The sequence below is a fragment of the Deltaproteobacteria bacterium genome, assembly GCA_019310525.1.
Taxonomy (GTDB): domain Bacteria; phylum Desulfobacterota; class DSM-4660; order Desulfatiglandales; family HGW-15; genus JAFDEE01.
Window position 1 is genome coordinate 1 of sequence record JAFDEE010000026.1, and the last position, 41,153, is coordinate 41,153.

Consider the following 41,153-nt stretch of genomic DNA (forward strand, 5'->3'; position numbering starts at 1 on the left):
CACCCAGGAAGAGAAGGAAGAGATCCTCACCGCGGTGCGGGAATTCCAGGAGGATCCGTCCTGACGACGAGCTGGGCCGGGAAGATCGAACGACGCTCCAGGAAGGTGAAACGCCTTACAGGAGGGTTGGACGGCCGTCTCCCAAGGTTCGAAATCTATTGACAAAGGACCCGCGGCAACGCATAAGAAAACTTTTGTTGGATTCCAAACCTATTGGGATGTTTTCTTCATGGCTGCCATAAGAAATTTCAGCATCATCGCCCACATTGATCACGGTAAATCAACCCTGGCCGATCGGCTGATCCAGCATGCAGGGCTTGTCAGTGAGAGGGAATTCCGCGACCAGATCCTGGATACCATGGATCTGGAGCGAGAAAGAGGAATCACCATCAAGAGCCAGACCGTCACACTCCCTTACCGAGCACGAGACGGCAGGGAATACGCCTTGAACCTCATCGACACCCCCGGGCATGTGGACTTTTCTTACGAAGTGAGCCGGGCTCTCGCCTCCTGCGAGGGGGTCCTGCTCCTCGTGGACGCATCCCAGGGGGTGCAGGCCCAGACCCTCGCCAACCTTTACATGGCTATGGAGCAAGACCTGATCATCATCCCGGTGATAAACAAGATCGATCTGCCTTCCGCCGACGTGGAGCGGGTAATGGAGCAGATCGAAAACGAGCTGGACCTGGATCCCGAGTGGGTTGTGAAATGTTCGGCCAAGGAAGGTACGGGAATCGAGGAGGTCTTCGAGGCCATCATCCATCGCATTCCCCCTCCATCCGGAAACAAGGAGGACCCACTTCGGGCCCTTGTCTTCGACGCCTATTACGACCCCTTCCGCGGGACCATCGTCAGCTGCAGGATATTCGACGGATCGGTCCGAGCGGGGGATACAATCCGCCTTATGGCCAAAAAAGCTGTTTACCGGGTGGAAGAGGTCGGAATCTACCGGATCAGGCGGGAACCCGTTCAGAGCCTCGAGGCCGGTCAGGTGGGCTATATCATCGCCGGGATCAAAAACATCAGCGACACCCGGGTCGGTGATACGGTGACCCTTGACTCCGCCCCCGCCCCGGAACCACTTTCCGGGTTCAGGGAGGTCAAGCCCGTAGTCTTTTCCTCCATCTATCCCATATCCTCCGACGATTATCAGGATCTGGCCGAGGCCCTTGAAAAGTACGTGCTCAACGATGCGGCCCTCACCTACCAGAAAGACGCTTCCGCCGCCCTTGGCCAGGGTTTCCGTTGCGGCTTCCTCGGGTTGCTTCACCTCGAGATCGTGCAGCAGCGGCTCGAGAGGGAATTCAACCAGGCCTTTCTCATGACGGTACCGAGCGTGCAGTACCGGTTCACCCTCCAGGACGGAACCACCCTCACGGTGGACAATCCCCAGTATTACCCGGATCCTGCGCAAATCAAGCAATCTGCCGAACCCTTTATCCGGGCTTCCATCCTCATACCGGAACGGTACATGGGAGCGGTCATGAAGCTCTGCATGGAACGGCGCGGCGTGAATTCCCGTTTTACCTACCCCACCCCAGGAAGGATCGAGATCACCCTGGACATGCCCTTGGCCGAGGTCATCGTTGACTTCTACGACAAGCTCAAGACAGTCACCCAGGGCTACGGTTCCTTTGACTACGAGTTGATCGGATACCGGGAGAGCGACCTTGTAAAGCTCGATATCCTTGTCAACGGAGAAAAGGTGGATGCCCTCTCCATGATCGTCCATCGGGATCGTGCCAGGGAATGGGGAGTGAAGGCCTGCGAGCGCCTCAAAAAGGAGATTCCACGGCACCAGTTCAAGATCGCCATCCAGGGGGCCATCGGCGGGAAAATCATCTCCCGCTCCACCATCCATCCCTTTCGAAAGGACGTGACCGCCAAGTGTTACGGTGGAGATATCACGCGGAAACGAAAGCTGCTGGAAAAGCAGAAGAGAGGGAAAAAGCGCATGAAAATGGTGGGTTCCGTCATGATTCCCCAGAAGGCCTTCGTTGCAGTACTGAGGTCCGCTGATGAGTGAAGGCACCCGCCCGGGGCTTTACGTCCACGTTCCCTTTTGCAAGAGTAAGTGCCCTTACTGCGATTTTTATTCCGTGACCTCTCCTTCCCGGGTCTCCGAATGGCTGGAGGCCCTTGAAAAGGAAGTCCGAATCTACCGGGAGCACTTTCCATTATTCGATTCCCTATACTTTGGGGGTGGGACCCCCAGCCTCCTGGAACCCGGGGAATTGAAGGACCTGCTCTCCCTCCTCTTCAACAATTTCTCCTTTTCCCCGGATGCCGAGTTCACCCTGGAGGCCAACCCGGACGATGTGACGGCCTCCAAGGCGGACCTATTCCTGGACCTGGGGTTAAACCGGATCAGCCTGGGCGCCCAGTCCTTTATTGATCGGGAACTCCGGCTGCTTGGAAGGAGACACACGGCTTCTCAAACGGAAAGGGCGGTGGAACACCTGGCCCGGGCAGGGTTTAAACGAATCGGCATTGACCTCATTTACGGCCTCCCCGGGCAGGGGGAATCCGACTGGTTGGAAAGCTTAGACCAGGCCCTTTCCCTGGACCCCGACCATGTCTCCTGTTACCAGCTCACCTTGGCGGGCGGCACTCCCTTCGAAGCCCTGATGAAGCGGGGCCGAATCCGCCCCCCAAGCGAGGCGAAGGCAAGAAGACTTTTCCTTATCGCATCGGATCACCTCGAAAAAAGGGGGTACGTCCATTACGAGGTCTCCAATTATGCCAGGAATCTCCGCTCCGTTTGCCGTCACAACCTGAAATACTGGCGACGCGGGCCCTACCTGGGGCTCGGGCCTTCGGCCCATTCCTTTTCCGGGGGCGAACGGTGGTGGAACCACAGGTCACTCGGGAAATACGTTCGTGACCTCTCTACGGGAAGGCCGCCGGTCGAAGGGCAGGAGAAATTGAGCCCGGAACAACATCGTATGGAGGCCCTTCTCCTGGGGTTCAGAACCCTTGAAGGTGTTGACCTGTCCCTTGTTGACCTCTCCCCCAATGCAGGGAAAATCATCGCGGAATTGTGCCGTTCGGAACTGATCCGACGTGATGGTGGGAAGATCGTCCCCACCCGAAAAGGTTTTCTGGTTGCAGACAGTCTTCCCCTGCTCTTTTGCTGAACCCCGGGAAAGATCCCTTTCCGTGGTCTCCTTGCCCCCTGGACCCTTTTGTGGGAAAATGGATCGATTTAAACAGTGGGAGATCATTTCAAACCCGAGTGGAGCCATCAATGAATACCACTTCCACCACCGATCTTCCCAGTGAGGAAGAACTCAAAGAAAGGGCGGCCGACCTCATCCGCAGCCAGAGCACCATGACCCTGGCCACAGCCCTCGAAAACAAGGCCTGGGCGGCTCCGGTCTACTATGTGGATATCGATTTCCTCTTCTATTTCTTCTCTTCCCCCTCCTCCCGGCATATCCTGGAAGCCCTCGAGAGCAAAACGGCCTCCGCCGCAGTGTTTCACCCCTCCGACAAATGGAAGGACATCCAGGGGATACAGATGTCGGGGAGCATTAAACCCGTCGGACCGGGCTGGGAGGCGGCAAAGGCCCTTCGGGCCTATCTCAGGAAATTCCCCTTTACTGGAGATTTCTTCGGGAAGAAAAAAATCCTGGATCTTCAAGATTTCTCCAAGACGTTCAGGGTAAAGCTCTACCGGTTTAGACCGACGCGCTTGCTGTATATGGACAATCGAATCCAGTTCGGGTTCAGGGCGGAGATCCCCCTTTCTCCCTGAGGATTCTCTATCGCCGTTTCCGGCCCTCCTCAGCGCCCCCGGTTGCTGACCCCGGAAGATCGTTAAAAAAACCAACAAGTACAGCGTTTTCAAAAAAGGGAGGTTCATAGATGAAAATCACTCTTGGCACAGACCACGCAGGATTTCAATACAAGGAGAAGATCAAGGAGTTTCTCCAGGAACAAGGACACCAAGTCAAAGACTTCGGGACCTTTTCCCCTGAACCCGTGGACTATCCTCTCTTTGTACGCCCCGCGGCCCAATCGGTCGCCGCCGGGGAATCGGAGAGGGGGATCGTTTTCGGCGGCTCGGGCAACGGGGAGGCCATCGTCGCAAATCGGATTCCTGGGATCCGCTGCACCCTTTGCTGGGACCTGGAAACGGCCCGCCTGGCCAGACGGCACAATGACGCCAACGTTCTCTCCCTGGGAGCCCGCCTGATCTCCCTGGAATCGGCTGTCGAGATCGTGAGGACATGGCTCTCCACCCCTTTCGATGGAGGACGGCATTTGAGGAGGATTCGTTTGATCGACCCGCAAAAGGGTGTGAATGTCCCGTCCCCTTCAACGGACTCCTCAGCCCCATTGTTTCCAAGCTCCAAACCGCGGGGAGAAGCTCCTCCATCGGCTAAGTACGACGTCATGATCGCCTTTCGATACCTCAAGTATTTCGAGGGAAATCAAACCCTTGAGTTCCGCCTCGATCCCAATCTAAAGACTCCATCGGTGATCCACGTACCTTCCGAGGAAAGGTGGAAAAAAGAGCTGCCCGAATGGGCAAGGGACCGAAGGGACGAAATCCTTGAACGCCTCAAAAAGAAGTGCTCCCACATGGAGTGCATCTGGGAGGAATATTGAATCTTCTCTCCTCTATTTCGTCTCTTTCCATACCCTCCCCCTGGGACCGATCCTGCCCAGAGTCAAGGAGTTTCGGCCGCACCCGGGGCCCTGGGTGGGGGCCATCTCCTCCAGACTCGGTTTTCATACTCTCCGCTTTTTTATGGGCATTGTTTGATGACAGCAAAAATAAAGTTTGACATTGCCAAACACAAGGAGTATCCTGATTTTATTCCACCGGGTTTTCCTTTCTCAACGACCTGGTATACCTGGAAACGGCCATGGACATTCACGCAGAAGTCAAGGCCCTCAATCTCGGAAGCCAGATACGGCAAATCCGTCTGGGCAAGCAATTGACGCTACAGGACATCTCCAACGTCACCGGACTATCCAAGCCCTTTCTTTCACAGATCGAGAACAATCTCGTTGTTCCTCCCATCGCCACCCTCCTGAAGATCTCCAAAGCCCTTGGTGTCAGTATCAGCCGCTTTTTCCAAGGTGCACCATCTCCCGAACGCATTGCCTTGGTGCGGCGCGGGGAACGAAAGAAGTTTTCCCGCCCATCCCCCAAAAGCGCGGATCGAACCGGCTACCGATACGAGTCCCTGGCCCACCCCATGGCCGAGAAACACATGGAGCCCTTTCTGGTGGAAATCGAACCCAGGGATGAAAAGGATCTGGTCTTTTACAACCATGCGGGGGAAGAATTTCTTTACGTGCTTGAAGGAAAGACGGAATTCAGGGCCGCCGATCGGGTGATTGTCATCGAACCCGGCGACAGTCTCTACTTTCACTCTGATATTCCCCATGCCTTGAGGGGGTTGAACGGAAAGAAGTCAATCGTTCTTGCCGTAGTTTTCTCTCCCAGGTAAGGACGGCAGGCGGCCGGTATCCGCCGCCAGGAAAAGGAGAGTTTTCCATGGAAGAGATCAGATTCCACGGACGAGGCGGCCAGGGGGCGGTCATCGGATCCGAAGTCCTCGCCCACGCTTTCTTCATCGAAGGGAAATACGTCCAGGCCTTCCCAGCCTTTGGTGTGGAACGTAGGGGTGCTCCGGTCACGGCCTTTTGCCGTGTGGATGAGCGACCCATTCATCTTCGGAACCAGATCTACACGCCTGATCACATCGTGATTCTCGATCCCACCCTGATCGAAAACAGCGGGGTGACCGAAGGCCTGAAGCAAAACGGCACTGTCCTGATCAACGGTAAAAGGCCCCCCGCCGATTACGGAAAGATGCTCCCGCCCGGTTTCAGGATCTATGTGGTTGACGCGGCCTCCATCGCGGTACGATTCCGGCTCGGTTCCCCCTCCAACCCTATCGTGAATACCGCAATTCTCGGGGCATTTTCCAGGGCCACGGGACTCCTGAAGCTCGAATCCGTAAAGGAAGCAATCAGGGAATACGTCCCTGCGAAAACGGAAGAAAATGTCCAGGCCGCCCGGGCCGCCTTTGATCAGGTCATTCGGGCCGAGTAAACCCCTGCAGCGGAGGCGATGACTCCTATGGAAACGAAAAAACGGAGTGAGCTGGCTAAACCCTTTGTGCTCGAGAGCTGGCGCGGCTTTCCGCCCATGAATACCTCCAAAGGGACCATGCTCCACAATCTAACCGGTAACTGGCGCTACCTGAAACCCCTCTATGAGGACAAGACCCCGCCTTGCCAGGATGCCTGCCCTGCCGGGAACGACATCGAGGGGTGGATCAGGCTCCTCCAGGACGGAGAATACGAGAGGGCTTACCGGCACCTGAAAAGGGAGCAGCCCTTTCCATCCCTTCTCGGCCGCGTCTGCTTCACTTTTTGCGAAAAGGCCTGCAACCGCCAATACTTGGACGAGTCCGTGAGTATCCGGGAACTGGAGCGTTTCGTCGGGGACCAAGGCCTGAAAGAAATGCCGCCCCCTGATCTTCCCCAACCCAACGGAAAGAACCTCGCCGTAGTCGGATCAGGGCCGGCCGGAATGTCCGCCGCCTATTTCGCAAGGCTTCTCGGTTTCGAGGTGACCCTTTTCGAGGCCCTGCCCGTCCTGGGAGGCATTCTACGCGTCGGCATTCCCGCATACCGACTTCCCAGAAACGTTTTAGAGACTGAATTCCAAGGCCTGAAGAACATGGGCATCGACTTGAGGCCCGGCACCCGCATCGGAAAGGATATCGGAGTCAAGGAATTGGGGGAGACCTTCGATTATGTCTTCTTGGCATCCGGGGTTCACCAGTCCCTGAAATTAGCCCCTTCTGGAGAAGAGGAATGCCGCGAGATCATGAGTGCCCTTTCATTTCTTAAAAAAGTCGCCCTGGGGGAACCACCCCCCATTGGAAAGAACACGGTCGTTGTGGGGGGCGGCAACACGGCCATCGATGCGGCGAGAACAGCCCTCCGGTTGGGATCCAAAGTTACGATCCTCTATCGCCGGTCCCGTGCCGAGATGCCCGCTCACCCTTCCGAGATACAGGAGGCCGAGGAAGAAGGCGTTTCCTTCAGATTCCTGGCCGCACCCGAAAAAATCCTTCTGAACGATCAGGGGACCCTCACCGGGCTTCTCTGCACCGAGATGGTTCTCGGCCCACCCGACGAGAGCGGCAGGAGACGACCGGAGAAAAAAGAAGGCGCTCTTTTTGAAATTCCGGCAGACACCCTTCTTACGGCTGTCGGGGAAAAGGCCGATTTACATTACCTGGAGGGAATGCCCTCCGCTGAGGGTCGAATCCTTACAGTTGGTGAAGACCTCCGCCTCAGAGGACCGGCCCCCTTGGAAAGGGCCAAATGGTTTGCCGGAGGAGACATCATCGACATCCCCCACACGGTGATCCATGCCGTGGGCTCCGGAAAGCGGGCCGCCATCGCCATGGACTGCGACCGGAAGGGGATCGATTTCTCAACCGTTCGTGATGAGATCACCATTGGATCGGGTCCGGCCCTGAGTTTTTCCGCTTACATGGGCCTGGCCCCCATCCGTCCGGTTCGCCGCAATCTTCGGGAGGTCGTGGATTCCTCCAAGATGATTTTCGACTACTTCGGCAAGGCGCCCCGCAAGGCGGAAGAGATCCTGGAACCCTCCGCGAGAAGGACCTCCTTCGCCCCGTACAGGGAAACCTTCACAGGGGATGAAGCCCGCAGGGAAGGAGATCGATGCCTTCATTGCGGCCGCTGCACTGAGTGCGACAACTGTCTCGTCTTCTGCCCCGACATGTCGGTGCTTCCCAGGGGACGGGACGAATTCGGTTATCTTTTTGATTACGATTACTGCAAAGGCTGCGGCATTTGTTATACGGAGTGCCCGCGCCATGCCATCACCATGGTCGAAGAGGAGACCCCTGTACCGGAGGTAAAGAATTGAAACGGGTTATCAAGGGAAACCATGCCGTATCCCAGGGTGTGAGACTTTCCAGGGTGAAGGTCATCTCGGCCTATCCCATCACCCCTCAAACCACCATCGTGGAAGAACTCTCCGAGATCTGCGCAAGCGGCTCCCTGGATGCCAAGTTTATCAAGGTGGAAAGCGAGCATTCCGCCATGGCCGCCGTAGTGGGCGCCTCCACCGCCGGAGTCCGCTCATTTACAGCGACAAGCAGTCAGGGACTGCTTCTCATGCACGAGGTCCTCCACTGGGCCGCAGGGGCCCGGCTCCCTATCGTGCTTGCGAACGTGAACCGGGCCGTGGCCCCGGGTTGGAACATCTGGGCCGACCAGACCGACTCCCTGTCCCAGCGGGACACCGGATGGGTCCAGATCTACTGCGAATCAAACCAGGAAGTCCTTGACAGCGTCATCATGGCCTACCGCCTTGCGGAAGAAGTCCGTGTGCCGGTCATGCTTACCTATGACGCCTTTTTCCTGAGCCACACTTCAGAAATCGTTGATGTGCCTGAAATCGAGGAAGTGGACTCCTTCCTGCCACCCTACGAGCCGGAGTTGAAGCTCGACGTAGAGGCCCCCTTGGCCTTCGGCGGCCTGATGTCCCCCGACCTTTATTACGAAGGGCGCTATACCCAACACAGGGACACAATGAGAGTCTTGGAGGTTTATCCCAGGGTCTGTATGGAGTTCCAACGGGTCTTTGGCAGAAAATACGACATTGTTGAAGAATACCGGACCGGGGATGCAGAACTTGTCGTCGTCACCGCGGGGACCATCACCTCTGTGTCACGCATCGCCGTCGATGCCATGAGGGCCAAGGGAAAGCCCGTAGGCCTCGTGAAACTCCGCATCTTCAGGCCGGTACCGGCCGAAGTCTGGCGTTCGGTACTGGGCAGGTTTCCCAAGGTGGTGGTCATCGACCGAAACCTCACCGCCGGTCTAGGCGGTGTGTTTGCGAGCGAGATCCGTTCCGTTCTCTACTCTCTCGAAGAGAGGCCGAAGGTCTATCCCGTTGTTGCCGGCCTTGGGGGCCGTGACGTAACTCCTCGGGACCTGGAAGGGATCATCGAGGCCGCCCTCGGACGTGAGGACCCGGGCTCCGAACCCCTGTTCTGGGGCCTTAAGGAATAGCCACCCGGGCCCGGGGGCCTTGAAAGGGCGACACCGGGCCGATTTTGGAGGTATTCTCATGCAGAAGAAATTCGATATTCCCCGCGAAATCATGTCTCGAGGAGAACTCCTCCAACCCGGCATCCTTTCATGCCAGGGTTGCGGGGCAGCCCTCGCCATGAAGCTGGCCATGATGGGCCTGGGGAAGCGTACAATAGTCGTCATTCCCGCTTGTTGCTGGACCATTATCCTGGGTGTCTATCCTTACTCGGCCTTACAGGTCCCGGTGATCCACGTCCCTTTTGAGACGGCTGCAGTTGTGGCCTCGGGCGTGCGGGCCGCCCTGGACATGCGGGGAGAAAAGGACGTGGAGGTGATGGCCTGGGCCGGCGACGGCGGCACCTTTGATATCGGCCTTCAGGCCCTCTCCGGGGCAGCTGAGCGCAACGACGACATCCTTTATGTCTGTTACGACAACGAGGCGTACATGAACACTGGGATCCAGCGCTCCAGCGCAACCCCCATAGGGGCCTGGACCACCACGACCCCGGCAGGCTCCCTTAAGAAGGAACCCAAAAAGGATCTGGAAAAAATCATGATGGGCCACTCCATCCCTTACCTCGCCACCCTCTCTGTGGCCTACCCCGACGACGCGGTGAAGAAGTTCAGGAGGGCCCGTACCATTCGGGGAACCAAGTTTCTCCATATCCTATCCCCCTGCCCTCCGGGGTGGCGGATCGATCCTTCCCAATCCATCCGCACGGCCCGCCTTGCGACCCTTTCAAACGTCTTCCCCCTGTACGAGGTGGTGGATGGAAAACTCGAACTCAGCCTCATACCCGAGAAGACCGTACCCGTAAAGGAGTACCTTGAGTGCCAGGGCCGTTTCAAGGGGATCACACCGGAGATGGAAGATCTCCTCCAGCGAAACGTTGATCGGAAATGGGAAGAACTGCTCGCAGAGGCTGAAAAGGAGCGTCAGGCCCTTTCCTGAGGAAAAGGCCCTATCCCGGCGAGCCCTCCAACCCCCTCCCGCTGATCGCCCTTCCCGGACCGGAAACCCTTTTCCGTATCTTCTCGGGATTAGGGGCGTCTATCTTCGCCCCCTTCAACCACCAATTCATGAGAAAGGTCTGCAGGATCGAAAGGATTATGAAGTACCCCATCCAATAGGGAAATCCCCCCAGGGAGGGTCGGGAAGCGGTCCATTCCCACCAATCGACGGCAAGCCCGAACAGGAGGGCGAACATGGCGCCGAAGACCAAACTCCTCCTCGAGATGGCGATCCATCCGCGCAGGTCCAGCGAAAGGAGCAGAGTGACGACCAGGTAAACGAGGAAGGTCACCCCGATGATGGGAACAGCGGGCAGGAATCCGCCCGATGGAAGAAGCTTGAGATAGGACAGAACCACCATGCTTTCCCCAGCGAGTATGGACAGGATGGCCGCCGCCGCCCGTGGCCTTTTCAAGTAAAGACCGAAGAACACCGTGGGAAACAGGACAGCCAGCCCCGTAAAGGCCTGGGTGGCAATGTGGAGGATCGTCGAGGGAGGATTGACCGCGAAGATCAGTCCCAGCGCCGCCAACACGGGCACGAAGACCTTCCCTGGCAAAGATGAATCCCCTGCCTTCCTACCCGTTACCAGGGGAAAAACGTCGCGGCTGAAAATGGAGCTTAAAGTCAGGAGCTGGGAGTCCATGGTGGACATGAGCGCTGCCAGACCTGCGGACATGATGAGGGTCCCCATGAAATCACCGCACAGGGAACGAAGCATCATGGGAAGAACCCGATCTGCTTCCTTTCCCACGAGATCCGGAAAAGAGATGTGGCCCAAGACCCCCAGGGTGACGGGCAGGAAGAAAACCAGCGTGCAGACCAGGGGGTAGGAGAGCATGGTGCGACGAATGGCTCTGGGATCCCTGGCGCTGAAAAACCGCTGAAAAAGCTGTGGAAACATGGGATCGCAAAAGAACCAAAGCATCATGAAGCTGAACCACATCGAAGGAGTGAACCTTCCCTGGGGCCCGGGCCGGGACATGAGCGCGGGATCCGCCTTTCGTACCAGGGAATGGGCGAGCTCAAAGCCCCCGTACTGGGCGGAAACCATGATGAGTGCCGTGATCATGAGAGCCACCATGAGCAGACCCTGGAAAACATCGGTCCAGGCGACGGCCCTAAGCCCCCCCCTGAAAACATAGAGGACGATGATCAAGGTGATCAGCGTCGCTCCAAGGCCCTGGGGAATGTCGAACAACTCTTTGAGCACATACCCGCCAGCCATAGGTTGAAGTGCGATATAGGGGATCGTGAAAACGATCATGACCATGGCGAACAAGAAGGAAAGCAAGGGATTCCCGTAAAGGGAGCCGACCAGTTCCGCAGGGGTGACTGCCCCCCGCTCCTTTCCGATCTCCCAGGCCCTCTTGCCGATGATCCAGAAGGTGAGCGCCATGAAGCCCGTTCCAAAACCCACGATCGGAAAGAACGCATAACCGTCCCGGTAACCGGCCCCTGAGGCCCCGAATACCGTAAAGGCCGAAAAATTGGTGGCCGCCATGGTCCCCAGAAGCACGAAGCCCCTGAGGCCCCTTCCGGCCAGGAAGTATTCCTCGGGTGAAGATCGCCACCTCGTCTTTGCGAAAAAACCGATCAACAGGACCACCATGAAATATCCTGCAATGACTGCGATACGAATCTCCATTTTTCACCATACCTCCCCAAAAAAATACGGCCATCCCGCAAGTCGGGATGGCCGCTGCCTGAACATAACTTGCTCTCAATCTCAAAATTTCGGCGGATTATGGCATAACCTCAGCACTCCTTCAAGAAAAAATTGCGGTCCCATGGATGCATGGATGGTTTTTCTTTCAGGCCGAAAGAAGACGATCCGGGATGTCCCGGGGCTTTCTATCGGACGAACCTGGTCTTCCCCTCAATCCCTTTCCTCGGGGGCGCAGGGATCTCATTCCTCGCCCGGCCGATGCATACCAGGGCCAGGGGGGTCTTCTCGGAGTCGATATCCAGAAGCCCCCGGATCGCCTCCTTGTCAAAGAGGGTGAACCACAGGCTGGAAAGGCCGAGGGCCCAGGCCGCCAGGTGCATGTTCTGGATGGCGGCCGCACAGGCATGCTGGTATCCCACCGAACCTTCCTCCTGGAACATGTCCACCCCGGTTTTCTTGGGGTCTCCCACCACGGCGATAATCACGGGTGCGGATCGTAAGAAATCCACACCATACTTACCGAGCCACTTCCATCCGGATACCTCCATGGCCCACTTCCTGCACCTCTCGGCCTCCTCGAAGATCTTTTCCTTGGTCTCTGGATGGGTCACCACAATGAATTCCCAGGGCTGTGCATTAAGAGGTGAAGGGGCCCAGGTCCCGGCCTCCAAAATTTTGTCGATAAGGGCATCATCGATCGGCTCCGGGGAGAAGTCCCTGCAACTCCTCCGTTCCTTCATAGCTGTGAAAACGTCCATCTGCCACCTCCTTTCCGGGGAAACCCCTCTGAAAATCATGGTACTGGAAACAATCTTGATCCTACACGATCAAGTGGGAAGCAAAAACCCATTGGCAGCCCCGGAGGTATCGCAACTCACGGGGGCCGAACCGGTTCCGGGATATGAGAGAGATCAGCGGCTGGTCGGGGAAAGGGACAGATGGACCTTCCGGCGGGTCTTCAAATCCCGGGGTGCTTGATCTTCATGTAATAGGCGTGGGACAGATAAACGGCCGCCAGGGGGTTATGCCCCGTCACCCTGTCCTTCACGGCGAGGACGGTTGTCGGGGCCTCCGCGTACTTGAAGAACAGGGAATCGTGCCCCACGCAGAGCCCGAGGAGAACGTTCAATTCCGTGCCTTCATGGTTGAGAAGCTTCGCCTGAAAGATGGGATTACATAGAGACTCATCCGTTCCCTGGAATATCTTTTCCTCCTCCTTGAGTCCAAGCCTGTCCTTGGAGGTGCGGCCGGCCTTGCAAAGTACGGATACGACCTCGAATCCATGCTCCTTGAATACCTCTTCCACAATACCGGCCTCCTTGGCCAATCCGATACAAAAGGCCAACCCGAGACGCCTGTAACCCATCTTCTTGGCAAACTCGCAGATCTCCACGATCCGTGTCTTGGTCGGCTGCATCACGTAGGGTTGCTGGTGCCGATTGGCGTAACACTCGGCTTCCTGGATCGAGGCCTGCCTGGCGAACTCCCTAATCCTGGGGTCATCGTATTCCGCGTCGGCCTCCTCGAGGACCTCTCTTCGGGTCAGGGTCGGACATCCCTTGGCCCCGCGCCCATCAGCGCTCATACAGAGCTTCTCCATCGCCTCAATAGTGCAGGAGGCACAAGAGGGGAGCGGGCCCTTTGTATTCTCTGTCATAATTCCAGTCCTCTCTTCCTTGAAAATCCTTCTTACTTTATCTCCTTTTCGTACCGCGGGAGGATAACAAAACCCTCAATGGATTACAACAGGAATGGGTTATTCTCCAACAGGTGATTCTCTTCATAAAGACGGGTTTCAAGCAAGGCCCCTCAAAAGCCCTGGCAGGATACACTTGATTCTGCTATGAATATGATCAATATACTACATACCGCCCTTTTTCGGGATACGATATACCCTTGCCCTTTGACAAACCCGCTCCTCCCTAACCGGCCTCCCGACAGCTGAACGCCCTATCTCCATCCAGCATGGCAAAAAAGGCCCGATTTCCAAGGGTCAAGTCGGATACAGGTAACGAGGAGAGATTTTTGGGGAAGGAGTGGTCCGAAGCGGGCGCAAAATCCCTATAAATGGAAGACATTGGGCTGTTCAATCAGGGGGCGATCCATGGAGGAAGAAAGCATTGAGGTTTACCTCCACCCAAATCCTGAAATCCGCTCCTATCTTACCCACCGTACAATATCCCCGCCCCGGGTCGGGATCTTCAGGAATCCCCTGGACGAGGAGGCCCGTGGCGCCCTCAGGACCCTCGGAGAGATCCCGGCCCGGATCGTGATGGATATCCTTTCCCTGCCCGGTGTAGAGGAAGTCCACATCAAGCCGAAGGAAATCAGGGTGAAGAAATCAATAACAGTTACTTGGGAGACTATTCAAGGACCCATCATCGAAACCCTCAGACGCTCCCTGAGACGGAAGGGAATAAGGATCGTTAAAAAATAGGGACCGCCGGGCGAGGGTGTAGGTCGAATCGTTCCGGGATTTGAATTGCGAGGTGAAATTTCCATGGACCATTGCAAGATTTTCCAAAATGTTACGATCATTGACGGCCTTCGGGATAAGCCCCTGCTTGATTCCATGCTGGTGATCGAGGGCGGAACCATCGTTTACGCCGGCAATAAGGATCAAGGGATCCTGGAAAGGTATAGTCATGGGAAAATCGTGGATCTTCGGGGCATGTGGATCATGCCGGGCATGATTGACACCCATGTCCACCTTTCCCTGGACGGGAGTCCCGATTATTTCAGGTTGATGATCGAGGAGACACCCCAGCTTGCAGCCATAAGGGCCGTCAGGAGAGTGAGAAAGATCCTTGAATCGGGTTTTACGACCATCCGGACCATGGGAGACAAGGGATGTATCGACATCGCCGTCAAACAAGCGGTGGAGGAAGGTGAGATCCCCGGCCCGAGAATCCTGACCAGCGGACAGGCCCTCACTATTACGGGCGGGCATGGGGACATGTTCCCGAACCATGTGAAAATCGAAGGGTTGGCCAGGATCGTAGACGGGCCGGACGAGGCAAGAAAGGCCGCCCGGGAGCAACTGAAGCTCGGGGCGGACAATATCAAACTAATGGCCACCGGGGGAGGGATGTCTCCAGGCCCGGGGACGGTTGCACAGTTGACCGTTGAAGAGATGCGGGCGGCCGTGGAAGAGGCATCCAAATACGGTAAGATCACCGGCGCCCATGCCATCGGGGCCGAAGGGATAAAAAACGCCCTTGAAGCAGGGGTTCGGACCATTGAACACGGCTCATTCCTGGATGACACGGGTATCCGTCTCTTATTGGAAAAGGAGGCCTTCCTGGTACCCACTCTTTCCGCGTTCAAGACCCTGAAATTCGGAGAGGATGGGGGAGTTCCTTTGAAGACCATTCGAAAAGTCGAGCATTTTCAAACTGTTCACATGAAAAACCTCAAACGTGCCATCAAAGCAGGCGTTAAGGTGGTCGTAGGAACAGATGCCGGTACACCTTTCAACTATCACGGTGAGAGCGCTTACGAACTGGAATGCCTGGTGGCAAACGGCCTATCGGAGATGCAGGCGATCCGATCGGCCACGAGCATCGCCGCCGAGGCCTTGAACCTTTCCAATGTGGGCGTAATTCAAAAAGGCTGCGTTGCAGACCTTGTAGTCCTCGAAGCGAATCCCCTTGAGGACATAAAAACCCTCCAGCAACCCGAAAAAATTGTGGCGGTCCTGAAAGATGGGGAAATCGTGGCGGGAAAATTACCGGGGGGCCGTGATGGTATTGATGTAAGGTCCGGAGACTGATGGACTCATAAAATTCCTCGTAGAATCAGAGTGTTACAAAAAAGGATCCAAAGATAAGGGTTGTGATTCAGGAATGCCGGACCCCAGGATCTGAAACAAGAACGCCCGCAGATCGTTTTTATCTCTCCATTACTTCTCCCGTACAAACCTCACCTTTTTTCTTGATTCTTCAATCAGAGAAAGAGTATGGTATTTTTGTAGCTATTTGCATACAATAAGTATACACAAAGAGACCTTTAAAAAACAAACGTTTTTCAAAGGTCTCACAAGGGCACTCGGCCCCTCCCTCCATTTCATGAGGCCTTTTATGATTGGGGATCGGGCCGGGGTTTGGGGAACTCCTGATTCAACCGCCACCATCTCAAAGGAGGGAAAAAATGGGTGAGATAAAAACTTTACGAAGGTGTCTATGGATCTTTGGCGTGTTCATCGTCCTTGGGATGATGGGGACCGGCGTGACTACCGCCGAATGCAAGACCAGGGTGGTCATAGCCCAAGGAGTTGAGCCGACAAGGCTGGATCCGGACATGCACCGGGAAAACTCCACCCTGAATGTCATTCTCCATCTCTATGACGCGCTCCTTGAGCGGAACCAGGACGCAAAGATCGTGCCCGATCTGGCTGAATCCTGGCGGATACTGGACGACAGGACCGTCGAGTTCAAGCTCCGCCGCGGTATCACCTTCAGCAACGGGGAACCTTTCAATGCCCAGGTGGTCAAATATAACTTCGAGCGTGTGGCGGGCCTTTTGCCGGGAGCCAAAAAGACCCTTAACGCCAGTGACTACCAGAGCATCAAAGAGGTCAAGATCCTGGACGATTACACCGTTCAAATCATCACCAAGCACCCGGACCCCTTGATCCTCTCCTACATTGCACAGAAATATATGGTGCCTATACAGTACACAAAGAAGGATAACTTCCGAAGCCTGGCGACCAAGCCCGTAGGTACCGGCCCTTATGTTCTCAAGCGCTGGAGGAAGGGAGGGGAATGCGTTCTTGAGGCCAGAAAGGATTACTGGAAAGGGGCGCCGAAAATCGATGAGATCGTTTTCAGGCCCATCCCTGAGGATTCCACCCGAATCGCCGAGCTGAGGGTGGGGAACGTGGACATCATCGCCAACCTCAAGCCCGATAATATCCAGGAGGTAGAGGCTGAGAAGCACCTGGTTGTGAAGCGGGTTCCCAGTACCCGGGTGGCCGCGGTATGGATTAACGCCGAGATGGACAAGCTGAAAGACAAACGTGTGCGAAAGGCCATCAATTACGCTATAAACGTTGATTCTCTGGTAAAAAACGTTATGGACGGAAACGCAGTAAGGGTCTCGACCGTCGCCCCGTCCAATTTCGTAGGCTGGGATCCCCAGGAAAAATTCTATTCATACGATCCGGCCAAGGCCAAGAAGCTGTTGGCGGAGGCTGGTTTTCCCAACGGCTTTGAGGCCACCATTCTAACCCCCAGGGGACGCTATCTCAATGATGTGCAGGCCTGTGAGGCCATCGCCGGCATGCTCACCAAGGCAGGAATACGGACAAAGGTCAACGCCGTGGAATTCGGTGTATTCGCCAAGAAGACCCAGGCCCACGAGATGCCCGAGTTCATGTACGCGGCCTGGGGGAACGCACACTTCGACGTCTGGGACATGATCAAAACCTGTGTCAGGAGCGGGGCCATGTTCTCGTGGTACAAAAATGAAAAAGTGGATGAGTATATTGACAAGGCGGCCCAGACCATTGATCCTGAAAAACACAACAGATACCTCCAGTTGGCGTTGCGTGAGATGTGGGAGGACCCACCCTTCGCGTTTCTCTATGCCCAGCGTGATATCTATGGTGTAAACAAGCGGGTTGTATGGGAACCCCGCTCAGACGAGGAAATCAACCTCTACGGCGCCTACGTGAAAGGAAAATAACCCCATTGGATGGGGGGCGGTGCGGCAGTGCCCCCCGTCCGAACCACCGGTATGTTCGGATACCTTACCAGAAGATTCATCCACTCGGTTTTCATTATCATCGGGATCTCCCTTGCCGTCTTTGCCATTTCGCGGCTTACCGGTGACCCTGTCAGTCTCATGGTCGACTTCGACACCCCCCGGGAAGATCGCGAGGTGTTGAGGAAGGAACTGGGTCTGGACAAGCCCCTTCCCCTACAATATCTGATATTCCTCAAGGGAGCAGTAAAGGGAGAATTCGGCACCTCCATCCGTTACGAGGAACCGGCCCTCAAACTCGTCATCGAGAGGATCCCCGCCACCCTGAGACTTATCGCATTTACCCTCGGCTGGTCTCTTCTTATCGCCATCCCGGTAGGAATCATCTCCGCCCTCAAGCGGAACAGCTTTTTCGATCTGTTCGGGATGGCCATCACATTCCTGGGTCAGTCCATCCCGAGCTTCTGGCTGGGCATCATGCTCATTATGATCGTCGGCGTGAAATTTCACTTATTGCCCATCTCAGGGTACGGGGACGGCGACCTTTTACACGTCGTCATGCCAGCTCTGACCCTCGGGGCTTTCGAGATGGCCTCCTTTGCCAGGATCACTCGATCCAGCATGCTGGAAGTCCTCGACATGGATTACATCCAAACCGCCAGGGCCAAAGGACTGCGGGAGACCGCTGTGGTGATCAAACATGCCTTTCGAAACTCCCTGATTCCTATTGTGACCATCATGGGCATTCACGTAGCACTTCTCATGGGAGGAGCCGTTATAACCGAACAGATTTTCGCCTATCCTGGTGTAGGATGGCTCGCCATTCAATCCATTTACAACCGTGATTTTCCCGTTATTCAAGCAATAGTTACAGTGGTTTCCGTAGGCGTAGTGGCCACCAATTTTCTCATCGATATCCTCTACACCTTGATCGATCCAAGGATCCGCTATGATTAGAGCAAACAATATCCTCAGGAAAATGCGGGGCAACAAGATGATCCTTTTCAGCTCCGTGATCCTGCTCCTTACCATCCTCTGCGGGACCTTCGCAGGGATCTTTGCTCCTTTCAGCCCTTACGATCAAGACCTCACCCATAAACTCAAGCCTCCTCTATGGAGGGATCCCGGGAACCGGATCCATCTCCTGGGGACCGATCAATTGGGAAGAGACGTCCTGAGCCGTATACTCTACGGCGTCCGGGTCTCGTTGGTAATCGGCATCCTGGCGGTAGCGATTTCCGCCGTCTTCGGTGTCGTCCTCGGGCTCCTCTCGGGGTTCTATGGAGGGTTTTTCGACGACCTCATCATGCGGATCGCAGATGTTCAACTTGCCATTCCCCTCATACTGCTCGCCATTTCCGTCATCGTGGTCCTGGGAAGCAACATGAAAGTACTTGTCCTTGTCATCGGACTCACCCAGTGGATGTCTTACGCCCGCATGGTCCGGGGGGAAACCCTTTCTTTAAGGGAAAAGGACTTCGTAAGGTCCGCTTACGCTGTAGGAGCAACCGACACCCGGATCATTCTACGTTATATCCTGCCCAACACCCTCTCATCCGTAATGGTCCTGATTACCCTCAACATGGCAACGGTGATCGTCCTCGAAGCCGGACTCAGTTTCCTGGGCCTGGGAATCCAACCGCCCGAACCATCCCTGGGGACCATGTTGAGTGAAAGCAAAAACTACCTGAGCAGGGCCTGGTGGCTGAGCACCTTTCCCGGTGTCACGATCATGACCATCATTCTGGCCATCAATCTCTTCGGCGACGGACTGAGGGATGTCTTTGATCCCCGCCTGGAAAACTACTGATTGGAGGTGCTTTGAATTGAGAAACACCGTTTTTATGGAAGAGATGACCTGGAAGGAAATCAAACAGTCTATTGAGGAAGGAAAAGATACGGCGATACTGGTGGCCGCTTCAATGGAACAGCACGGCCCTCACCTTCCCATCGCGACCGACACTATCATCGGATACGCCCTTGCCGGGTCTGCGGCGCAGCGGCTAGGAAACGCCCTGGTGGCACCGGTTATCCGGCCTGCATTATCTCAGCACCACGTGGGATTTCCCGGAACCATCACCTTCCGAATGAAAACCTTTTTGGGCGTATTGAAAGATTGTTGCAGCGGCCTCAAGGCCCATGGATTCCGAAATGCAGTGCTCTTCGTCTCCCACGGCGGCAACATGGATGCCCTGAAGGCCTTCACTCCCTACATCGCCAGGGATATCGGAAACGACATGCGTATTCACCTTGTCTTTGCACTGGAAAGGTTCATGGAAACCACCCGCGAAATCCTGGACAAGCAGGGAATAACTCCTGAAAAGGCGGGGGTCCATGCAGGATTCAGTGAAACGGCCCTCATGCTGTACCTGAGGCCGGATCTCGTGGACATGAATCTGGCCGGGCCGGGACTAGTGGAGGAGAAATTCTACCGTAGGGAAAACCTGGAGAATTTTAAGATTAGCACCTTCATTCACGGTATCGGTCATTTTTCCTGGAACGGAATACTGGGAGATCCCATGGGGGCGGATGCCCGGGTGGGCGAGGAGATCTTCCAGGCCACCGTTGAAGGCCTTGTTGAGGAAATCCGGCAATGCTTGGGCATGGAAGGAGGAAAAGAAAGTTGAAGACAAAAGTGCTGATGGAAGAAATGAGCTGGGTAGAGATCCAGGAGGCCCTTCGCGAAGGGAAAGATGGGGTCATTGTGGTATCGGGCTCCATCGAACAGCACGGCCCACACCTGCCTACCGCCACGGATACTATCCTGGGATACGAAGTGGCCAAACGGGCGGCCGAGGAACTCGGCGACATCCTTGTCGCTCCCGTCATTCGGCCTTGCCTTTCCGCCCACCACATGGGATTCCCGGGTTCCTTCACCCTGAGCTGGGAGACCTACGCCGCGGTCCTGAGGGACTATTGCGAAAGCCTTGCCGAGGGGGGCTTCAGGAACATCGTCTTGACCTCTTCCCACGGGGGAAACATCGCTGTACTAAAGGCCCTTGTTCCAGACCTGGCAAGGGACCTGTGGGACCGAACCCACATCCACTTCGTTGACTTTCTAAGCCTTGCGGAGGAATCAGAAACGGCTTATCTGGAAACCCTGGGAATCTCAAGGGTCAAGGGGGGAGTCCATGCCGGGTATTCGGAGACCTCCCAGATGTTGGTGACAAGCCCCCATCTTGTGGAAATGGATGAGGCTCAAAAGGGCTTGGACGATGAAAGCTTCTATGCCCCGGAAAACATTTCGCGCTCCCAGGTCGACCTGTTCATCCGTGGTCTCGGGTCCTTTTCTCCCAACGGAATCCTCGGGGACGCACGTGGGGCTGATCCAGCCACCGGGGAGAAGCTCCTTCAGATCGCGGCAAAGGCCCTCGTCGAGGGCATTTCAAACGCCCTGAAGAATCAGGATCCCTGAGGAGGGGGCCAAAAAGCATTCAACCCTTTAGTAAGGTAAACGATTCTTTGATGATCTTCAGCTCCTAAGGTGATGTGAATTTCAGGCACCACACCCAGTGGTCAGGTTCCGCCTCATGCATGCGGGGAGGTTCCCGGCGGCATCGTTCCTCGGCCTCGGGACACCTCGTGTGAAAACGACATCCCGGCGGCGGGTCCACGGGATTGGGAACATCTCCTTCCAGAATAATCCGCTCCCGCTTCAGTCCTGGTTCTGGCACCGGCGAGGCTGAAAGCAGTGCTTTCGTATAGGGATGAAGGGCGCCCGATCGAAGCCTGTCCGCACCGGCCACCTCTACGATTCGCCCAAGATACATCACCGCGATCCGGTCGCACAGGTGCTCGATGACGGAGAGGTCGTGAGAGATGAAAAGATAGGTCAGGCCCATATTCTCCTTTAATTCCACAAGCAAGTTGATGACCTGGGCCTGAATGGAAACGTCCAGGGCGGAAACCGGCTCATCACAGACAACGAATTTCGGATTCAACGCCAGGGCGCGGGCGATGCCGATTCTTTGCCTCTGTCCTCCGGAAAATTCGTGCGGATAGCGGTTCAAATGCTCCTCTTTGAGCCCCACCTCTTCCAGGAGCCTCAGGACCCTTTCTTTTTGCGTCTTTTGGTTTCCCCACCCATGGATGACAAGGGGTTCCCTGATCAACTGCTCCACAGTGTATCGGGGATTCAGGGAAGAGTAAGGATCCTGGAAGATGATCTGCATTTCGGCTCTGAGGCGGCGCAGGTGCTCCTTGTCAAGGGAGGTGATGTCCTGCCCCTGGAATAGAATCGCTCCTTCTGTAGGTTCCTCCAAACGGAGAGCAATTCGACCAAGAGTGCTCTTTCCACAACCGCTCTCCCCGACCAGGCCGAGGATTTCCCCCTCCCGGATGAAAAACGAGACACCGTCTACGGCCTTGATGGTCTTCTTCCCCGCGGAAAAGGCCCCTTTCCTGATCGGGTAGTATTTCTTCAGGTTTTCCACACGAAGCAGTTCCTGCGATTCCATTTCTTCCGCCCTCAATGCACGTGAAGCCAACACCGGCAATGATGCTCAGGCGCGACTTCCACATCCGGAGGATCTTCCTTGAAGCACTTTTCCCAGGCCCTGCTGCACCTGTCGCTGAACCTGCATCCCTGGGGCAGGCTGGTCAGGCTGGGCACCACACCGGGAATGGCCTCCAGCTTCCTTTGTCTTGTGCGATCCCTGCCCGGCCTTGGGATGGATCGCATCAGACCGACTGTGTAAGGATGGACCGGATGGGTAAAAAGTTCATACACCTCCGAATATTCCACGATTTTGCCGGCATACATCACCGCCACGTACTGGGCCGTCTCGGCAATAACCCCCAGATCATGGGTAATCAGGATGATGGAAGTCCGGGTCTCTTCCTGGAGTTTCAGCATGAGGTCCAGGATCTGGGCCTGGATCGTCACATCCAGGGCCGTGGTGGGTTCGTCCGCGATCAAAAGCTTCGGGGAACAGCAAAGCGCCATAGCAATCATAACCCTCTGCCTCATTCCTCCGCTTAATTGGTGAGGATACGCCTTCGCGCGCCTGGCGGGGGCCTGAATCCCGACAGCTTTCAACATCTCTACGGAATGGGCAAAGGCCTCCCGTTTCGGCAGGTCTTGGTGAAGGCTGATCGCCTCGGCAATCTGATCTCCCACCCTGTGGACCGGGTTAAGGGAAGTCATGGGTTCCTGGAAGATCATGGAAATTCGGTTTCCCCTGATTCTTCTCATTTCGGCAATGGGTTTTTTCAGCAGATCTTCCCCTTCGAACAGGATCCTGCCGGCCTCGATCTTACCGGGCGGATCCTTGATGAGTCTCAGAATGGAAAGGGCCGTGACGCTCTTCCCGCAACCCGATTCCCCCACGAGCCCGACGACTTGCCCTTCCTTTACAGACAGGTCCAGATCGTCGACGGCCGTTGCGGCACCCATTTTGGTATGAAAGCTGGTCTTCAGACCTTTAATCACCAGGAGTTCCCGTTGAGGGGACATCTTCTCGACACTTTCTCCAGTCATATCGGCTTCTCCCCGGTAAACCCCCTGGCCTCAGTAATCCGTCAAGTCGTCTTTCCGGCCAGAGACAGATAGGAGCGCAGATTCACCTTCTTGTTTGTAAGGCCCAGTTTCTTCCGTATCTTGTCCCGATGAAAATCGACGGCCGCCTTGCTGACGCAAAGTATCTCAGCGATTTCCTTGGTCGTTTTTCCCACCTTGATGAGATTGGCCACCTGGATCTGTCTGGGGGTCAGGATCGGATGGGTGGCGGACAATTCCCGGTAAAATGGATCGATGATATCATGGAGGTTGGACTTGATGATTTTCACGTAGGCCATGTGCCTGGCGTCCAAGGGTGCTTTTTCCAGATCCTCCACGAAAGGCATGATCAACTTTTCAACGTTAAACAGGATGTTCTTTTGGAGTTCTATCCTGTCCTCGTTTCGCTGGTCGAGCAGTACTCTGAGGGCCGTGTTGGTCTCTTCAAGTTTTCTGGATTGGACTTCCAGCTCTGCTTCCCTCTTTTTGAGGGCCTCCTCCGCCCTCTTCCTCTCGGTGATGTCCACCACGTTGACAAGGGTCGCCGGTTCATCAAAATCATCTATCACGGTGGCCCTCACCTCAATCCAGATAACCTCCCCGTCCTTTCGAATCCATCGGGTTTCATAATAATCTCTCACCTTCTTCTTCTTCAATCTGGCCAGGGCGATCTTCCGGACCCTCTCCCGCTCTTCGGGATGCACCATCTCGTAAGGCCCCATCTTCCTGATATCCTCCGGGGTGTATCCCGTAATTTCCTGAAATGTCTGGTTCGTGAAGATAATCCCTTTGGCGGTCGTAATGAGGATACCTGTGAGAGAATGGTCCACCAAGGCCCGGAAAAGGGAATCGGATTCGGTGATCGGCACCTTTTTCTTGGGAGAAGTCGTTCTTTGCTTGCCCATGAGAGACACCAAACTTGTACCTGAATCTTGCAAGCGTCGAGTTTGCCGAAGATGCAAGGCATCGACCGCATTCAGGTTGTAATTTCATCCACCGGGCGGTGGGCCTTCCTTCTGCTGACGCCCTTTCCGCATAGTTTTGGAAAAGACCCAACCCCCGGAAAGATACCAAAAAACCCACCGGTTATCAAAAGACTCGCGCGGCACGGTGATCCCGGCCTTTAGTATTAGGATATACCTAATACTTTACCCTTAATCAACTAATATTGAAACTATCTTTTTATCTTTGCTATGATTTTTTGAATATGGAGTTCGGCAAACCGGTTGCGGTCGCTCGCCCAGGGTTTCCAAGATGTTTTACGTAGGCACCCATCCTTCTCTTTTGATCCCGGAAAGTCCGCGCCTCAAGCCCATCTCCCTCAGCTTCGGAAAAATCAATCCCGCGCCCTTCGGCGCGGTCAGGCCAGGGACCGGATCCGGCAGTTACGGGACCGGGCAATTTTTACAATGGTACAACAAGGAGGGTTGAAAATGAAGAAATGGATCGTGGGAATCGTCTTGATTGCCTTTTTTTGTGTCCCTTTCATGATCGTGCAGCACTCTTACGCTGCAGATAATGTCTGGCGCATCGGGACCATCTTTCCAATGACCGGTCCCCTTTCCAAAAACGGAATCAAGAATTCCGACGGGGTCAAAATCGCCACCGAGATGATAAACGATGCAGGCGGCGTGCTGGGGAAAAAAGTCGTCCTGGTGAGCGCGGATGCCCCGGATCCCCAGGCAGCTGCCAGTGAGGCAAACCGGCTGATTACCCACGAAAAGGTAACGGCCATCATCGGAACCCAGGCCAGCAGTCTTTCCATGGCGGCAACGACCGTTGCTGAAAAAAACAAGATCTTTTACCTGGAAAATGAGGGAATTTCAGGCCTCATCACCGCCCGCGGCTTCAAGTACATCTTCCGGACCACCTTTAACAGCACCATGATGACCACCCAGATGGTGGATTACGCCGCTGATGTCCTCGGTCCCAGAAAACTGGGGAAGAAAGCCAGTGAACTCCGTCTGGCAATCATTCACGAAGACGGCGGGTTCGGGACCTCTTCAGGCAAGGGCCTCATGGCCAGGGCGAAGCAAAGGGGGCTGAAAGTCGTTGCTTCCGAGACATACAGCGCCAAGTCCACAGATCTCTCTTCCCTTGTTCTGAAACTCAAGCGGGCGAAACCCGATATTCTTCTGGCCGCCCAGTACATCAACGACTCCATACTCTTCCACAGGCAGGCACGTGAGATGAGATTTAAGACCCTGGTGATCGGAACCACTGCCGGACAGGGCAATCCCGATTTCTACAAGGCCCTTGGCAAGGACGCCGAAGGTGTACTGGCAGGCGGCATCCCCTCCGAGATCTCCGTTGAAGGGCTTGCTGAAGGCCCCAAAAAAGACGCCAAGGAATTCGTCCGCCGTTACCGTGAAAGCCATAACGGTGAATATCCCAATCCCACATCCTTCGTAGGGTTTGCAGGAGCTTGGGTCCTTTACAAGTTTATCCTTCCCAAGGCCGGCAGCCTGGATCCTGAAAAACTGAGGGAGGCCGCCCTGAGTTTGGATATTCCGAGAGGACAGGGGGTTCTTAACTGGGGAGTGAAATTCGCGGGCCCGGACCAGAAAAACGCAGGACAGAATCTCTATGCCTCTGCTGCCATCAACCAGTGGCAAAACGGGGAGATGAAACTGATTTATCCGAGAGAAATCGCTTCCTCGGATCTCAAGTAACAGGCAACCGCAGGATGATTCCATGGATCTCCGGTTAACAAGATCCATGGAATCATCCGTTGCGCCTTTCGTTCCAGATTCTGCCTCACCCTGGATCGGAACAGGGAGAAGCAGCCTGGGCCTCCTGATCATCCGGCATGCCGCGAAAGCCGGTCTCAATTCAAAAAAGGCGCTAGATCCAGGGGGAAAACTCCGCAAATTTTTTCTCAGAAGGAACGCGAAAACAGATGGACGCAACCCTCTTTTTCCAGCTTCTGATCGCCGGTATCCTGCTCGGGGGCATTTACGCTCTGGCGAGCATCGGGCTAACACTCATCTTCGGGGTCATGAAGATCGTCAACTTCGCCCACGGCGAATTCCTGATGCTGGCCATGTATTTCAGTTACTGGCTTTTTCATTCTCTGCATCTGGATCCATACATTTCCATCATTGTCGTCGCCCCCGGACTTTTCTTGCTGGGCCTCATTGTATATCGTATCATCATCAAGCCCACCATCGGGGCTCCAGTCCTGGCGCAGATCTTCGTCACCGTGGGCTTGTCCATGGTGATCGAGAACCTGGCGCTTCTCATCTGGTCCGCGGATTTCAGGACCGTCTCCCTTGATTACCTTCAGCATTCCATCCTGATCGGTCCCTTTCCCTCCCTCGGACTGGAGGAAATGATCATTAATCCCGCGCGTCTCATCGCCTTTATCATTGGAACCTCCCTGGCGGTTGCTTTTTACCTGTTTCTGAAATTCAGCTATACCGGGAAGGTGATCCGGGCCACATCACAGGATCGATCCACCGCACAACTCATGGGAATCAATATAGACAAGATCTATAGGGTGACCTTCGCCATCGGAATCTTTCTGGTCGGTGTGGCCGGGGCCCTGATGATTCCCATTTATACCGTGCATCCCTTCGTCGGATTCGAATTCGTCCTTGTCATGTTCGTCGTGGTGGTCCTCGGGGGAATGGGCAGCATCGTCGGGGCCATGATCGCGGGAATCTTCATCGGAATAATTGAAGTGTTTTCCGGTTACATCCTGGGTCCTGACAGCAAAGAGGCCATCTATTTCCTGGTGTTTATCGCAGTGCTGGTCATAAAACCTTCCGGATTGTTCGGACTAGAAGGAGAAGAAGAGCTTGAACGAATCGAAGCCATCGACGCATAGGGGGAACACCCTTCAAATCGCCGTTCTGATCCTGGGATTTCTCGCTGCGGCCATCGGGCCGCTCTTCATCAAGAATGATTTCTATCTGGACGGCTTTATCCTCATTTTTCTCTGGGGTGCCTTTTCCGGCGCATGGAACATCATTTCCGGCTATGCCGGGATGGTTTCCCTGTGTCACAACGCCTTTTTCGCCATCGGGGCCTATACGTCCACATTGCTTTTCCTTCGCTTCGGCATTACTCCATGGGCGGGCTTGCTCGTCGGCGGCCTCCTTGCGGCGGCTGTTGGACTGCTTCTCGGGATCGTGTGTTTCCGGCTGAGGAGCCACTACTTTGTTTTGGCCACCCTAGCCTTCGGACAGGTGACCTTCATCATCAGCACGAACTGGCGTTCCCTTACCGAGGGCGCCGAAGGACTCGCTCTGCCCATTGAACCAAGTTTTTACAACATGATTTTCCAGGGGAAGCTTCCCTATGTATACCTGGGCCTGGCCCTGCTGCTGTTGGTCATGATCATCTCCTATTCCATCGAAAATTCACGGCTCGGATATTACCTTACAGCCTTCAGGGAAAACGAGGACGCAGCCCGCGCGCTTGGTGTTAAAACGGGAAGGGTTCGTTTGATCGCCATGGGGATCAGCTCCTTTCTCGCGGCCGTAACAGGCACCTTTTACGCCCAGTACATCATCTATATCGACCCTTCAAGCGTGGCCCGACTTCAGCTATCGGTCCAGGTGGCCCTCTTCACCATTGTGGGCGGACTCGGCACCGTCCTGGGGCCCACGATAGGCGCTATCATTTTCATTCCGATCACCATATTCCTGAGGGCCACTCTGGGGACGGCGGTTCCCGGCCTTCACATGATCATCTACGGGTCGATCCTCATCCTTGTGCTCCTTTTCATGCCTAAGGGCATTTACGGAACATTAAAGGGCAAGGGTTACCCGGCCTTTTCACGCAAACTCTATAAGGGAAGAAGTTGAGGAATTCGCCCCATGCTTGAGGTCCATGAGATAAGCAAGTTTTTCGGTGGAAACCCGGCCCTTCAACATGTCAGCTTCCGGATCGACAAGGGAGAGGTCGTGGGACTCATCGGTCCCAACGGATCCGGAAAGACCACCCTTTTCAATGTGGTCACGGGATTTCTCCGTTCCAAGACTGGCTCCATCCGCTTTGATGGAAAGAACATCTCCTGTATGAAACCCGAAGATATCTGCTTCCTCGGGCTTTGCCGCACCTTCCAGATCACCAAACCCTTCAGCAACATTCCCGTGCTCAAGAACGTCATGATCGGGGCGCTGGTCAGGGAAAAGAGCCTCAAAGGTGCCAGGAAAAAGGCTGAAGAGGTACTGGAGTTCGTCGGTATGCAGGACAAGAAGGACGTCCTGGGAAAGAGCCTGACCATCGCAGACCGTAAACGTCTTGAGATTGCCAGGGGACTGGCTACCTCCCCAAGGCTTTTCCTCCTTGATGAAGTCATGGCGGGCCTTACTCCAAGCGAACTCCAGGAGATAATGGCCCTTATCCGCAAGATGGTGGACTCCGGGATCACGCTTTTCGTGATCGAGCATATCATGGCGGCGATGATGAACCTGGCCGAGAGAATCATCGTACTGGATCACGGAGAAATCATCGCCCAGGGGGAACCTGCGGAAATAGCCTGTGATCCCAATTGTATCAAGGCTTACCTAGGAGAGGAGTATCTGAGTGCTCAACATCAACAACCTTAACGTTTCCTATGGTGATGTCCAGGTCCTTTTCGACGTATCCTGCTCTATTGAAGAGGCGGAACTCGTATCGATCGTCGGGGCCAACGCTGCGGGAAAAAGCACCCTTCTAAGAGCAATATCCGGAATCTTGCGAAAGGTATCCGGATCCATCCGGTTCAAGGAAAAAGAACTCGTGGGCATGCCCGCCCATGAAGTGGTTTCCCTCGGGATCGTTCACATCCCCCAGGGACGCCGGGTCTTTCCTGCGATGACGGTCCAGGAAAACCTGGAACTCGGATTTTACTCCCAGAGGGCGGGAGGAGGCATTCAAGAACTGCTGAATCAGATGTACGACTTCTTCCCTGAGCTCTCCAAACTAAAGGGTCGACTAGCCGGGCGGTTAAGTGGAGGAGAGCAGCAAATGCTGGCCATCGCCCGGGGCCTGATGGCTCGTCCGGTGCTTCTCACGGTGGACGAACCCTCACTCGGCCTTGCCCCGATTCTAGTTGAAAAAACCTTCCAGATCATTGAAAGGATCAAGCAGGAAAAAGTCACCATATTGCTCGTGGAACAAAACGTGTTCAAGGCCCTAAACATCTCCGACCATGCCTACGTCATAGAGAACGGCCGTATCGTAATGCAAGGTCTCGGTAAAGATCTGCTCCAGGATGAACACCTGAAGAAGGCCTATCTCGGTATGTGAGGGTTCTTTACCGAAATTTCCAACTCTCCTATCGGCGGGCTTTCTGATGTCAGGACCGCGTGCGCCCGATTTGTGAGGAAAGCCACCCGCAAAAGAAACCTCCGGCCGGGCCGACCTTCCTGTTTTTTTTCGATTTTATGGACCCAGGAGAAAAGAAAATGCACGAAACAGTGAACAAATCGGATTCCTCCCTGGAAAGGGAATTCCCTTTCCAGGTTCCCGACTACCGCTTCGATCAAAAAAACGAGATGTTCAAGAGGCGAACCTGGGATCCGGAGTTCAAGCCCCATGGAGACCGCCTTTACAATACCATCAAGTTCCAGGACAGATACGGATACCGCAAATTGGATTATGCCTTGCGTAATGCCGCATGGAACCTGGAATACGGGTATGCATTCGGCAATATGTGCAGCAACTACGGGCTCTATTCCTGGGACCACATCCCGGCAAAGGCCAAGCGTTTCGTGGAAACGGGAGGGGCTGTCAAGAACAGCCCCGAGGTCAACACCCGTATCGTGAAAAAGGCGGCCAGGCTTTTCGGGGCGGACCTTGTGGGCGTCTGTTACGCCCACCCCAATCTCGTCTATTCCCACGAATACGACCTCGTTCACATGGAACACAAGCCGCTGGAACTACCGCCGGGATGCACCAACGCCATCGTCATGGCCATAGAGATGAACTACGAGGCGACCCGCTACTCCCCGGATGCCATATCTGGCGCGGCCACCGGCCTCGGCTACTCGATGCAGGCCGTAGTGGCCAACCTCCTGGCCGCTTTTATCCGCGGCCTCGGGTACCGCGCGGTCCCGTCCGGGAACGACACCGCCCTGTCCATCCCCCTGGCCATGGCTGCCGGCCTTGGAGAACTGGGACGCATGGGACTTCTTATCACCCCCGTGTTCGGGCCGCGGGTCAGGATATGCAAGGTTTTCACGGACCTTCCCCTTGTCCACGACACCTATCGACCTTTCGGGGTTGCCAAATTCTGCGAAACATGCAAAAAATGCGCGAGAAACTGCCCTTCCCAGGCCATCACCTTCGGGGAGCCGACCATGGAGGGACCTTCCATGTCCAACTTTTCCGGGGTCCTGAAATGGTATATCAACCCGGAAAAATGTTTTCTCTTCTGGGTCAAGAACTGGATGGATTGCAACAATTGTGTCATGTCCTGCCCCTTTAACAAGCCCGCGGGAAAGATCCATGACCTTACCAGGTTCTTGATCCGCCGCGCGCCGATTTTCAACCGTGCCTTCCTGTGGATGGACGATCTCATGGGATACGGGAAACCTCTGCGGAACAAGAGATACTGGGAACGGCCTTAACTCCAGGCCTTACCAACCATTTCCCAAGGCGCACCTGTTGAATCCCGGGACCGGGTTATTCGGTCCAAATCCCTTCGTGATATGGGCGGGGAAGGCCCCAAAGGATTATCAGACTTGTAATTCCCATGGAACTGCCTTTTTACCACATCGGCGAGCTGGCCGCCCTGGGGGCGGCTTTCCTTTGGGCGGTGGCCACCGTCCTTTTTCGCCGCATCGGGTTCGAAATCCCTCCCCTCCTTTTGAATCTGCTAAAGGGCCTGGTCAGTCTCTTACTGGTGGGCCCAACCTTACTCCTCACTCAAGAGTCACACACCCCTGTGGAACCTGCGGGCTGGTTGCTGCTCCTTTTAAGCGGGGTGTTCGGCATCGGCTGCGGCGACACCTTTTTTTTCGCATCCCTGAACCGGATCGGCGAGGGCCGCTCGGTCCTGATCGTCGAAACGGTGGCCCCACTTTTCGCCACTCTTTTCTCGATGGGGTTCCTGTATGAATTTCTTCCTCTCCAGGGATTCCTTGGAATCGCTGTGACCGTGGCTGGGGTCGGCTGGGTCCTTGCCGAGAGAACCACTCCCTCCGACGGCGCCAGAAGGCGGGCCAAGCGCGGAATTCTTCTTGGACTTGCGGCCGCCTTTTTCCAGGCGGTCGGTTCGGTTCTTTCCAGGGCGGCCTTCCTTCACACCGAGATCACGCCGATGTGGAGCACCCTGATCCGGCTGATCGGTGGGAACCTCTTTTTACTCGTTTTCATCCCCCTTCGGGGCCAGGCCCTGTTTCCAAGAGCATTGATGTCTCTGAAGATCTGGACATTCATTCTCGCTGCGACCTTTTTTGGAACCTACCTGGGCATCCTGTTTCAACAGATCTCCCTGAAATATACCAGTGCAGGGATCGCTCAGACCCTCATGGGAACGAGCGCTTTGTTCGTCCTGCCTTTCACTCTCTTGCGGGGAGAACGGGTAAGCCTGCGGGCGGTACTGGGTGCCCTCGTTGCCCTCTGCGGTATCTTTTTGCTCTTCAGTCTGAAATGACAGGAGAAAAGGAGATTTCAATGAAAGTCGTGAATGAACCCACATACAAGAAATACATTACAGGGGAACTGAAACGATTCGACGACCGGAATACGGCCTTCAGCCGGGGCCACGTGGAGGGGAACAAGTACACGGCCATGCACGAGAAAGGCATCACGAACATGCTGAACGCCCCTCCGGGTCAAACCATCCTGGACCATGCAACGTCGGTGGCCGGGGGCACTGTGGATTACGTGGTGCGCATGAATCTCCTCGGGAGGGAAATGAAGCCGATCTATAATGACGGGTATCGTCTGAAGGATCCAGACCCCGCCGCCATGAGCCGGGTAATCAAAGAAAAGGCCAAATGGATCGGAGCGGACGACGTGGGCATCGCCCGGATCAACCCCCTGTGGATCTATTCCCACTGGGGCCACCACAACGTCAAGTATTCCCAGGCCGCCGAAGTAGGGGATCCGATTGAACTTCCATCCGGATATAAGTTCGTGATCGTCATGCTCAACGAGTTGGCACACGAAGTCATACAGCGGTCCCCTGCGGTTGAATACGAAACGGACATCAGCTACTCAAAAGGGGTATGGTGCGCGGCCTCCCTCGCTACTTTCATAACTGAACTCGGGTACCGGGCCATACCGACGGTCAATGAAATCGGGATCAACGTGGCCATGGCCGTGGATGCCGGCCTGGGTGAAATGGGGCGGAGCGGGCAGCTCATCACCCGCGATTACGGCCCCAGAGTGCGCATCAGCAAGGTCTTTACGGATCTCCCCCTTATTCCTGACCGACCCGTTGATATCGGGGTCCAGGAGTTTTGCGAGAAGTGCGCGATCTGCGCCCAATACTGTCCCAGCGAGGCGATTCCCATGGGGGAGAGAACAGACAGGGCATGGGATGAGTGCAATTCCCCCGGTATGCTGAAATGGCCGATCCATGCCATGAAATGCTTTGATTGGTGGGTTAAAAACGGGAACCACTGCTCCATTTGTATTCGCGTTTGCCCGTGGAACAAGCCCAACGACGCCCTCCACAAAGGGGTCCGTTTCTTTGCGGAGCGAAACATCTTCACCCGACTCATCGTCCGGATGGATCAAATGATGGGTTACGGGAAACAGGTGGTGAAGGACGGCCCAGTAAAGGACTGCTCCGTGGAGCGAAAGAAGAGATGATCGAGTAGAGGAGGGGGAAACGCCTTACTTTTTCTCTTACCGGGATTCGGGGAAAAAATATGGCTATTTCTTTACCACCACCGTCGCCATGTTCTCACAGGCCGACCGCAGATCGAGTTTGCAGGCCGATTTGAAATCTCTCAGGGCCGACTTGAAGTCTCCCTTCTCCCGAAAGGCCAACGCCCTGGTATTGTATGCTTCCGCAATTTTCGAATCCAACACCAAAGCCCTGTCACAATCCCGGATGGCCTCATCAAACCGTCCCTTTTCATAAAGGGCCCGGGCCCGGTAAACATAGGAAGAAGCGAGCCTGGAATCCAGGGAAACGGCCCTTGTTGCGGCCTCGATTCCTTGATCCCATTCCCCCTTAATGAGGCTGCGGCGACTCAACTCTGCATAATAGATCGCAAGGGGGCTGTTTCTCGGCCTGTCCCTCACGGCCAACACTCGGTCCCGGTTTCCATGCTTGTCGACAACCTCGTAGGTCACGGCCATCAGATGCCAGGTTCCATTGAACCGATCCACCGGGCTGACCATGTAAGTACCCAGTCCAAAAGTCGCAACATCAAGGGAATCCGCGATCATGGTCTCGATTACACTTCTCTCCCTCTCGTACCTGTAAACGGCCACATAGACATCCTTGTCCAGAACCATTGTAAGCACAGGGACACCCAGATACTTCTCAGCCTTTTCGCGGGTGATCCCCACATAGATCGGGCCGAAGGAGGGGGCGGTAGAACCCAACCTGGTGAAGAGCCCTGAACTCGTCGTAGGGGTCAGGATATGTGAGGCCAGGGGCCAGCACCCGAAAAGAAACCAGGAAATGGAAAACAAGAGAAGGAATCTTCCGATGGCATAAAGCTTTTTCACCTTTCTCCCCCTTACAGCATTTTGGGTCGAAAAAAGGTTTTTCAATTTGCATGCCACCGGGTATCATCTGGAGAGAGGAAGCTCCATATCAAAAAAACCCTGGGAAATAAAAGAGATACAAATGGAATTTCCGATGTGGAAACTCTATACTAAACCTTGTCCATCCCTCTCCGGTAATAGAATCTTCCGCCAGAAGGCAAATTTTTCCTATGGAGCCCTACGGGTGAACCCGTGGTTACCCACCTCAGGCTTTGGGTGACATCACGCCATAGCACAACAATTGTTTGCACATTCACCCACAGGCAAGCCCGTGGTCTTCTGCGAAGGCGGGTAAAAGAAACAAAAAGGGCCCGCATTCAAGATCCTCACGGCAGCACTCTCAACAGGCTCCCCGTGATGCACATCCTTCAGCGGGCCCCCTGGTTTTTTCATACAGGGCCGAATCGGTCCCTTATGCATTGAGACCTTTGAAAAACGTTCAATTTTGTTCAAGGTCAAGGAAGGCGAAAATTTTAACCACAGGAATACATTGAAGTATTTCGAGGATTAAAATTTGAGCCTGACGCCGAGATTGCTTCGGGGGGTCTCCCGACGCTCCTATAGAAGCTTTCCGACCACCTTCTCGACTTCCTCGATGAGACGGCCGCTTCTTACCAGGGCGACCATGGTCTCAATGTCCTTGTACAGGATTCGGTCTTTTTCAAGGCGGGGGACGGTCTCTCTGATGGTCTTATAGGCCGCCAGAGTCCCTTCACCGGGTTTCATATTGGTAAAGAGATCCATGGCCTGGGCTCCGCAGAGAAGTTCAATGGCGATCACGTATTCCGTGTTTTTCACGATTTCGCGGCATTTCCTGGCGGCGATGGTCCCCATGGAGACGTGGTCTTCCTTGTTGGCCGAGGTGGGGATGGAGTCCACGCAGGCGGGGTGAGCGAGAACTTTGTTCTCCGAGACCAGGGATGCGGCCGTGTACTGGGAAATCATGTACCCGGAATTAAGCCCCCCGTCGCTGACGAGAAAGGCAGGCAGACCGCTCAACTGTGGATTTACCAGCCGCTCGATCCGCCTCTCCGAGATATTGGCCAACTCTGCGACGGCCATGGCCATGAAGTCCATGGCAAGGGCCACGGGCTGTCCGTGAAAGTTGCCCCCCAGCAGGAAATCCTTCTCTTCTTCAAATATGAGCGGATTGTTGGTTGAGGAGTTCATCTCGATCTCCACCACTTTCCTGGCATGGTTGATAGCATCCTTACTTGCGCCATGCACCTGTGGAGAACACCTAAGGGTGTAAGCGTCCTGCACCCGGGAGCAATCCTTGTGGGAGGAAATGATCTCGCTGTTCCGAGTGATTCTTTCCATGTTGTCCGCAGCAGCGCTCTGTCCTTCGTGGGGCCTGACCCGGTGAATCCTGGAATTGAACTCCGTTCTGCTCCCCATGAGGACTTCCAGGCTGAGGGCGGCAGCGATATCCGTGGTCTTGGCCAGTTTCTGGGCGTCGTATACGGAAAGTCCCCCGATGGCCGTCATCACCTGGGTACCGTTGACCAGGGCCAGGCCCTCTCCAGCCTCCAGGCTGAGGGGTTGCAGGCCGCACCTCCTAAGGGCCTCTTCTCCTGAAACCCTTTCGCCGTTCAAAAAGGCTTCCCCTTTCCCGATGAGCACGAGGCCCAGGTGAGCCAGGGGAGCCAAGTCCCCGCTCGAGCCCACGGAACCCTTCTCTGGAATCACAGGGTAGATACCACGGTTCAGGACCTCGATTAGGGTCTTCACGGTCTCTATCCGACTCCCGCCGATCCCCCGGGCCAGATCCTTGATCCGCAGGGCCATTATCGCCCGCACCGTCTCCTCGTCCAAAGGATTCCCGACACCTGCCGCATGGCTCATCAGGACGTTAATCTGCAGTTGGCGGGTATCTTCCCCTGAAATGGTCACACTGCTCATGGCCCCGAATCCGGTTGTGATCCCGTAAATAACCCTTCCTTCCTTGACCCACTGATCTATGAGTCCGCGGGATCGTATGATTCGCTCTTCTGAATCCTTGGAAAGGCGAACCTTGCTTCCATTCCTTGCTATGGCCACAAGGTCTTCAATGGTCATTCCGTCGAAACCGAGTTCAATCTCTTTCATCATTAACACTCTCCCTTTCACTTTCAATTTTTCAGTCCCGGGATCGGGGCCGCGTCACCAAACGCCGGAACAAAGAATCTCAGGCATTTAGATAGAAGAAGATAACAAAAGTCCGGCCTGAAACCAAGAAAAAAGGGAGCAAATCTTCATATTGTTCTGCTTTGAACGATACAAAGAACACGTCCTTCCGAAACAACCAATGGCCCCAAAAGACGCCACTTCCCAATTATTGGAGAAAGAGGGGCAACACCAGGGAACGGGATGCGAAATTTCGACTTTAGGGGGGCTTTATTCCAGGGGATCAGGCTGGTGTGAGGCTAAGGGGTGTCCTTTGAAAACAAGGGAGTCGGCGCGGGGTTATGGATCAGACTCCGATCGGCTTCCAGATTCCATCTTTCAGCCATATCCTGGAAAAAGGCGTTCCAGGAGGCAACACCTTCCCTTCAAGGTCTTCCGGATCAATCCGGATCTCATTTCCGTACATGGGATCCCAGGGCTCAATGATAATCGCACCGTTTTCCCATTTCTTGAATACCGGGAGGCGGGCAGGCCCCCAAGATCGGGATTCCAATTCCGCCTTTAGTGCCTCCAGGCTCCCGTACGGCAGCAACTCGTGCAGGGTGATCAGGGTCGGTGGACTGAGGGGAACCTCTCCGGCCATGTTAAGTCGGAGCCCATCCTCAGGACTTACCCAAATTCCTTCCACCGTCTCCTTTTCGTCCGGGATGCATTCCTGTCCTTCGGGCATCAAGGCAAGAAAGAAGCGGGTGTCAAAACGCTTGGTCATGGCCTCGGGCGTAATCCAGTGGGCCCATGGGAAAAGGCTGGAAAATGAAAGTGTCCAACCCTCATCTACTACCTTCCGCTCAAGCCAACCCTTTCCAAGCTTTCCAGATGAGCGCTCCGAACACAGGCGTTCATAGGAAGCTCCCGTATCCTTTTCCTGATGAGCCAGAAAGACCCCCGCTTCTTCAAAGGTTTCCCGAACGGCGGCAACCCCGTAAGCAAGGATCTCAGGTGATCCCATTTCTCTTCCAAAAATTCTGATGAGAAAGTCGTTAGAAAGATCAATATGTTCCATCCAAAAGGCATGCTTCCTGTCTTCCTCTTCCAGGGCGCCGCCCGGGAAGACATAGCTCCCAGGGAAGAACCCGGCTCCCTTGCTGCGCCTCAACAGATAGAGCTGGAGTTTTCCCCGATCTTCACGCACCAGGATGACCGTAGAAGCCGCTCTCGTCCGCCTGCCCGCTGGCTGTCGTCCGCCTTCCATCTGATCTGTCCCTTCCTGGTCCACTTCAGCCCTCCTATCCGCCCGCTTCCCGGTTTCTGGATTTGAGTATGGCGAGTTTTCATAAAGAAAAAAGCCTAGGTGACGATACCAATGGCCCTTTTCTCCAGCAAAAAATCCGTGTCAAGGCAGGATCAGGAGAGGACTCTTTCTGGGTTTTTGAAAAATTCCCGGTAGATCCTGTAGTGTTCCGTATCTTCGTATTCGATCAAGCTGATGGGAATGGTATCGAAATTATAAATCCTGGCTCCCGGACAGGCCAATAGAATGGGGGAATGGGTGGCAATGATGAACTGGGCATGACCTGCGCGGCCCATTTCCTGCAAAAGTGACAGCAATTGCAACTGGCTTTTGGGGGATAGGGCCGTCTCGGGTTCATCAAGAAAATAAAGGCCCCGCCGCTTGTAACGCGCCCGGAAATAGGACATGAGGGACTGACCGTGGGACTGGGTCAAGAGGGATTTCCCACCGAAATAGTCCAGGATCTCGGTTCCCGCCATCGCCCATTCATCCAGATACTGAGCGAAATTCTGAAACATCTCGGAAGAGAAGAAAGATCCCGGCACCCTTCCGTTCGTCCACTGCACCCGGATATAGCGGTAAAGCAATTCTTCGTAAGGATTGTTTTCAAGGGATTGCCGCTCTGAGTCCCGCCACATGTGAATCCCGCACTTGTGGACCAGGGCCTTTAAAAGTGTGGATTTTCCGCTCCCGTTCTCTCCCACGAAAAATGTGACCGGGGTGGTAAAAGAGATCTCCTTTGTCTTCCGAAAAATCGCCTTGTTGAAAGGATAGAAATTCCTGGTAGGATACTGGTCAGAGAGGAAGATGATACCTTTGAGATGCATGGGTGCGGCCCCCCTGGAAACAGCCTCGCCGCCGATTCATTCTTATGATCTGACGCAGGCGGAGGGAAAAACGGTTGAAGGGAACGGCCGGCCCCTTATGGATGTAAGGCTTAACCGGTCGGGCTCTTGGTCTAGTGTCCATCCATAAATAAAATCTGGATACTAAACTATAGGAAAGATGGAAAAGCCTGTCAACAGAAGGCCTCATTCATTTCCTTCCAGGTTGCCATGACTGCGGACTCTGTGTTATGGGATATCCCGGGGTCTGTTTAACAGGTCCACGGAACAACAGGTTAACCTGGCATACATAAGGAGAACAGAGATGACCCTGATGGAATTCTCCATGATTCCTTTGGACAAGGGGCCCAGTCTGAGCCGGTACGTGGCCCGTATCCTCGCGGTCGTGGACGACAGCGGTCTTCCCTATCGTCTGAACCCCATGGGAACGGTGGTTGAGGGAGAATGGGAGGAACTTCTCGCACTCCTGACCCGATGCTTCAAAGTCCTGGAAAAAGACTCGGAGCGGATCAGCTTGACCGTGAAGTTCGACCACCGAAAAGGCGTAAACGGTGCGCTGGATCGAAAGATCCGAAGTGTTGAAGAAAAGGCCGGGAGGACATTCAAGACTTGAGGAACAGCGAAAGGCGCGACCTGAAGGAGAAGAGATGGGAGACGTTTGGAGATGATCATACAGATCTATGAAATTCAGACACCCGAAGAGGCCGAAAAGTGTATCGAACTTGGAGTGGACCGGATCGGCAGCGTCATTCTCTCCGCCGAAGAATGGCGTAAGCCTGTGATCAGGGAAGTCATTCGCCTTTCCGAAGGAACCCGGACGAAAAACAGCCTGATTCCGCTTTTCCAGGGCGAGACCCTCCTCCGGACCCTGGATTACTACCAGCCCCATTTCGTCCACCTCTGCGACAATCTCACGGACCGTCAAGGCAGCAATATGATCCTGGATCAGCACTTAGAAACCCAGGAGACACTTAAAAAGGAATTTCCTGAAATCGGCATCATGAGATCCATTCCCATTCCAATGGACGGGAAGGAGCCCGACTTCCCGTTCATGAAGATCGCAAGGGCCCTGGAACCGGTAAGCGACTGCTTCCTGATCGATACCTGGGTAGGAGAGGAGCCTGTTGAAGGTTTCGTGGGGATCACGGGTAAGACCTGTGACTGGAAGCGTGCTGAAGAGCTTGTCAAAAAAACCAACATTCCGGTGATCCTTGCAGGCGGCCTTTCTCCCGAAAACGTTCGAGACGCCCTGATCCAGGTTCAGCCTGAAGGGGCGGACTCCTGCACCGGCACCAACGCCACCGGCCCTGAAGGTCATCCCATCCGATTTAAAAAGGATTTTCAAAAGGTGAGGCAATTCATCCAGGAAGTCCGTCATGCCGAAACAGCCATCCGCGAAAACCTCGAAAAAAGACTCAGCCGACTCCGACAGGAACTGGAGGAACGAGAGGCCGCCCTACCCGCACACTCCATCCGTCCCCATCAACTCCTTGCCATCGAGGAACTGGAAGAAGAAATCAGCCGACTGGAGAGCATTTTAGAGTCAGATCTGAATTGATAAAATATCGAGTCTATTTGCCAGTTCCTCAAATTTCCTTCTAAGGCCTCGATCAACTTTTTACTTCAATCGTTACGGTCTTGACTCTCAGTTCTGTATAGGAAGGTTTTTTTTCAAGACGCAGCTTGTCGCGCCGTAGCCATGATGAAGACGGAAGACTACAAAAATTGGTCATTTATGGATGGGCGTCAATTCGCCCTCATCTCACACCGGAACCCCAACCTTCTGACGACGCTCTTAAAAATAACTCATCTAATTTCACCAACCGGTGCTTTATTTATGCCACGGCACGATCCAAATCGCAATTAGCACGGCAGCATCTAAAAATACATGAAATACAGTATATTGCCACCACTCCGCTGGACTCAAACTTTCAACTACTGCCCCACGATTTGGAAGATCATCCGGCAGCATATCCAACAGAGCTTTACGAAGTTTACCAAGTCGAATAATCGCTTTAAGATTTGAGTACGCAAATACTACGAATGCACCGGTGAGAAAGATTTTCACAGCCGAGCTATCTGTAAATGCCTTGCCGGAGGCCATTACACCTACCACAGCGCTGGCAACAGCTATAAAAATATTCCAGAAAACATTTATTGCAGAGGCTCGATCTATCGAAAACTTAAGGATATCTTTAGCTTCCAATTCAATCCTCGCCTATGAAACTCGTATAAAAGATGGGACGGTTGAATTTAATCCATCGGTATTGCGTTCCTTGTAAGCCAAAGGTAGACGGTCATTGTGTTCTGGTTCAGCGTGAAATGGAATTTTCCGGTTTAAAAATAAGCTGCTCATTCATTCTTTAAAACGATGTTGACGGCAAGGATGGAAGTTTTCAGTTTCTACCTGCCGCGCTACGCTTGCCGACCTGTGTCATCCTGAAAATCTCTGATTTTCAGGATGACACAGGGGTGTAATGAGATCGCCGTTTATCCATAATTACACGCTATATCCAGATACTCTTTGATAATCTGTCGTTGTTCCCGGCGTCTGATTTTACGCAACTCCCTGGCCTGATGGAGCCTGCGGTCTCTTTCGGCGAAGATCTCTTTTTCTTTCCCCAAAAGCTTATCTTTCGGGGTAATGTACCCTGTGGCGCTATGGAGACGTTGGGTGTTGTAGTAGCCGACAAAATCACCCACAATCCTTCTGGCGTCTTCAAGGGAAAGGGGGGATTTGGGCCTGATACACTCCTTTTTCAGGCTCTGGTGCCACCTTTCAATCTTCCCGTTGCTCTGTGGATAGTAGGGGGATGTCCTTACATGGCCCATCCCGCTTATCCGTATGAACTCCTTAAAATCCTTTGCAATAAACTGTGGGCCGTTTTCCGATATGATCCTGGGCTTATCATTCGGGAATCTCTCCCTGGCCCTCTGCAGGATGATTTCGATATCTCCTTCTGTCATGGCTTCCCGGATCTCCCAATGGATAATATACCGGCTATACCCATCCAGGATACTACACAGGTAATAGAAAGTACCCCGGATATTCAGGTACGGGATATCTATATGCCAATGTTCGTGAGGCCTTTTCGGATCCTTAAATCCATCCCCTTTTTGAGAAGGCCCGGCATTCCATCTCCTCAAACTGATCTTTGACAGTTGAATTTGAGAAACATAGTAAAAACAAGGCAATACGGGGATGCAAAATGCTCTTGGCACTACCATTACGATTTTCAACCCCATTTTCTTTCATGAGA

At 54.5% G+C, this 41,153-nt stretch carries 39 protein-coding genes; 27 read left to right on the top strand and 12 right to left on the bottom strand.

What is annotated here, in order from left to right:
• Nucleotides 1–229: 229 nt before the first annotated feature.
• The 9 genes from lepA to JRF57_06510 all read left to right on the top strand — a co-directional run bounded on the left by lepA (nt 230) and on the right by JRF57_06510 (nt 10,057).
• On the top strand, nt 230–2,026 hold the full coding sequence (gene lepA, locus JRF57_06470) for an elongation factor 4 (GenBank protein MBW2303344.1): 1,797 nt from the start codon (nt 230–232) through the stop codon (nt 2,024–2,026).
• Entirely contained in the window at nt 2,019–3,137 is a 1,119-nt protein-coding gene (hemW, locus tag JRF57_06475; GenBank protein ID MBW2303345.1) for a radical SAM family heme chaperone HemW, read from the top strand. The genes lepA and hemW overlap by 8 nt, the downstream gene beginning before the upstream one ends.
• Before the next feature lie 110 nt (nt 3,138–3,247).
• Complete coding sequence (locus JRF57_06480; GenBank protein MBW2303346.1) at nt 3,248–3,757, top strand: pyridoxamine 5'-phosphate oxidase family protein; 510 nt, start codon at nt 3,248–3,250, stop codon at nt 3,755–3,757.
• Between the two features lie 110 nt (nt 3,758–3,867).
• Nucleotides 3,868–4,614, top strand: a complete 747-nt coding sequence (gene rpiB / locus JRF57_06485; protein MBW2303347.1) for a ribose 5-phosphate isomerase B — start codon at nt 3,868–3,870, stop codon at nt 4,612–4,614.
• A 260-nt stretch (nt 4,615–4,874) separates the two neighbouring features.
• Entirely contained in the window at nt 4,875–5,465 is a 591-nt protein-coding gene (locus tag JRF57_06490) for a helix-turn-helix transcriptional regulator (protein ID MBW2303348.1), read from the top strand.
• Between the two features lie 47 nt (nt 5,466–5,512).
• The gene (locus tag JRF57_06495) at nt 5,513–6,073 is read left to right on the top strand and encodes a 2-oxoacid:acceptor oxidoreductase family protein (protein ID MBW2303349.1); all 561 of its coding nucleotides are present in this window, start codon (nt 5,513–5,515) and stop codon (nt 6,071–6,073) included.
• Between the two features lie 27 nt (nt 6,074–6,100).
• Nucleotides 6,101–7,933, top strand: coding sequence for an FAD-dependent oxidoreductase (locus JRF57_06500; protein MBW2303350.1), 1,833 nt, complete (start codon nt 6,101–6,103; stop codon nt 7,931–7,933).
• A complete protein-coding gene (porA, locus tag JRF57_06505; GenBank protein ID MBW2303351.1) occupies nt 7,930–9,084 on the top strand; it encodes a pyruvate ferredoxin oxidoreductase in 1,155 nt (384 codons plus the stop codon). Before JRF57_06500 ends, porA begins: the two co-directional genes overlap by 4 nt.
• A gap of 91 nt (nt 9,085–9,175) precedes the next feature.
• Nucleotides 9,176–10,057, top strand: coding sequence for a pyruvate synthase subunit beta (locus JRF57_06510; GenBank protein MBW2303352.1), 882 nt, complete (start codon nt 9,176–9,178; stop codon nt 10,055–10,057).
• A gap of 10 nt (nt 10,058–10,067) precedes the next feature.
• Here the strand turns inward: JRF57_06510 and JRF57_06515 are convergent, their stop codons facing one another.
• The 3 genes from JRF57_06515 to JRF57_06525 all read right to left on the bottom strand — a co-directional run bounded on the left by JRF57_06515 (nt 10,068) and on the right by JRF57_06525 (nt 13,443).
• Nucleotides 10,068–11,765 (bottom strand): sodium:solute symporter family protein, encoded by a 1,698-nt coding sequence (locus JRF57_06515; protein MBW2303353.1) that lies wholly within the window; start codon nt 11,763–11,765, stop codon nt 10,068–10,070.
• A 206-nt stretch (nt 11,766–11,971) separates the two neighbouring features.
• A complete protein-coding gene (locus JRF57_06520) occupies nt 11,972–12,544 on the bottom strand; it encodes a nitroreductase family protein (protein MBW2303354.1) in 573 nt (190 codons plus the stop codon).
• Between the two features lie 200 nt (nt 12,545–12,744).
• Nucleotides 12,745–13,443: a DUF1847 domain-containing protein gene (locus JRF57_06525; protein ID MBW2303355.1), complete on the bottom strand. Its 699-nt coding sequence runs from the start codon at nt 13,441–13,443 to the stop codon at nt 12,745–12,747.
• Between the two features lie 447 nt (nt 13,444–13,890).
• Between JRF57_06525 and JRF57_06530 the strand changes: the two genes are divergently transcribed.
• The 7 genes from JRF57_06530 to JRF57_06560 all read left to right on the top strand — a co-directional run bounded on the left by JRF57_06530 (nt 13,891) and on the right by JRF57_06560 (nt 20,904).
• Nucleotides 13,891–14,223 (top strand): NifU N-terminal domain-containing protein, encoded by a 333-nt coding sequence (locus JRF57_06530; GenBank protein ID MBW2303356.1) that lies wholly within the window; start codon nt 13,891–13,893, stop codon nt 14,221–14,223.
• 63 nt (nt 14,224–14,286) lie between these two features.
• On the top strand, nt 14,287–15,558 hold the full coding sequence (locus JRF57_06535) for an amidohydrolase family protein (GenBank protein MBW2303357.1): 1,272 nt from the start codon (nt 14,287–14,289) through the stop codon (nt 15,556–15,558).
• A 377-nt stretch (nt 15,559–15,935) separates the two neighbouring features.
• On the top strand, nt 15,936–17,471 hold the full coding sequence (locus JRF57_06540; protein MBW2303358.1) for a hypothetical protein: 1,536 nt from the start codon (nt 15,936–15,938) through the stop codon (nt 17,469–17,471).
• A gap of 51 nt (nt 17,472–17,522) precedes the next feature.
• Nucleotides 17,523–18,446: an ABC transporter permease gene (locus JRF57_06545; GenBank protein ID MBW2303359.1), complete on the top strand. Its 924-nt coding sequence runs from the start codon at nt 17,523–17,525 to the stop codon at nt 18,444–18,446.
• Nucleotides 18,439–19,299 (top strand): ABC transporter permease, encoded by an 861-nt coding sequence (locus JRF57_06550; GenBank protein MBW2303360.1) that lies wholly within the window; start codon nt 18,439–18,441, stop codon nt 19,297–19,299. Before JRF57_06545 ends, JRF57_06550 begins: the two co-directional genes overlap by 8 nt.
• A gap of 16 nt (nt 19,300–19,315) precedes the next feature.
• Nucleotides 19,316–20,116: a creatininase family protein gene (locus JRF57_06555; protein MBW2303361.1), complete on the top strand. Its 801-nt coding sequence runs from the start codon at nt 19,316–19,318 to the stop codon at nt 20,114–20,116.
• On the top strand, nt 20,113–20,904 hold the full coding sequence (locus JRF57_06560) for a creatininase family protein (GenBank protein MBW2303362.1): 792 nt from the start codon (nt 20,113–20,115) through the stop codon (nt 20,902–20,904). Before JRF57_06555 ends, JRF57_06560 begins: the two co-directional genes overlap by 4 nt.
• Before the next feature lie 64 nt (nt 20,905–20,968).
• Here the strand turns inward: JRF57_06560 and JRF57_06565 are convergent, their stop codons facing one another.
• From JRF57_06565 to JRF57_06575, 3 genes are all read right to left on the bottom strand, one after another.
• A complete protein-coding gene (locus tag JRF57_06565; protein MBW2303363.1) occupies nt 20,969–21,946 on the bottom strand; it encodes an ABC transporter ATP-binding protein in 978 nt (325 codons plus the stop codon).
• 11 nt (nt 21,947–21,957) lie between these two features.
• Nucleotides 21,958–22,944, bottom strand: a complete 987-nt coding sequence (locus JRF57_06570; protein ID MBW2303364.1) for an ABC transporter ATP-binding protein — start codon at nt 22,942–22,944, stop codon at nt 21,958–21,960.
• Between the two features lie 65 nt (nt 22,945–23,009).
• Entirely contained in the window at nt 23,010–23,891 is an 882-nt protein-coding gene (locus tag JRF57_06575) for a PAS domain S-box protein (GenBank protein ID MBW2303365.1), read from the bottom strand.
• A 349-nt stretch (nt 23,892–24,240) separates the two neighbouring features.
• On the opposite strand from JRF57_06575, the gene JRF57_06580 reads away from it, so the two are divergent.
• The 9 genes from JRF57_06580 (at nt 24,241) to JRF57_06620 (ending at nt 32,742) form a co-directional block, all read left to right on the top strand.
• Nucleotides 24,241–24,417, top strand: a complete 177-nt coding sequence (locus JRF57_06580; GenBank protein MBW2303366.1) for a hypothetical protein — start codon at nt 24,241–24,243, stop codon at nt 24,415–24,417.
• A gap of 2 nt (nt 24,418–24,419) precedes the next feature.
• Nucleotides 24,420–25,658, top strand: coding sequence for an ABC transporter substrate-binding protein (locus JRF57_06585; protein ID MBW2303367.1), 1,239 nt, complete (start codon nt 24,420–24,422; stop codon nt 25,656–25,658).
• A gap of 227 nt (nt 25,659–25,885) precedes the next feature.
• On the top strand, nt 25,886–26,815 hold the full coding sequence (locus JRF57_06590; GenBank protein ID MBW2303368.1) for a branched-chain amino acid ABC transporter permease: 930 nt from the start codon (nt 25,886–25,888) through the stop codon (nt 26,813–26,815).
• A complete protein-coding gene (locus JRF57_06595; protein ID MBW2303369.1) occupies nt 26,787–27,797 on the top strand; it encodes a branched-chain amino acid ABC transporter permease in 1,011 nt (336 codons plus the stop codon). The genes JRF57_06590 and JRF57_06595 overlap by 29 nt, the downstream gene beginning before the upstream one ends.
• A gap of 12 nt (nt 27,798–27,809) precedes the next feature.
• A complete protein-coding gene (locus JRF57_06600; protein MBW2303370.1) occupies nt 27,810–28,544 on the top strand; it encodes an ABC transporter ATP-binding protein in 735 nt (244 codons plus the stop codon).
• Nucleotides 28,522–29,226 carry an ABC transporter ATP-binding protein gene (locus tag JRF57_06605; protein ID MBW2303371.1) on the top strand — a complete coding sequence of 235 codons (705 nt, stop codon included), beginning with the start codon at nt 28,522–28,524 and terminating at the stop codon, nt 29,224–29,226. Before JRF57_06600 ends, JRF57_06605 begins: the two co-directional genes overlap by 23 nt.
• A gap of 158 nt (nt 29,227–29,384) precedes the next feature.
• Complete coding sequence (locus JRF57_06610; GenBank protein ID MBW2303372.1) at nt 29,385–30,548, top strand: reductive dehalogenase; 1,164 nt, start codon at nt 29,385–29,387, stop codon at nt 30,546–30,548.
• A 125-nt stretch (nt 30,549–30,673) separates the two neighbouring features.
• A complete protein-coding gene (locus JRF57_06615) occupies nt 30,674–31,576 on the top strand; it encodes a DMT family transporter (GenBank protein ID MBW2303373.1) in 903 nt (300 codons plus the stop codon).
• Between the two features lie 20 nt (nt 31,577–31,596).
• Entirely contained in the window at nt 31,597–32,742 is a 1,146-nt protein-coding gene (locus JRF57_06620) for a reductive dehalogenase (protein MBW2303374.1), read from the top strand.
• Between the two features lie 63 nt (nt 32,743–32,805).
• Here JRF57_06620 and JRF57_06625 read toward each other — a convergent pair whose 3' ends face one another.
• The 4 genes from JRF57_06625 to JRF57_06640 all read right to left on the bottom strand — a co-directional run bounded on the left by JRF57_06625 (nt 32,806) and on the right by JRF57_06640 (nt 37,875).
• Nucleotides 32,806–33,612 carry a tetratricopeptide repeat protein gene (locus JRF57_06625; protein MBW2303375.1) on the bottom strand — a complete coding sequence of 269 codons (807 nt, stop codon included), beginning with the start codon at nt 33,610–33,612 and terminating at the stop codon, nt 32,806–32,808.
• A 597-nt stretch (nt 33,613–34,209) separates the two neighbouring features.
• On the bottom strand, nt 34,210–35,739 hold the full coding sequence (gene hutH, locus JRF57_06630; GenBank protein MBW2303376.1) for a histidine ammonia-lyase: 1,530 nt from the start codon (nt 35,737–35,739) through the stop codon (nt 34,210–34,212).
• A 364-nt stretch (nt 35,740–36,103) separates the two neighbouring features.
• Nucleotides 36,104–37,033: a hypothetical protein gene (locus tag JRF57_06635; GenBank protein MBW2303377.1), complete on the bottom strand. Its 930-nt coding sequence runs from the start codon at nt 37,031–37,033 to the stop codon at nt 36,104–36,106.
• 128 nt (nt 37,034–37,161) lie between these two features.
• Nucleotides 37,162–37,875 carry an AAA family ATPase gene (locus JRF57_06640; protein MBW2303378.1) on the bottom strand — a complete coding sequence of 238 codons (714 nt, stop codon included), beginning with the start codon at nt 37,873–37,875 and terminating at the stop codon, nt 37,162–37,164.
• A gap of 322 nt (nt 37,876–38,197) precedes the next feature.
• Between JRF57_06640 and JRF57_06645 the strand changes: the two genes are divergently transcribed.
• Complete coding sequence (locus JRF57_06645) at nt 38,198–38,506, top strand: MTH1187 family thiamine-binding protein (protein MBW2303379.1); 309 nt, start codon at nt 38,198–38,200, stop codon at nt 38,504–38,506.
• Nucleotides 38,507–38,557: 51 nt separating this feature from the next.
• On the top strand, nt 38,558–39,451 hold the full coding sequence (locus tag JRF57_06650) for a phosphoribosylanthranilate isomerase (GenBank protein ID MBW2303380.1): 894 nt from the start codon (nt 38,558–38,560) through the stop codon (nt 39,449–39,451).
• Between the two features lie 273 nt (nt 39,452–39,724).
• Here JRF57_06650 and JRF57_06655 read toward each other — a convergent pair whose 3' ends face one another.
• Both JRF57_06655 and JRF57_06660 read right to left on the bottom strand, forming a co-directional pair.
• Entirely contained in the window at nt 39,725–40,099 is a 375-nt protein-coding gene (locus JRF57_06655; GenBank protein MBW2303381.1) for a hypothetical protein, read from the bottom strand.
• 284 nt (nt 40,100–40,383) lie between these two features.
• On the bottom strand, nt 40,384–41,040 hold the full coding sequence (locus tag JRF57_06660; protein ID MBW2303382.1) for a transposase family protein: 657 nt from the start codon (nt 41,038–41,040) through the stop codon (nt 40,384–40,386).
• Nucleotides 41,041–41,153 lie beyond the last annotated feature (113 nt).

Bases quoted from the DNA above. Each gene is read 5' to 3' on its own strand.
- JRF57_06540 (MBW2303358.1), top strand. From the start codon at position 15,936: ATGGGTGAGATAAAAACTTTACGAAGGTGTCTATGGATCTTTGGCGTG.
- JRF57_06610 (MBW2303372.1), top strand. From the start codon at position 29,385: ATGCACGAAACAGTGAACAAATCGGATTCCTCCCTGGAAAGGGAATTC.
- JRF57_06500 (MBW2303350.1), top strand. From the start codon at position 6,101: ATGGAAACGAAAAAACGGAGTGAGCTGGCTAAACCCTTTGTGCTCGAG.
- JRF57_06650 (MBW2303380.1), top strand. From the start codon at position 38,558: ATGATCATACAGATCTATGAAATTCAGACACCCGAAGAGGCCGAAAAG.
- JRF57_06615 (MBW2303373.1), top strand. From the start codon at position 30,674: ATGGAACTGCCTTTTTACCACATCGGCGAGCTGGCCGCCCTGGGGGCG.
- JRF57_06645 (MBW2303379.1), top strand. From the start codon at position 38,198: ATGACCCTGATGGAATTCTCCATGATTCCTTTGGACAAGGGGCCCAGT.
- JRF57_06565 (MBW2303363.1), bottom strand. From the start codon at position 21,946: ATGGAATCGCAGGAACTGCTTCGTGTGGAAAACCTGAAGAAATACTAC.
- JRF57_06620 (MBW2303374.1), top strand. From the start codon at position 31,597: ATGAAAGTCGTGAATGAACCCACATACAAGAAATACATTACAGGGGAA.
- JRF57_06545 (MBW2303359.1), top strand. From the start codon at position 17,523: ATGTTCGGATACCTTACCAGAAGATTCATCCACTCGGTTTTCATTATC.
- JRF57_06535 (MBW2303357.1), top strand. From the start codon at position 14,287: ATGGACCATTGCAAGATTTTCCAAAATGTTACGATCATTGACGGCCTT.
- JRF57_06495 (MBW2303349.1), top strand. From the start codon at position 5,513: ATGGAAGAGATCAGATTCCACGGACGAGGCGGCCAGGGGGCGGTCATC.
- JRF57_06490 (MBW2303348.1), top strand. From the start codon at position 4,875: ATGGACATTCACGCAGAAGTCAAGGCCCTCAATCTCGGAAGCCAGATA.
- JRF57_06515 (MBW2303353.1), bottom strand. From the start codon at position 11,765: ATGGAGATTCGTATCGCAGTCATTGCAGGATATTTCATGGTGGTCCTG.
- JRF57_06525 (MBW2303355.1), bottom strand. From the start codon at position 13,443: ATGACAGAGAATACAAAGGGCCCGCTCCCCTCTTGTGCCTCCTGCACT.
- hemW (MBW2303345.1), top strand. From the start codon at position 2,019: ATGAGTGAAGGCACCCGCCCGGGGCTTTACGTCCACGTTCCCTTTTGC.
- JRF57_06585 (MBW2303367.1), top strand. From the start codon at position 24,420: ATGAAGAAATGGATCGTGGGAATCGTCTTGATTGCCTTTTTTTGTGTC.
- JRF57_06520 (MBW2303354.1), bottom strand. From the start codon at position 12,544: ATGGACGTTTTCACAGCTATGAAGGAACGGAGGAGTTGCAGGGACTTC.
- JRF57_06530 (MBW2303356.1), top strand. From the start codon at position 13,891: ATGGAGGAAGAAAGCATTGAGGTTTACCTCCACCCAAATCCTGAAATC.
- lepA (MBW2303344.1), top strand. From the start codon at position 230: ATGGCTGCCATAAGAAATTTCAGCATCATCGCCCACATTGATCACGGT.
- JRF57_06570 (MBW2303364.1), bottom strand. From the start codon at position 22,944: ATGTCCCCTCAACGGGAACTCCTGGTGATTAAAGGTCTGAAGACCAGC.
- JRF57_06640 (MBW2303378.1), bottom strand. From the start codon at position 37,875: ATGCATCTCAAAGGTATCATCTTCCTCTCTGACCAGTATCCTACCAGG.
- rpiB (MBW2303347.1), top strand. From the start codon at position 3,868: ATGAAAATCACTCTTGGCACAGACCACGCAGGATTTCAATACAAGGAG.
- hutH (MBW2303376.1), bottom strand. From the start codon at position 35,739: ATGAAAGAGATTGAACTCGGTTTCGACGGAATGACCATTGAAGACCTT.
- JRF57_06480 (MBW2303346.1), top strand. From the start codon at position 3,248: ATGAATACCACTTCCACCACCGATCTTCCCAGTGAGGAAGAACTCAAA.
- JRF57_06550 (MBW2303360.1), top strand. From the start codon at position 18,439: ATGATTAGAGCAAACAATATCCTCAGGAAAATGCGGGGCAACAAGATG.
- JRF57_06510 (MBW2303352.1), top strand. From the start codon at position 9,176: ATGTCTCGAGGAGAACTCCTCCAACCCGGCATCCTTTCATGCCAGGGT.
- JRF57_06590 (MBW2303368.1), top strand. From the start codon at position 25,886: ATGGACGCAACCCTCTTTTTCCAGCTTCTGATCGCCGGTATCCTGCTC.
- JRF57_06575 (MBW2303365.1), bottom strand. From the start codon at position 23,891: ATGGGCAAGCAAAGAACGACTTCTCCCAAGAAAAAGGTGCCGATCACC.
- JRF57_06580 (MBW2303366.1), top strand. From the start codon at position 24,241: ATGTTTTACGTAGGCACCCATCCTTCTCTTTTGATCCCGGAAAGTCCG.
- JRF57_06600 (MBW2303370.1), top strand. From the start codon at position 27,810: ATGCTTGAGGTCCATGAGATAAGCAAGTTTTTCGGTGGAAACCCGGCC.